This is a genomic window from Streptomyces sp. NPDC051173, assembly GCF_040689515.1.
In the GTDB taxonomy this organism is placed as follows: domain Bacteria; phylum Actinomycetota; class Actinomycetes; order Streptomycetales; family Streptomycetaceae; genus Streptomyces.
Genome location: NZ_JBFBBD010000020.1, coordinates 57,672 through 102,450, shown reverse-complemented (window position 1 = coordinate 102,450; position 44,779 = coordinate 57,672). Strand labels below are relative to the sequence as shown.

At 70.1% G+C, this 44,779-nt stretch carries 32 protein-coding genes and 3 pseudogenes (1 of these 35 running past the window's edge); 11 read left to right on the top strand and 24 right to left on the bottom strand.

Features of this window, described 5'->3' with window-relative positions:
• Positions 1 to 93: 93 nt before the first annotated feature.
• From AB0435_RS14060 to AB0435_RS14045, 4 genes are all read right to left on the bottom strand, one after another.
• Positions 94 to 282, bottom strand: coding sequence for a ferredoxin (locus AB0435_RS14060; protein ID WP_366427095.1), 189 nt, complete (start codon positions 280 to 282; stop codon positions 94 to 96).
• 58 nt (positions 283 to 340) lie between these two features.
• A complete protein-coding gene (locus AB0435_RS14055; RefSeq protein ID WP_366427092.1) occupies positions 341 to 1,573 on the bottom strand; it encodes a cytochrome P450 in 1,233 nt (410 codons plus the stop codon).
• 141 nt (positions 1,574 to 1,714) lie between these two features.
• A complete protein-coding gene (locus AB0435_RS14050; RefSeq protein WP_366427091.1) occupies positions 1,715 to 3,037 on the bottom strand; it encodes a cation:proton antiporter in 1,323 nt (440 codons plus the stop codon).
• Positions 3,034 to 3,336: a DUF6191 domain-containing protein gene (locus AB0435_RS14045; protein WP_366427090.1), complete on the bottom strand. Its 303-nt coding sequence runs from the start codon at positions 3,334 to 3,336 to the stop codon at positions 3,034 to 3,036. Before AB0435_RS14045 ends, AB0435_RS14050 begins: the two co-directional genes overlap by 4 nt.
• A gap of 246 nt (positions 3,337 to 3,582) precedes the next feature.
• Here AB0435_RS14045 and AB0435_RS14040 point away from each other — a divergent pair, with 246 nt between their 5' ends.
• From AB0435_RS14040 to AB0435_RS14030, 3 genes are all read left to right on the top strand, one after another.
• Positions 3,583 to 15,009 carry an amino acid adenylation domain-containing protein gene (locus tag AB0435_RS14040; RefSeq protein ID WP_366427089.1) on the top strand — a complete coding sequence of 3,809 codons (11,427 nt, stop codon included), beginning with the start codon at positions 3,583 to 3,585 and terminating at the stop codon, positions 15,007 to 15,009.
• 157 nt (positions 15,010 to 15,166) lie between these two features.
• A complete protein-coding gene (locus tag AB0435_RS14035) occupies positions 15,167 to 15,661 on the top strand; it encodes a DUF3995 domain-containing protein (RefSeq protein ID WP_366427088.1) in 495 nt (164 codons plus the stop codon).
• A 59-nt stretch (positions 15,662 to 15,720) separates the two neighbouring features.
• Positions 15,721 to 17,115, top strand: coding sequence for a hypothetical protein (locus AB0435_RS14030; protein ID WP_366427087.1), 1,395 nt, complete (start codon positions 15,721 to 15,723; stop codon positions 17,113 to 17,115).
• Here the strand turns inward: AB0435_RS14030 and AB0435_RS14025 are convergent.
• From AB0435_RS14025 to AB0435_RS13955, 15 genes are read right to left on the bottom strand one after another with little or no spacing between them, the layout of a single operon-like run.
• Positions 17,101 to 17,616 carry a beta-hydroxyacyl-ACP dehydratase gene (locus tag AB0435_RS14025; RefSeq protein WP_366427086.1) on the bottom strand — a complete coding sequence of 172 codons (516 nt, stop codon included), beginning with the start codon at positions 17,614 to 17,616 and terminating at the stop codon, positions 17,101 to 17,103. The two genes, AB0435_RS14030 and AB0435_RS14025, sit on opposite strands and share 15 nt — an antisense overlap.
• Positions 17,613 to 18,062, bottom strand: a complete 450-nt coding sequence (locus tag AB0435_RS14020) for a hypothetical protein (protein ID WP_366427085.1) — start codon at positions 18,060 to 18,062, stop codon at positions 17,613 to 17,615. The genes AB0435_RS14025 and AB0435_RS14020 overlap by 4 nt, the downstream gene beginning before the upstream one ends.
• Positions 18,059 to 18,442 carry a hypothetical protein gene (locus AB0435_RS14015; RefSeq protein WP_366427084.1) on the bottom strand — a complete coding sequence of 128 codons (384 nt, stop codon included), beginning with the start codon at positions 18,440 to 18,442 and terminating at the stop codon, positions 18,059 to 18,061. The genes AB0435_RS14020 and AB0435_RS14015 overlap by 4 nt, the downstream gene beginning before the upstream one ends.
• Complete coding sequence (locus AB0435_RS14010; RefSeq protein ID WP_366427083.1) at positions 18,443 to 18,868, bottom strand: DsrE family protein; 426 nt, start codon at positions 18,866 to 18,868, stop codon at positions 18,443 to 18,445.
• Positions 18,859 to 19,194 (bottom strand): hypothetical protein, encoded by a 336-nt coding sequence (locus tag AB0435_RS14005; protein WP_366427082.1) that lies wholly within the window; start codon positions 19,192 to 19,194, stop codon positions 18,859 to 18,861. The genes AB0435_RS14010 and AB0435_RS14005 overlap by 10 nt, the downstream gene beginning before the upstream one ends.
• Complete coding sequence (locus AB0435_RS14000; RefSeq protein WP_366427081.1) at positions 19,191 to 19,451, bottom strand: acyl carrier protein; 261 nt, start codon at positions 19,449 to 19,451, stop codon at positions 19,191 to 19,193. Before AB0435_RS14000 ends, AB0435_RS14005 begins: the two co-directional genes overlap by 4 nt.
• A 41-nt stretch (positions 19,452 to 19,492) precedes the next feature.
• The gene (locus tag AB0435_RS13995) at positions 19,493 to 20,209 is read right to left on the bottom strand and encodes a DsbA family protein (RefSeq protein WP_366427080.1); all 717 of its coding nucleotides are present in this window, start codon (positions 20,207 to 20,209) and stop codon (positions 19,493 to 19,495) included.
• A gap of 29 nt (positions 20,210 to 20,238) precedes the next feature.
• On the bottom strand, positions 20,239 to 20,985 hold the full coding sequence (gene fabG / locus AB0435_RS13990) for a 3-oxoacyl-[acyl-carrier-protein] reductase (RefSeq protein ID WP_366427079.1): 747 nt from the start codon (positions 20,983 to 20,985) through the stop codon (positions 20,239 to 20,241).
• Positions 20,978 to 22,039, bottom strand: a complete 1,062-nt coding sequence (locus tag AB0435_RS13985) for a beta-ketoacyl synthase N-terminal-like domain-containing protein (RefSeq protein WP_366427078.1) — start codon at positions 22,037 to 22,039, stop codon at positions 20,978 to 20,980. Before AB0435_RS13985 ends, fabG begins: the two co-directional genes overlap by 8 nt.
• Positions 22,036 to 23,043: a hypothetical protein gene (locus AB0435_RS13980; protein ID WP_366427077.1), complete on the bottom strand. Its 1,008-nt coding sequence runs from the start codon at positions 23,041 to 23,043 to the stop codon at positions 22,036 to 22,038. The genes AB0435_RS13985 and AB0435_RS13980 overlap by 4 nt, the downstream gene beginning before the upstream one ends.
• Positions 23,043 to 23,915, bottom strand: a complete 873-nt coding sequence (locus AB0435_RS13975; protein ID WP_366427076.1) for an alpha/beta hydrolase — start codon at positions 23,913 to 23,915, stop codon at positions 23,043 to 23,045. The genes AB0435_RS13980 and AB0435_RS13975 overlap by 1 nt, the downstream gene beginning before the upstream one ends.
• Positions 23,912 to 24,910 carry a beta-ketoacyl synthase N-terminal-like domain-containing protein gene (locus AB0435_RS13970; protein WP_366427075.1) on the bottom strand — a complete coding sequence of 333 codons (999 nt, stop codon included), beginning with the start codon at positions 24,908 to 24,910 and terminating at the stop codon, positions 23,912 to 23,914. The genes AB0435_RS13975 and AB0435_RS13970 overlap by 4 nt, the downstream gene beginning before the upstream one ends.
• Positions 24,907 to 26,049, bottom strand: coding sequence for a beta-ketoacyl synthase N-terminal-like domain-containing protein (locus AB0435_RS13965; RefSeq protein ID WP_366427074.1), 1,143 nt, complete (start codon positions 26,047 to 26,049; stop codon positions 24,907 to 24,909). The genes AB0435_RS13970 and AB0435_RS13965 overlap by 4 nt, the downstream gene beginning before the upstream one ends.
• Positions 26,046 to 27,272: a beta-ketoacyl-[acyl-carrier-protein] synthase family protein gene (locus AB0435_RS13960; protein ID WP_366427073.1), complete on the bottom strand. Its 1,227-nt coding sequence runs from the start codon at positions 27,270 to 27,272 to the stop codon at positions 26,046 to 26,048. The genes AB0435_RS13965 and AB0435_RS13960 overlap by 4 nt, the downstream gene beginning before the upstream one ends.
• A 25-nt stretch (positions 27,273 to 27,297) precedes the next feature.
• Entirely contained in the window at positions 27,298 to 27,558 is a 261-nt protein-coding gene (locus tag AB0435_RS13955) for an acyl carrier protein (RefSeq protein WP_366427072.1), read from the bottom strand.
• A 217-nt stretch (positions 27,559 to 27,775) separates the two neighbouring features.
• Here AB0435_RS13955 and AB0435_RS13950 point away from each other — a divergent pair, with 217 nt between their 5' ends.
• Complete coding sequence (locus AB0435_RS13950; RefSeq protein ID WP_366427071.1) at positions 27,776 to 28,534, top strand: phenylalanine 4-monooxygenase; 759 nt, start codon at positions 27,776 to 27,778, stop codon at positions 28,532 to 28,534.
• Between the two features lie 40 nt (positions 28,535 to 28,574).
• Positions 28,575 to 29,237 (top strand): class I SAM-dependent methyltransferase, encoded by a 663-nt coding sequence (locus tag AB0435_RS13945; RefSeq protein WP_366427070.1) that lies wholly within the window; start codon positions 28,575 to 28,577, stop codon positions 29,235 to 29,237.
• Positions 29,238 to 29,259: 22 nt separating this feature from the next.
• On the opposite strand, the gene AB0435_RS13940 is transcribed toward AB0435_RS13945, so the two are convergent.
• From AB0435_RS13940 to AB0435_RS13930, 3 genes are read right to left on the bottom strand one after another with little or no spacing between them, the layout of a single operon-like run.
• Complete coding sequence (locus tag AB0435_RS13940) at positions 29,260 to 30,942, bottom strand: NAD(P)/FAD-dependent oxidoreductase (protein ID WP_366427069.1); 1,683 nt, start codon at positions 30,940 to 30,942, stop codon at positions 29,260 to 29,262.
• Positions 30,943 to 30,964: 22 nt separating this feature from the next.
• The gene (locus tag AB0435_RS13935; RefSeq protein ID WP_366427094.1) at positions 30,965 to 32,029 is read right to left on the bottom strand and encodes a beta-ketoacyl synthase N-terminal-like domain-containing protein; all 1,065 of its coding nucleotides are present in this window, start codon (positions 32,027 to 32,029) and stop codon (positions 30,965 to 30,967) included.
• Between the two features lie 5 nt (positions 32,030 to 32,034).
• The gene (locus AB0435_RS13930) at positions 32,035 to 33,237 is read right to left on the bottom strand and encodes a beta-ketoacyl-[acyl-carrier-protein] synthase family protein (RefSeq protein WP_366427068.1); all 1,203 of its coding nucleotides are present in this window, start codon (positions 33,235 to 33,237) and stop codon (positions 32,035 to 32,037) included.
• Between the two features lie 223 nt (positions 33,238 to 33,460).
• On the opposite strand from AB0435_RS13930, the gene AB0435_RS13925 reads away from it, so the two are divergent.
• The 4 genes from AB0435_RS13925 to AB0435_RS13910 are packed head-to-tail and all read left to right on the top strand — an operon-like array spanning position 33,461 to position 43,274.
• A complete protein-coding gene (locus AB0435_RS13925) occupies positions 33,461 to 33,664 on the top strand; it encodes an MbtH family protein (RefSeq protein ID WP_366427067.1) in 204 nt (67 codons plus the stop codon).
• 43 nt (positions 33,665 to 33,707) lie between these two features.
• Entirely contained in the window at positions 33,708 to 41,219 is a 7,512-nt protein-coding gene (locus AB0435_RS13920) for an amino acid adenylation domain-containing protein (protein ID WP_366427066.1), read from the top strand.
• 11 nt (positions 41,220 to 41,230) lie between these two features.
• Positions 41,231 to 42,721, top strand: a complete 1,491-nt coding sequence (locus tag AB0435_RS13915) for a tryptophan 7-halogenase (protein WP_366427065.1) — start codon at positions 41,231 to 41,233, stop codon at positions 42,719 to 42,721.
• On the top strand, positions 42,633 to 43,274 hold the full coding sequence (locus tag AB0435_RS13910) for a thioesterase domain-containing protein (protein WP_366427064.1): 642 nt from the start codon (positions 42,633 to 42,635) through the stop codon (positions 43,272 to 43,274). The genes AB0435_RS13915 and AB0435_RS13910 overlap by 89 nt, the downstream gene beginning before the upstream one ends.
• A 52-nt stretch (positions 43,275 to 43,326) precedes the next feature.
• On the opposite strand, the pseudogene AB0435_RS13905 reads toward AB0435_RS13910, so the two are convergent.
• Positions 43,327 to 43,650, bottom strand: a pseudogene (locus tag AB0435_RS13905) (hypothetical protein); the annotation flags it as partial.
• On the opposite strand from AB0435_RS13905, the pseudogene AB0435_RS13900 reads away from it, so the two are divergent.
• A pseudogene (locus AB0435_RS13900) lies at positions 43,531 to 43,852 on the top strand (hypothetical protein); the annotation flags it as partial. The pseudogenes AB0435_RS13905 and AB0435_RS13900 sit on opposite strands and share 120 nt — an antisense overlap.
• Positions 43,825 to 43,977: pseudogene (locus AB0435_RS13895) on the top strand (VapC toxin family PIN domain ribonuclease); the annotation flags it as partial. The pseudogenes AB0435_RS13900 and AB0435_RS13895, both read left to right, overlap by 28 nt.
• Before the next feature lie 406 nt (positions 43,978 to 44,383).
• On the opposite strand, the gene AB0435_RS13890 reads toward AB0435_RS13895, so the two are convergent.
• Positions 44,384 to 44,779 carry the final stretch of an IS110 family transposase gene (locus AB0435_RS13890; RefSeq protein ID WP_366427063.1) on the bottom strand. 813 nt of this gene lie beyond the right edge of the window, so 396 of the gene's 1,209 nt are visible here — the last part of the coding sequence; its start codon lies beyond the right edge, outside the window; it ends in the stop codon at positions 44,384 to 44,386.

Sequence of the window (44,779 nt, the reverse complement as noted above, 5' to 3'; positions counted from 1 at the left end):
ACCGAACGCCTGGCCGAGGCCGACGCGGTGGCCTCGGTCGGCTCCAAGGGCGACAGCTACGACAACGCCCTGGCCGAGGCGTTCAACAGTCTGTTACGCGTGGGGTTTCCCAGCCTGTTGGCGCGTTGTGGTGTCGATGGCGGTGATGGCCGCGGCGGGGCAAAGGTCGGCGGCTTGGTGAGCCGCGGCGTGGTGGGCAGATGCCGGCTCCGTGTGGAGGAGGACCACCCGGCCGTCCTCGTCGCCCTGGTCGAATACCGTGGGGGCGGTCAGTGCGCACATCCCGGCGCCGACACATCGGTTACGGTCAACGGTGATGGTCAGGGCGACGGCCATCGGGCTACTCCTTGTCCCAAGTGACGGGGAGGCTCTGTACGCCGTAGACGTTCGTGCTGACGCGCAGCGGTACCTCCTCCTGCGGGACGGCCAACCGCAACGTCGGGAAGCGGGTGACCAGTGCCAGGAAGGCGACGCTCATCTCGACGCGGGCCAGCTGCTGGGCTAGGCACTGGTGGACGCCGTGGCCGAAGGCTAGATGCCCGATGGCCTTGCGGTGCAGGTCGAGGTGGTCGGGCTCCGGGTACTTCGCCGGATCGCGGTTGGCGGCCGGGAAGGAGACGACGACCGTCTCACCAGCCTTGATCAGCTGGCCGTCGATCTCGACGTCTTCCAGCGCGGCCCGCAGCCCCAGTTCGGCAATGGTGAGATAGCGCAACAGCTCCTCGACGGCTTGGCCGGCGAGACTCGGATCGCTGCGCAGGGCGGCGGACTGGTCAGGGTTGCTCAGCAGTGCGAAGGTGCCGAGCCCGAGCATGTTGGCGGTGGTGTCGATCCCGGCCGCCAGCAGGAGAAAGCCGACCCCCAGCAGTTCCTTGTCGGTGAGATCGCTGTCGGTGAGTTCGCTGAGTATGTCGTCGGTAGGGGCGGTGCGCTTGGCGGCCACCAGCTGCGCGAGGTACGCCTGGATAGCTGTGAATGCGGCCAGCTTGTCGGCCATGTCCCCGCTGAAGATCGCCGCGGCCTGCTCCTGGAAGGAGTCCCGGTCCTGGTACGGCACCCCCAGCAGCTCGCAGATTATGATCGCGGGGATGGGCTGGGCGAACGTGGTGACCAGGTCCGCTGTCGGCCCGGCCTTTTCCATGGCGTCCAGGTGCTCGGCGGTGACCTGCTCGACTCGTTCGGTGAGTAATTGCATCCGCCGGACGGTGAACTTGCCTGCCAGCAGTTTCCGGTAACGGCCGTGCTGTGGCTCGTCCATGTTGATGAACTCGCCGGGAGCCGCCGGAGGCATCTCTATGTCGCCTAAGTCCATGGACGGGTTGTGTATGAGCTCCTTGCGGGAACTCAGCCGTGCGTCGGCCAGGATCGCGCGGCACACGGAGTACCCGGTGGCCAGCCAGCCGATGTGTCCGCCGGGGAAGCGCACTCGGCGCAGCGGTTGCTCCTCACGGAACTGCGTCATCTCGGTGGGCGGGTCGAAGGGGCAGCCCGTGCGGCGGTCGGTCGGCCGCGTCACCAGCTCTAAGTGCTGCGCCGCGTCGTGGGCGGAGTGCGTTGACGGTTCGTTGTGCATGGTGTCCTCCGGTATTGAGTGCTGAGCACTACGCGGTAAGTGCTGAGTACCGACTGCACGCGGGCGAGCCTCTTCGTCTCGAGGTTGGGGATGAGGTGGCGGTGGATGCAGGGAATAACGCGCGTACCACCTTTCACGCGATCACTTCTCGGCTACCGGGACCGCTGCACGGGCCGATCCGTCTCCTGCACAAGAGCCCGCTGGAGCGGACTGTTCGGCCACCGTCCCGCTTTTCCCGGCTGTCGGCAGGATCCTGTTCAGCAGGGGACCGGCGAGCGCTGTGGTCGTCACCGCCATCACCACCATCAGCGAGTACAGCGTCGCGTCCAGCAGGCCCAGTTCCAACCCCACGCCGAGCACCACCAGTTCGGTGAGGCCGCGCGTGTTCAACAGGGCGCCGAGCGCGGCCGCGGGCCGACGGCCGGAACCACCGAGACGCGCCCCGAGGTACGCGCCGAGGAACTTTCCGACCATGGCCACCACGAGGATGGCGACCAGGGCGCCGAGGTCCGCGAGGGCCAGTTGGGAGAGGTTGACCCTGAGCCCGGTCAGCACGAAATACACGGGCAGCAGGAGCAGTCTGGACAGCGGCTCCATCCGCTGCAGCGCGCCCTCGCGCAGTGTGCTGCCGCCATCCCGCGGAACGACGGCGCCGAACAGGAACGCTCCGAAGATGTAGTGCAGGCCCAGCCACTCGGTGCAGGCCGATGACAGCAGGAGCCCGACCAACATCAGCACCAGGAGGTGCACGTCCTCGCCGGAGCCCCCGGATTCCCTGCCCCGAGCCTTCTTGCGCCTGCTCAGTTCTCTCGCCTTGCGGAGCAGGGGGCGGATGACAGTGATCATCAGGACGACGTACGGCACCAGCAACATGAGTCGCCAGTCGAGGTCCTTCCCCGCAGCCATCGCAGCCACCACCGCCAGCAGGATCCAGACCATCAGATCGGTCATGGCCGCGCACGCCAGGGCGGTCGCGCCGATCCGGGTGCGGGTCAGCCCGTGGTCGGCGATGATCCGGGCGAGTACGGGGAACGCCGTCGCGGCCATGGCGACCGCGAAGAACAGCACGAATCCCGGAAGGGGGCCTTGGCGGTGCGCACCCGCCAGCAGCCACGCGAGCGCGGCACCCAGAGCGAGCGGCAGCACTGTCGAGAAGGCGGTCACCCACAGCGTGATCCGGCTGCGTCCGCGGAGGACGCCGAGATCGATCTCCGACCCGACGGCGAACATGAACAGCGTGAGGCCCACGTCGGCGAGCGTGCTCAGCAGGGACCGCACATCGGCAGGGAAGAGGGTGCCCGCGAGGTGCGAGCCGAGCAAAGTGGGCCCCAGCAGGACGCCGGCGAGTATCTCGCCGATGACCGCCGGCTGGCCCAACGCCCGCGCGACCGCCCCCAGAACATGCGCCAGTCCGAGGATCAGGGCCAGGTCAAGGAGGAGGTAGAGCGTCTGCGACTGTGTCACCGGGAGGGGTCTTCCTCGGCCCCCGGTGAGCTGCTGCCGGTCGGCCGGGGACCGGAAGGCCGGTTCTCACCGGGCAGGACGACGTGTGCGGTGCCTTTGGCCAAGTCGATGCGCGTCCGTGGCGGGGCGCCGTCGCCCTCCTCGTCACGGAGCACTTCCTGTAGCTGCTGCTGCTCCATCTCAACCAGCTTGTTGCCGTTGAAGATGAGGTTGAACTGGTCGAACGCGGCGCCGGTCACAGGGCGCCGTGAACCGCTGCGCCGGAAGAGGATGCTGCGCCCCTTGAAGAAGCGCCGCAAGACCAATTCCGTTCCGCAGCATATGAACAGTAACAACGCGAGCGCGGGGAGAACGGCCCCGCTCCACACAGCTGATGACATTGGTAAGGCCTCCTGCCGACGAGTCGACACTATCCACCAACCGGAACCCGTTCCCGCAAGATCTGGTGTCCCGTTTCGTCCAGTGCCGTCTCGGACCTTGCACGGCATGCCGACACGACAGAGCCTCCAGTGGAGATTAGCGCCTGCGCAGCCCGAGGAGAATTGATGATCCCGCTCTCGCACGCACAGCAGCGACTGTGGTTCCTCAACCGGTTGGAAGGGCCCAATGCCACCTACAACATGCCGGCCGTGCTCCGGCTGACGGGTGAGCTCGACCGGACCGCACTCGTCGCGGCGCTGCACGACCTCATCGACCGGCACGAGCCGTTGCGCACGGTCTTCGTCAGCCACGACGACGTGCCCGGCCAGCGGATCCTCGCCCCGGGCGAGGCCCGCCTGGAGGCGGCCGTCACCGAAGTCACACCGGAGGAGCTGGACGGCGAACTCGCCGAGCTGGCCGCTGAAGCCTTCGACCTGGAGGCGGAGATACCCATCCGGGCACGGCTGTTCGCCCTGTCCGAGCGCGAGCACGTGCTGGCTCTGGTGATCCATCACATCGCCGCGGACGGCTGGTCGATGGCCCCGCTCGCCCGTGACCTCACCGCGGCGTACGAGGCCCGCCGTGCCGGGCGGGCGCCCGACTGGCCGGAGCTGCCAATCCAGTACGCGGACTACACCCTGTGGCAGCAGGAGCTGCTCGGCAGCGAGGACGACCCGGAATCCCTGATCAGTGAGCAGGTCGAGTACTGGCGCAAGGCGCTGGCCGGGCTGCCGGACGAGCTACGGCTGCCGGTGGACCGACAGCGCCCCGCCGCGCCCGGCAATCAGGGCGGCAACGTCCCGTTCCAGGCGAGTGCGGAGCTGCACCGGAGGCTGTCCGAACTGGCCGCGCGGTCGGACGCCAGCCTGTATATGGTGGTGCAGGCGGGGCTGGCCGCACTGCTGAGCCGACTGGGCGCCGGCACGGAAATCCCCCTTGGCTCGCCGATCGCTGGCCGCACCGACGAAGGGCTGGACGAACTGGTCGGCTTCTTCGTCAACACCCTGGTGATGCGCCTCGACACCGCAGGCGATCCCTCGTTCCGCGAGCTCATCGCCAGGTCCCGGGAGACGGCGCTGGGGGCGTACGCGAACCAGGAGCTGCCGTTCGAGCGGCTGGTAGACATCCTCCGCCCGGACCGGACCCTGGGCAGGCACCCGCTGTTCCAGGTGATGCTGGCGTTCCAGAACAACACGCTGCCGCAGCTGCGGCTGCCGGGGCTGGTCGTGGAGGGCGAGCAGCTGTACACCGAAACCTCCAAGTTCGACCTGGCGTTCAGCATGGGCGAGCAGTTCGACGGCGACGGGCGGCCGCTGGGACTGGGCGGCACGATCGAGTACGCCACCGACCTGTTCGACCGGGAGAGCGTGGAGCGGCTCGGCGCCCGCCTGATCCACATCTTCGAGGCGATGGCCGCCGACCCCGACCAGCAGGTCGACACCGTGGACGTGCTGCTGCCGGGCGAGCGGCAGCAGGTGCTGGAGACGTGGAACCGGACCGAGCAAGAAGTCCCCGCGGCCGGGTTCGCGGAGCTCTTCCGCTCCCGAGCCTCCGCGGCCCCGGACGCCACCGCGCTGGTGTCCGAGACGGCCACGCTGACTTACGGCGAGCTCGACGCCGCCGCCAACCGGCTGGCCCGGCTGCTTGTCGAGCGTGGTGCAGGCCCGGGGCAACTGGTGGCGCTGGCGCTGCCCCGGTCGGTGGGGCTCGTGACGGCGATGCTCGCCGTGGCCAAGTCCGGGGCCGCCTACCTCCCGGTCGACACCGGCTATCCGGCCGAGCGCATCGCGTACATGCTCGAAGACTCCCACCCGGTGCTGACGGTGACGACCGGGGCGCTGACCGGGCGGTTGCTGGCCGGCAGCCCGGTCCTCGTGCTTGACCACGAGCACACCGTCACCGAGCTGGACCGATGCAGCGCGGACGACCTGCCGTCGAACCGGACGCTCAGCAGCCCGCTCTACGTGATCTACACCTCGGGATCCACCGGGAAGCCGAAAGGCGTGGTGGTGACGGATGGCGGCGTGGCCAGCATGGTCCGCAGTCAGCGTGAGCGCCTGGGCGCGGGGCCGGACAGCCGGGTGCTGCAGTTCTCCTCTCCGAGCTTCGACGTTGCGTTCTGGGACTGCTGCATGGCGCTGCTGAACGGCGGCACGTTGTTCGTGCGCTCGGCCGAACAGCTCATGCCCGGCCGAGAACTGGCCGAGTTCATCCGGGACCAGCACCTCACGCACTTCACCATGCCGCCGTCCGTACTCGCGGCGATGCCCTCGGGCGTGCTTCCACCCGGCCTGACCGTGTCGGTGGCGGGCGAGGCGTGCCCCGGCGCGCTCGTGGAGCGGTGGGCGCCGGGCAACCGGATGTTCAACGCCTACGGCCCGACCGAGACGACCGTCATCGCGACCATGAGCGAGCAACTGTCCGGCCCGGACGGCCCCCCGATCGGCAGGCCGGTGGACAACACCCGGGTCTATGTACTCGACGAGGCCCTGCGCCCGGTGCCGCCGGGTGTGGTGGGAGATCTGTACGTCGCGGGCGCGAGCCTGGCCGTCGGCTATCTGCGCCGCCCGGGCCTGACTGCGGAGCGGTTCATCGCCTGCCCGTTCGGTGGCGCCGGCGAGCGGATGTACCGCACCGGGGACCTCGCCCGGCTGCGGGCCGACGGACAGGTCGACTACGTCGGCCGGGCCGATGCGCAGGTGAAGATCCGCGGCTTCCGGATCGAGCCGGGTGAGGTCGAGTCCGTACTGGCCCGGCATCCCGGGGTACAGCAGGCCGCCGTGCTGGCACGGGAGGACCGTCCCGGAGACCGGCAGCTGGCCGCGTACCTTGTCCCGGCCGGGGACGACGCCGACCGGGACGAGGCAGCGGAGCGGCAGCAGCTCGGCAACTGGCAGGACACCTACGACGCCCACCACGAGGCTCTGTCGGGCGGTCTCGGCGAGGACTTCTCCGGCTGGAACAGCAGCTACACCGGGCAGCCGATTCCGGTCGTGGAAATGCGGCGGTGGCGGGACGCCACCGTAGCCCGGGTACGAGAGCTCGGCCCCCGCCGGGTGCTGGAGATCGGGGTGGGCAGCGGCCTGCTCCTCGCGCCGCTGGCGCCGGACTGTGAGTCCTACTGGGGCACCGACATCTCCGAGGTCGTCATCGGCCGGGTCCGCGCCCAGCTCGAAGGCCGGACCGAGTTGGACGGCCGGGTCGAGCTGCGTGCACAGCCGGCTCATGTCTTCGACGGCTTGCCCACGGGGTTCTTCGACACCGTCATCGTGAATTCCGTCATCCAGTACTTCCCCAGCGCCGACTACCTGACCGACGTGCTCACCCGGGCGCTCGACCTGGTCGTTCCCGGCGGCAACGTGTTCGTCGGCGACGTCCGCAACCTCCGGCTGCACCGTGCCCTGCGCACGTCCGTCGAACTGCTCGCCACCGACGCCGCGGTCCGTGACGCCGCCGAGGTGCGCAAGACGGTCGACTTGGCCGTGGCGCGGGAGACGGAACTGCTCGTCGACCCTGACTATTTCGTCGGCCTGGCTGCGGCTGCGGATCTCGCGATCAAGTCCGGCACGGACTGCAACGAGCTCACCGGCCACCGCTACGACGTGGTGCTGCGCACTGTGCCGCAGCCGGAGCCGGTCGCCGCCGTCCGGGAGCTCGTCTGGGGGCGGGACGCCACCGACACGGACGCGCTGCGCGCTGCGCTGGCGGCAAGGCCGGACGGCCTGAGGGTCACTGGAATCCCCAACCGCCGGATCGTCGGCGAGCTCGCAGCCGTGCGGGCACTCGAAGCCGGCGACCTGTCGGCCGCGCTGGCCGCCCTGGCGGCGGACGCGTCCGGGCTGCCGGACCCGGGGGAGTTCGTCGCCCTGGGAGAAGAGGTCGGCTACCGGACCGCCGTCACCTGGGACGGTGCCGACTGCGACGGCGGCACACTGGAAGTGGCGTTCAGCGCACCCGGGACGGTGCCGGTCACCGGCTATCGCCCAGGTGCGCGCCCGGCCTCCGGGGGCGGTGCGTACACCAACGCCCCGGCCGCCGTACTGGCCTCGGATGCGCTGGTCGAGTCGGTGCGTGAGCACCTGCGGCGCGCGGTGCCGGACTACTTGGTGCCGACCGCGTTCGTCGTGCTGGATCGGATGCCGCTGACCACGAACGGCAAGGTGGACCGGCGGGCGCTGCCGGCGCCGGCGGTCCTCGGCAAGGCCTCCGGCCGGGGCCCGCGCAACGACCGCGAGGCCACGCTGTGCCGGATCTTCGCCGAGGTCCTCGGGCTGCCCCGGATCGGCATCGACGACGGGTTCTTCGACCTGGGCGGCCACTCGCTGCTGGCCACCCGGCTGGTCTCCCGGGTACGGGATGCCCTGGGCGTCGACCTGGCCATCCGGGACCTGTTCGCGACGCAGACGGTGGCCGGGCTCGGCGACGTGCTGGACAAGGCCGAAGAGACCCGGCGGCGGCCGGTGGTGCGGCAGCGGCGCCCCGAGCGCACGCCGCTGTCGCATGCGCAGCAGCGGCTGTGGTTCCTCAGCCGCCTGGAGGGCAGGAGCGCCACCTACAACATGCCGATCGCGGTGCGGCTCACCGGCGACCTCGACCGCGCGGCACTGGCCGCGGCCGTCCAGGACGTGTCCGACCGGCACGAATCGCTGCGCACCCGGTACCCGGACGTCGACGGCACCCCGTACCAGGACATCCTGTCCCCGGAGCAGGCCCGGGTCGAGTTGGAGGTCACCGAGACCACCGACTCGGAACTGGCCGCACAGCTCGTCGGCGCCTGCGGCCACGTCTTCGACCTGGCCGAGGAACTCCCCCTGCGAGCAGCTCTGTTCGCGCTGTCACCGCACGACCATGTGCTGGCGCTGGTGCTGCACCACATCGTCGGGGACGGCTGGTCGATGGGGCCGCTGACCCGGGACCTGACGGACGCCTACGCCGCCCGCCTCGACGGTCGCCGGCCGCTGTGGGCGCCGCTGCCCGTGCAGTACGCGGACTACGCGTTGTGGCAGCGGGAGCTGCTCGGCCACGAGGACGATCCGGACAGCCTGATCAGCGAACAGGTCTCGTACTGGCGCAGGAAACTGGCCGATCTGCCCGAGGACCTGCGGTTGCCCGGCAGCCGGTCGCGCGGCACGGGCGGGGAGTACCACGGGGCCACCCTGTCGTTCCGCATCGATCAGCGGACCCACCGCTGTATGGCCGACTTGGCCGCTGCCTCCGGCACCAGCCTGTACATGGTCAGCCAGGCAGGTCTCGCCGCCCTGCTCACCCGACTCGGCTGTGGCACCGACATCCCGCTCGGCACGCCGGTCGCCGGCCGTACCGACACCGTGCTCGACGACCTCATCGGCGACTTCCTCAACACACTGGTGCTGCGCACCGACACGAGCGGCAATCCCACCTGGCACGAGCTCCTCGACCGGATCAGCGAGACGAATCTCAGCGCCTACGCGAACCAGGACGTGCCGATCGAGCGGCTGGTCGAGATCCTCAACCCGGACCGCTCGGCCGGTCGGCTGCCGTTGTTCCAGGTCCTGCTGTCGCTGCACGGAGCCCCACCGGAACCGGCGTTCCCCGGCCTTACCGCCCGCGCCGAACCGGTTGAGCGGATGGTACAGAACAAGTTCGACCTCGCCATCCACCTCCGCGAGACCCTCGCCGAGGACAGTGCCCCGGGTGGTCTGGAGGGCATGGTCGAGTACTCGACCGACCTGTTCGACGCGGCGGACGTCGAGCGGCTGACGGACCGTCTGGTGCGGATGTTCGCCGCGCTGGCCGCCGATCCAGGGCAGCGGATCGGCGCGGCCGGCCTGCTTGACGCGGCCGAGCACGAGCAGGTCGTCCGGGGCTGGAACGACACCGCGCACGAGGTGCCGCACGCCACCTTGCCGGAGCTGTTGGCCGCGCAGGCGGCCCGTACCCCGGACCACACGGCGGTGGTCTTCGAGGACATCGAACTCACCTACGCCGAGCTGGATCTGCGGGCGGCCCGGTTCGCCCGGCTGCTCGCCGAGCACGGCGCCGGACCGGAGACCTGCGTCGCGGTGGTGCTGCCGCGCTCCGAAACCCTCATCGTCACGCTGCTGGCGGTCCTCAAGACCGGCGCTGCGTACCTGCCGGTCGATCCCGGCTATCCCGCCGAGCGCATCCAGTACCTGCTCGACGACGCCCGCCCGGTGCTCACCCTCACCGAGGACCACCCGCTCTTCGGCGCGGAGCCGGCAGGCGACGCGCTCGCGGCCAGCCCGGGCGCCTGCCTCCCGGCGCATCCCGCGTACGTGATTTACACGTCCGGGTCCACCGGAGTGCCCAAGGGCGTGGTGGTGTCCCACACGAGCATCGTCAACCGACTGATGTGGATGCAGGACCGGTACGGGCTCGACGCGACCGACCGGGTGCTGCAGAAGACCCCCGCCGGATTCGACGTGTCGGTGTGGGAGTTCTTCTGGCCTCTGCTCAACGGCGCCACGCTGGTGGTGGCCAAGCCTGGTGGGCACCAGGACCCGGCGTACCTGGCCGGGCTGATGAGCGAACAGCGGATCACTACCGCACACTTCGTGCCGTCGATGCTGGCCGTGTTTGCCGCGGAGCCCGCCGCGGCACGGCTGCCCGATCTGCGTCGGCTGATCAGCAGTGGTGAGGCGCTGCCGGCCGAGCTGGCCGAGCGGGTCGGCGGGACGATCGGGGCCGGCTTGCACAACCTGTACGGGCCGACCGAGGCGGCGGTGGACGTGACCGCCTGGGAGTGCCGGAACGAGCCGGGTGCGGTCTCGGTGCCGATCGGCAGCCCGGTGTGGAACACCGCCCTGTACGTGCTCGACTCCACGCTGCGCCCGGTCCCACCCGGGGTCGCCGGCGAACTGTACATCGCCGGTGCCCAGCTAGCCCGCGGCTATCTACACCGCCCGGCCCTGACCGCCGAGCGGTTCGTGGCCTGTCCCTTCGGCCGGGCCGGGGAGCGGATGTACCGCACCGGCGACGTGGCGGCCTGGCGGGCAGACGGGCAGCTGGAGTTCTTCGGCCGCGCCGACGACCAGGTCAAGGTGCGTGGCTTCCGGGTCGAGCCCGCCGAGATCGAGGCGGCCCTGGCCCGGCACGACAGCGTCGGGCGCGCCGTCGTCGTACCGTGCGCGGACGCGTCCGGCGACACCCGGCTCTTCGCCTACGTCGTCCCGGCCGGTGCGGACCGGCCCCGGCCGACGGCGCTGCGCGAGTTCCTTGGCGGCGTGCTGCCGGAGCATTTGGTCCCGGCGGCCTTCGTTGTACTGGATGAGTTGCCGGTGACGCCGAACGGGAAGCTGGACCGGCGGGCGCTGCCGGCGCCCGACCACGAAGGCCGGAAAGCAGGGCGCGGGCCGCGCAATAAGCGCGAGGAGACGCTCTGCCGGATCTTCGCGGACATCCTCGGCCTGCCCAGCGTGGGCATCGACGAAGGATTCTTCGACCTCGGTGGCCACTCCCTGATGGCGACCCGGCTGATCTCTCTGGTACGGCTCACGTTCGGTGTCGATCTCGCGATCCGCGACCTGTTCGCGACGCAGACGGTGGCCGGGCTCGTGCGGATCATCGACCAGTCCGGTGACAGTCGGCGGCCGCCGATCGTGCGGGGGCCGCGCCCGGAGCGGGTGCCTCTGTCCCACGCCCAGCAGCGACTGTGGTTCCTCAACCGTCTGGAAGGCTCGAACGCCGCCTACAACTTGCCGATGGCGGCGCGGCTGACCGGCCCATTGGACCACCAGGCGCTGGCCGCCGCCGTCGCCGACGTCACCGTCCGGCACGAGACGCTACGCACGATCTTCCCTGAGACCGACGGCGTTCCCCACCAGCAGATCCTCCCCCCGGACCAGGCGCGGCCGGACTTCGTGGTGAGCGAGGTCGGCCGGGACGGGCTTGCCACAGCGATCTCCGAGGTCGCGGAGCGGAACTTTGACCTCCGCACGGACCTGCCGCTGCGGGTCAGGGTGCTCACGGTGTCCCCGACCGAGCACGTGCTGGTGCTGGTCCTCCACCACGTGGCCGGCGACGGCTGGTCGCTGGTCCCGCTCGCTCGCGATCTGAGCGGTGCGTACGCGGAACGCTGCGCCGGCCGGGCGCCGGAGTGGACCGAACTGCCCGTGCAGTACGTGGATTACGCGCTGTGGCAGCGTGATCTGCTGGGTCGCACGGAGGACCCGGACAGTGTCGTCAGTGAGCAGGTCGCATACTGGCGGCGGGCGCTGGCCGGGCTTCCGGACGAACTGCCGCTGCCGACGGACCGGAAGCGGCCGAAGACCCCGAGCTACGTCGGCGGCAGCGTCGACTTCGGCTACGGGCCGGAACTGCACGCCCGGATCAACAAGCTGGCCGTCGACTGCAATGCGACGGCGTTCATGGTGGTCCAGACGGCGCTGGCCGCCCTGCTGACCCGCCTCGGGGCCGGCACCGACATCCCGGTCGGCTCGCCCATCGCAGGGCGCACCGACGAAGCCCTCGACGACCTCGTCGGATTCTTCGTCAACACGCTGGTACTGCGCACCGACACCAGCGGCGATCCGACGTTCCGCGAGATCATCGACCGGGTGCGGGAGGCCAACGTCAACGCGTACGCCCACCAGGACCTCCCGTTCGAGTACCTGGTCGAGGCGGTCAACCCGGACCGGTCCGCAGCCCGGCACCCGCTGTTCCAGGTGATGTTCGCCTTCCAGAACACCAGGGACACCGAGCTACGGCTGCCCGACCTCTCCGCGGAGGCGCTCGAAGTCGGCACCGACGCCACCATGTTCGACCTGTCGGTCAACTTGGTGGCCCGGTATCACGAGGACGGCCGGGAGGGCGGCGCCCGCGGCGCGCTGATCTATAGCAGCGATCTGTTCGACAGGGAGACCGTGGCGAGGATCGCCGAACGCCTGCTGATGATGCTGGAGGCAATCACCAGCGACCCGGAGCAGCGGATCAGCCAGGTCGAGCTGCTCGACGCGGCCGAGCGGCAGCGGATCCTGGAGGAGTGGAACGGCGGCACCGCACCGGTCCCGACGGCCACCCTGCCTGAGCTGTTCGCCGCGGCCGCCGCCCGCGACGGCGCCGCCACCGCGGTGCGTGCGGGGGGCACGCGGCTGAGCTATGACGCGCTACGGTCGTCTGCGAACCGGCTGGCACGGCTGCTGGTGGCCAATGGCTGCAGCCCGGAGCAGCGGGTCGCGCTGGTCCTGCCGAGGGACGAGCGGCTGCCCGTCGCGATGTGGGCGGTGCTGAATTCCGGTGCCGCGTATGTGCCGATCGACCCGGGCCATCCGACCGAGCGGGTGCGCTACCTGGTCGAGGACGCCTGCCCGGTGCTGGCGGTGACGGACCGCGCCTGCGGGGCCGTACTGCCCGACGGCCTCCCCCGTATCGTGCTCGACGACCCGGCGACCGAGGCTGCGCTCTCCGGACTTGACGACGGTGACCTCACCGACGCGGACCGGTCGGCGCCGCTGCATCCCGACGACGCGGCCTACGTGATCTACACCTCGGGATCGACCGGGCGGCCCAAGGGTGTGGTGGTCGCGCACCGTGCGGTGGCGAATCTGTCGGCGTGGGCGCGACAGGCCTTCTCTGCGGATGTGTTTGCCGCCGCGCTGGCCTCCACCTCGGCGACCTTCGACGTCTCGGTGTCGGACATGATCCTGCCGCTGCTGCACGGTGGCAGCATCGAGGTGGTGCGCGACGTGCTCGCCCTCGCCGACGAGAACCGCTCCGCGGTCAGTCTGGTCTGCACGGCTCCGTCCGCGATGTCGGCCGCGATTGCCACCGGCGGCCGACTACGGATCGGCACCGTCATCCTGGTGGGTGAGGCGGTCACGCCGCGGCTGGTGCACGATCTGCGAGCTGCGGCCCCTGGCGTGCGGATCGCGAACCTCTATGGTCCGACGGAGGCTTGCGTCTACGCCACCGAGTGGTACGACGACGGCAACGCCGCCGGTGTGGTACCGATCGGCCGGGCACTCACCAATTACCGGACCTATGTGCTGGATCACGGTATGAACCCGGTGCCCCCTGGCGTCACCGGTGAGCTGTACCTCGCCGGTGCCGGTCTCGCTCGGGGCTACTTCGGGCGGCCCGGGATGACCGCTGAACGCTTCGTCGCCTGCCCGTTCGACGGTGCCGGGGAACGCATGTACCGCACCGGCGACCTGGTGCGCTGGCGCTGCGACGGTCAGATGGAGTTCGTCGGCCGGGTCGACGACCAGGTCAAGATCCGTGGCCAGCGGGCGGAGCCCGGCGAGACCGAGGCCGTACTCGCCCGGCACGACAGCGTCGCCCAGGTCGTGGTGATTCCTCGGCGGGACCAGCAGGGGGACAGCACGCTGGTCGCGTATGCCGTGGGCGCCGACGGGCACGAGGCGGAGCCGGCTGAACTGATCGAGTTCGCGCGCCGCGAGCTGCCAGGCCATCTGGTTCCGTCGGCGGTCGTGCTCTTGGAGCGGCTGCCGTTGACGGCCAGCGGAAAGCTGGATCGGCGGATGCTGCCGGCGCCGGGCATCGCGCAACCCTCCGACCGGCGCGGGCCGCGCGATGCCCGGGAGCAGGCGCTGTGCGACTTGTTCGCCGAGGTGATCGGGGTGCCGGCAGTCGGAATCGACGACAGCTTCTTCGAGCTGGGCGGGCACTCCCTGCTCGCTACCTGGCTGGTGGCGAAGGCGCGGGACCGGCTCGGCGTCGAGCTCGCCGTGCGAGCCCTGTTCGAAGCGCCGACTGTGGCGGCACTGGCCGACCACCTCGACGCGACCGGCCCGGAACGCTCCGGCGCGGATTCGCTCCAGGTCATGCTGCCGCTGCGCACCGAAGGCAGCCGCCCTCCGCTGTTCTGTGTGCATCCGGCGACCGGGCTTGGCTGGGTGTACGCGGGCCTGCTGCGGCAGCTTGAGAAGGATCAGCCGCTCTATACGATCCAGGCCCGCGGCCTGGACGGGCGGGGCGGGTATGCCGCGTCGATCGACGAGATGGCCGCCGACTACCTCGACCAGATCCGCGAGGTGCAGCCGCACGGGCCCTATCAGCTCATGGGCTGGTCGTCCGGCGGCGCAGTGTCCCACGCCATCGCCGGGCTGCTGCGTGACCATGGCGAGCAGGTGCACCTGCTCGCCATGCTCGACACCACGGTCCCCGGGCCCGATTACACCGATCCGGGCACCGACATGATGTCCCAGGCCCTGCGCCATCTTGGCTTGAACCTGCCGCAAGTGGCGGGGGAGGAGCTCGACTTCGGCCGCGTGCACGCGGCCCTGCACGACATCGACTACCCGCTGGCCGGCCTGGGCGAGCGTAGCCTGGCCGCACTGCCGGAGATCCTCGGTCGGCAGAACGCGATGCTGAGAGAGCCGTTCAGCCGTGCGGTCGACACCGACCTGCTGTTCTTCACCGCGAGGCGCACCCATCCGAATGAACCGGACTTCGCATTGAGCTGGCAGCCGCTGATCACGGGTCGGATCACGGAGATCGAGGTCGACTGCGAACACAATCAGATGACGGAACCGACGATGTTGGAGCAAATTGCCGTGGCCCTGCAGGCGAAACTCTTGACGGCTGATTGGTGAGGCGGGTCGTACGGGGCGGATCATCTCCGGAATGGCGTAAACGTGGTGCACGTCACAGCCGTTTGTGAACTTTTCTGCTTGCGTCTCACGTTGCTAATGAGAGAGTGTCGGCGGAACCGAGGATAATTCAGGATGATCGCAATACGGGGGTTGTGGGTTGCGGTTAGGCGGGTTACGTTGCCATGGGTATCTTGCTGCCGGTTGGGCGGTAATTTTCGCTCTTCTGCATTTCTTCTGGGCCCTCGGCGGGGAAGTGGGACTGGACGTCTCATCCGGTGAGCGACTCGCGTCCGAACGGCCGACCTGGTTCGTGGCCGGGGGACTCTGGGGCGTGGGCTGCCTGTGCCTGATCGGCTCCGTGGTCGCGCTGGGTCTGCAGCGGCGCGGTGTGCGCGGGCGCCGGTGGCGCATGCTCCGGTTGCTCGGGCTGGCGATCTGCGTACTGCTGCTGGTCCGGGGTGTTCTCATCGAGGTGCTGCTCATTGCGGGCGCCTTGACCGTCGGTGAGATCAGCGCCGCACAGAAGTTCTGGACGCTCGCGGTGTGGAACCCTTGGTTCATTCTCGGCGGAGCGCTGTTCGGGCTGGCGGCGAGAAACTTCGGCAGGGGCACGGTGGGCCGGCCGGGAGTGGGATCCGCGGTCAGGCGCTGAGCGGGCGACACGAACGAAGACCGTGGTAAATATTCGGCAATTTTGGGGGATTGTCGCCGATGGAACCTGTCAATGCATCGGAATTTGTGGAGTATCTGCGAGAACTTCGGCTGAGCGTTGGGCAGCCTTCTATGCGGCGTCTGCAGCAGTTGGGGGGGAAAACCAAGACATCGAATGGCGACGAGGTCGACGCGTTACCGCGGAGCACGGTCTCGACGATTCTGCGCGGCGACAAGCTGCCGCGATCGGAATTCGTCTCGGCGTTTGTGACGGCCTGCCTGGTGTACGGCGGGCGGCCGCCGGAGGAGGTGGCAGAGGCGACCGGTCGCTGGCTCACCCACTGGAGAGCGCTCTATGCGGCAGCGTCGAGGGAGGGCGTCGAGGGGAAGATCCCCCAGGACGATCCGGTCGCCGAGGCGCCGAGGGAGCGGAGCGTGCCCCGGCATCTCCCGCTCGACGTGCCGTTTCTGGTCGGTCGCGGTGCCGAGTTCAGGGTTGCTGACCATCTGTTCCGGAGTCAGCCCGGAGGCAGTGTCTTCCTCGTGACGGGCTCGGTCGGCGTCGGGAAGTCCGCGTTCGCGATCCGGTGGGCGCACGGCCTGATCGAGGACTTTCCGGATGGTCAGCTGTATGTGGATCTGCGGGGCGCGCACGGGCCGCTGGACAGCGAGCATGCCCTGGGCGTGCTGCTTGGCAGCTTGGGTGTGCACGAGGGCGACTGCCCGGCGGATCCGTGGCGGCGGGTGGAGCGATACCGGTCGCTGATGGCCAATCGCAGAATGCTCATCGTCCTTGACAACGCCTGCGACGTCGAGCAGGTGCGCCCGCTGCTGGCGACCGGCGAGCACTGCCGGACCATCGTCACCAGTCGCAACAGGATGTCCGGGCTGGTGGCCAGAGAGGCCGCGCAGCGGCTGGTCCTGGATGTGCTCAGCTCGGCGGCGGCGTGCACGGTGCTGAGCGCCATCATCGACAAGGCGCACTTGGTGGACGCGCGAGCCGAGCTGGAGGAACTGGGCGAACTGTGCGGGTATCTGCCGCTCGTGTTGCGGTTGGCCGCGGTGAAGTTCGCCGACCGGCCCGGGCAGGGTTTCAAGAGCTTCGTCCGCACCATGCGCGATAGCAGTCAGTTACTCTCCCTGGCACTCGACGGTGACGGCGGTAGCTCTATCCAGGCCGAACTGGAGTTCTCCTATCGAAGACTTGGTCTTGATGCGAGGCGCTACTTCCGGAAGATCGGCCTCGTCGATCAGGCAGGTTTCACTCTTGAGAGGGGAGCGGTGCTCGCCGGGATACCCCTCGCCGAGGCCGACCGGCTGACCGCGCAGCTGGAGTCGGAGCACCTGGTGGCGGAGGTCGGCGGGCGCAAGTTCACCATGCCCCGGGTGCTGCAGGCGTTTGCCCGGGCCATGGAGCGTAAGGCCGGCGAGGCCCGCACTCTAATGCTGGCGTGAAGCAGGTAGGGCGGCGGCGGATGTCGCTGCCTCGCCGGTGATCATGGCGGTCGGACGTGCTACGGCGATCAGGGATCCGACGGTGAGGAGCACCTGATCGCCGACCCGGCTCTCGCCGGTCATGAACGCGCCGTCCTCCACTAGCCGTTCGACCCATACGCGGTGCCGGATCACGTCGCCGGGGAATACGGAACCTGTGAACGCGCAGTTCCGCAGTCGGCCGACCATCGGGAGGCTGTCCTCTTCGGTGTCCGGGCCGTGGCTGCCGAGCCAGAGCAATGCTGCGGACTGCCCGAAGGATTCCAGGATCATTGACCGGGGGTAGGCGTACCGCTCGGCCGGGAGGCCGTCGGCCATGCCCTGGTAGCACGGCTCGCTGCCGGTTACGGCTTTGGTGGTCTCGATGGTGCAGCCGCGGACGAAGTCGGTGACCCGGTCCACCAGCACCATCGGATGCCGGACCGGGAGGAGCGCGAGGAGCTGTGCGTACCCGGAGTTCATGAGGTCCCTCCCCGCACGAGTTCGACGGTCATCTTCGCGACCTGATCGCCGTCGGCGCGGCGGCAGTCGAGTGCGGCCCGCAGGGCGCCCGGATGTCCGGCCGACACCCGGATCAGCAGCCGGAGTTCGTTGCCCTCAAGCATTGGCCTGAGTACTCGCGCGGAGTCGAGTGTCCCCAATTCGAGCCAGTCCTCCCCCGGGCCGCCTGGGCCGAGGTGTGCGGCGAGCGACGGGGAACGGTGGAGCTCGGCGCCGACCGCCTGCCGGATGCCGTCGAGCAGGAAGATCGCCGGGTAGAGGGTGACCGCCGGGAAGTGCCCGGCGAGGTAGGGATCGGTGGACCGCACCACCTTGTCCGCCTCGATCAGTAGCTCGTCCGCCTCGGCGCGGGCCGTGATCCGGTCGGTGCCGTCGAGCGGCCGGGCGTAGCACCGCCGCCCGCTCACAGGAACCACACCCCGGCGTATTCCCCCCAGTGAGCGGTGAGTTGAGTGGTGTCCAGCCTGGTGACGCCGGGGAGCAGGGGGGCGCGGTCCAGGCCGAAGGCCGCCAGCCCGGGCTCGTCGACGTAGACCGCCGCTCCCTTGTCCACCAGAGCGCCGATGGATCGCCGCGGATCCGCGAGAGTGTTCAGCACCGTCGGCCCCACCTGGATTTCAGGTGGCGGAGCGGCACCGGCCAGCGCGGCGGTCACGCTCGTCCCGCGCAGCACTATGTCCATGCCGCCGAGCTGGTCTCCGAGCATCTCGACGCCGTAGAGCGCGTCGAAGAACTGCGCCTCTGCGCTGCCGCGATATCCGCGGTCGATGATGACCAGGTAGGCCACCTACGCACCTCCGATGTAGATGGTCCTGTGGGCTGCGGCGATCGTCGCCGCCAGCCGGGCGTCGGAGCGCAGCCGCACCTCGGCGATGTGGCCCCGGGCACCGCGCTCCGCGCTGCACGCCGTGCAGACAATCCAGCTGAACCGGCCCTTGTAAGCGGTCAGCAGGCCCCGGATCAGCGCGCCGGCCGTCGGCGCGGGTGTCGCCGGGTCACGCAGGTCGGCGGGTTTGGTCTCGCCCAGCGAGGCCTGGGTCAGCATGGTGTTGTAGCCGCACGCCCACACCCTGATGGTGTGCTCACGCTCCAGTACGGCCTGGGCCAGCCGGAACACGGTGGTCAGGGCGTCGGTCGTGTGGGGCGGTGCGGTGAGGACGACCAGCACGTCCCAGGTGCGGCGTTCGACGGTCGCGGCCATGGTCAGTGCCACACCACCCGGGTGCCGGGCTCCAGCAGCCAGTCCGCCAGGTCGCTGATGCCGGTGGTCCGCACCCCGGGCACCAGAGGTGCGGCGTGCAGCGCCCGGTGAGCGAGGGAGAAGTCGTCGACCCAGGTCTGCCCACCGGCGCCGAGGAACTGCGGCAGCTTGGCGTTCGCCCCGCGGATCCCGAGCGCGACGCCGTCCGCGGCGAGGAACAGGCGCACCCGCTCACCGGAGCCGGCGAGCGCGGCGGCGTCGGCCAGGAAGCGCTCCGCGGTGCCGCCGGACTGGGTTTCGACGAGCAGATACTGCTCGGCCGGTCGGTCCTGTTTCACGCTGCTGGCTTCCGTAGCTTCCGGAGGAGCAGTGCGGAGATATCGGACATAGTCCGTACGTCCCCGATCTCATGCGATTCGATCTTGACCCGGTAGCGGCGCTCCAGGGTGACGGCCAGTTCCATGGCCAGGAGAGAATCGATGCCGAGGTCGCGAACGAAGTCGATCTGCGGTGTGATCGACTCTCCGTCCACCTCCAGTACATCGGCGATCATCTCGCGTAGCTCTTCAGAATCGAGTGTGGCTTCGGCAGTCATGGGAATCCTTTCCGTTGTTCGTCTCCGCGGCGGTCGCGGCGTCAGCCGCAGCCGCCCGCATGGCCGGCATCCCCGCCGGCGGGTATCGGCTCCGGCACCAGGCCCGCTTCGTCCAGCCAAGTGAGCTCGGCGTCCGGACCCGGCTTCTGGCCCCGGACCTTCACGACGTAAGCGCGCAACCGGTCGGCGCCGAAGAATTTGTCGTGGCCGTGTACGAAGAAGGGGACGCCGAACAAGCCGTCCTTGTAGGAGCGGGTCAGCACCTCGGCACCGCGGTGTCGCAGCTCCGGATCGTCCGGGGCGTCGGCGACCAAGGCGGGGTCCAGGTCGAGTTCGGCGGCGAGCTCGGCGATAACGGCCCGGTCGGTGATGTCCCGGCTCTGCTGCCAGCGGGCGCGATAGGCCAGCGCCACGTACTCCCGGCCCAGGCCGGCGTCCTCGGCCACCAGGTAGCCGAGGTGGGCGATCTCCCAGTTCGGGTCGCGGTCCACCGGCCAGGTGACGGAGAGTCCGCGGGCCTCGGCCAGGCGGCGGGTGTCCTGAAGGATGTAGAAGTTCTTCGCGCGGGACATCTCCACGATCGGCAGCCGGACGCCGTCCTTCTCCAGCAACGCCTGGGTCTGACCATCCGGTTCCCAGAACGGGATCCACTCGATCGCGTCCGCCACGTCGGGGTAGCGGTCCATCAGATCGTGATAGGCGAACCATGAGTACGGGCTGCGCAGCGAGAAGTACCAGCGAGGTGGTTTCTGGGCCATATCGGGTGGCCTCCTTTCTGGCGGGGCGCTCAGAGCGAAATGCCGCCGTCGATTTCCAGTACCGTTCCGGTGATGAAGGCCGCGCGGGGGGAGACCAGGAACGACACCAGATCCGCTACCTCCTCGGCCCGGCCCATCCGGCGCAGCGCCGTCCCCTCGACGGCCTCCTTGGCAACTGCTTCGGGCAGGACGGCGGTCATGTCGGTGTCGATGAAGCCGGGGGCGACGACGTTCGCGCGGATCCCGTACGGGCCCGCCTCCTTGGCCAGCGACCGTGTGAACCCGATGATCCCGGCCTTGGCGGCCGCGTAGTTAGTCTGCCGGGCGTGGCCCTGCACGCCGGCGACTGAGGACAAGTTGACGATCACCCCGGCCCGGCTCTTCATCATCTCGAAGATCGCGGAGCGGCAGACGTTGTACATGCCGTCGAGGTTGATATCGAGGACGGTGTGCCAGTCCTCGTCCGCCATCAGCACCAGCGCGCTGTCTCTGGTCACACCCGCGGAGGTCACCACGGCGTCGATCGGGCCGAGTTCGTCCTCCGTGCTGCGCACCCAGGCGCGTACGGCCTCGGCGTCGGTCACGTCCACCCGGGTGGCGACTGCGCGCCTGCCCAGCTCGGTGATCTCCTTCTCAAGATCCCGGGCCGGCTCCTCACCGCTGACGTAGCAGAATGCGACGTCGTAGCCGTCCTGGGTCAGGCGGCGCACGACTGCCCTGCCGATGCCGCGGGACCCGCCGCTCACCAGCGCGACCGGTGACGGGGTTTCAGGCATGGGTGCCCCCTGGTTCCTTCGCGATTCGGAATAGGGCACAGCCGAGAACGTTGTCGCGGTCGGCCGACAGCACCGCCGCGACGCGCCCGCGGGCGGCAGGGTCCCGCTCGGCTGCGGCCAGCACGGACGCGATCTGGAACGGGGCCGCCGCGGCGCCGGCGTCTCCCCAGGCCTCCTCGCCGGGCAGCGTCAGCGGGGCGTGCCCGGCGAGGAGGGCCTCGCTCTGCCCGACTGCGGGGGAGACGACCCACAGGTCCGCCGCCGAGACCCCGGCCCGCGCCAGGGCGCGGGAGAGACAGTCCGCCAGCGCGACGTCCCGCTCGTCGTCGCGGAATACCCCGAGGGTGACGCCGAGGGTTTCGGCGAGCACCGGTCGGTCCGGGGGCGCGGCGGGTTCCAGCAGCAGCAGTGAGCAGCCCTCGCCGAGCGCGGTCGGCTGGTCCGGATCGCCGACCAGGTATTCCAGCCAGGCACGGTCCTGGGTGAGTTCCTCCGCGCCACCGCAGAGCACCGAGCGCGCGTGGCCGGAGGAGAGCAGCCGGAGGGCGTAGCGCAGCGCGAACAGCCCGGCGGCTCTGCCGCCCGCGACGGTCGTGTTGGGGCCCTTGAGGTTGTGCCGGATGGCGCACTGCGCGGCGGAGCTGTTCATGATGGCGTTGGGGATCCGCGGCGTGTCGATGTGGAACGGCATCGCGCGGGTGTGCGTGTCCCGGGTGATGTCCATCATGCTTGTGCTGCTGCCGGCGGTGGTGCCGAGCACGAGCGCCGCCCGCTCACCAGCTGCGACTTCGCGGTGGCGGCTGTCGGCGCCGAGCAACTCGTCGGCCGCGGCTGCGGCCAGGGCCGAGACCCGGTCCATCGATCGGGTGCCCTTGCGCCCCAGCACCTCCTCGGTGACGAAGCCCGGCACCGGCGCGACCCGCTGCCGCGGGACGGGCCACTCCTCGGGCCGGGTCACCGCGGACGTCCCCGCCGCGACGCCGGCCGCGAAGGCCTCCCGGCCGAGGCCGAAGGGTGAGACCGCGGACCAGGCAGTGATGACGGGTGCCGTCACGACCCCTCACCGGGCAGCCCCTTGAGGGCGCGGTCGATCCGGTCGTCCCAGGCGACGACCCGTGCCTGGTTGCCGTTCTCCACAACGCCGTAGCCGTGCGTGATCACACCCGTCGCCACCTGGACCAGTCGGCCGCCCCGCACCACGTAGCAGTCCATGCGCGCGGTGTAGAGCAAGTTCTTGAAGATGCTCTCGACCGTGTAAACGGTGTAGAGGTCCTCCTCGAGCAGCGCTTCGCCGAGTATCTCGATCCGGGAGTGGGTGACCGCCGGGATCCAGTTGCGCTCAGCGAGCTGCGCTCCAATGGAGATGCCGCGGGCGTCGACGAAGCGGTGCTTGGCCTCCTCCATCTGCCGCAGATACGCCGACATGTGCATCCGACTGAAGAAGTGCACGTACGGATACGGGATGCGGAACTTCCAGCCGTAGCCGTTGCGGCCAGCCAGGAGCTGGTCCAGCACAGGGTCCCGGTCGGCCGAGCCGCCGGATGGCAGGTCCCCGCCCGTGCCCGGGACGGCCTCACCGGGTTCCGGGGTGCCGAGAGTGGCCACGGTGAAGCGGTCGAGTACAGCGGGGGCCGGCACCCGGCCCGGCAGCCGCCGGTCATCCTCGTCCCGGCGCAGCACGGCCGCCGCCGAGGCGGTAACGATCTTCTTCGGCTCGCCGTCGCGGAGCACGGTGATCGCCACCTTGAAACGGAATGCGGAGTCGTCGTCGCCCGTCACCGGCTTCACTTCGAGTGCGGCCTCGTCATCGACGAACAATCCGCCACGCAGCCGGGCATCCAGCTCAACGAGGTCGAAACCCAGACCGTACCTCTCGTAGAGCCCGCCGACCGGCAGCCCCTGCCGCCGGAAGTGCTCGATCACCGCTTTCTCGACGAGGTAGTTGACGTGCTTGAAGCCGATGTACGTGCCGATGTTCGCGCCCTCGTACCCAGACGTGAGGGAGATCGTGGTGGGTTCCGTGACCACGTTCTTGACCGCGGTGTCGATGTCAGCCATCAGATTTGCTCCACTAGCGTTGAACGGGGCCGTTCCCCGGCCGCTTCGGGGGCGGCGGGGATAAGGCGCAGGAAACCGTCGAGTGCATCGGCGAACCGCGCCGGTTGCTCGGCCATCGGGAAGTGCCCGGCCTCCTCGATCGTGTGCAGGGCAGCCGCAGGCATCCGGGTGACCAGGTCCTGTGCCTCCCCGGTCACCGCGATGCGGTCCTCGGCACCGGATACGACCAGTACGGGCGTTCGCACCGCCTTGGTACGCAGCCACGGCGTCCGGAGGTACAGCTCGAAGAACCGCGACCAGCCGTAGGGGCCGATCGTCTCGCACAGTCGCTCCGCCAGGGCGCGGTGCAGCTCCGGCTTCGACCGCGGTCCGGCCGCCACCCGGATGCCCTCCTCTATGGTGCGGACGAACTGCTCCGGCAGGCTCGTCATGGTGTCCCAGTCGAAGTCTTCGGGCCGAGGCCGGAAGAAGGGGGACACCAGTACCATCCCCTTGAGCCGGTGCCCGGTGTGCGCGGACGCACCACAGGCCAGGTCGAGCAGCAGCATGGCGGAGAAAGAGTGCGCCACCGCGACGTCGGCCGGCCCCACGGTGTCCGCCAGCTGGTCCAGCGTCTCGGCGAGCCACGAGGCGGGCTCGAGGCGGTGCGCCCAGTCGGGCGGTCCGGTGCCGCGCCAGGGCAGTTCGGCCGTGTGGATCTCGGCTCGCCGCAGCTCCGTGCGCTGCGGCGCGAGAACGAACAGCCGTTCCCAGATGGTGCTGCTGTCCGCCATGCCGTGTAGCAGGAGCACTCGGGGTCCGGCGCCGTCGCGGACCGTGCGCTGCCGGAGCAGCACGGGCCTGATGCCGTTTGTCAGGGATATCGGGTTCACGCGCAGCCCACCCCGCTCCCGGCCACCACGCCGCCCGGCGCGGTGAGGACGAGCCCAGCGACGGCGTCGTCGGTATCCGTACCCGCCACCGCGTACACCGGGCCTCTGCCGCCGACGGCGAAGTGACCCACCGCGGCGACGCACTGGAGGACTCCCAGCGCGCCCGAGGCCGGGCCCCAGCGGTCCTCGAGATCGTGCCGGGGCACGCCGGGGAGGACATCCGCCGGTGCGTGCCGCGATGCGAGCCAGGCGCGGGGGACGCCGCCGAGCACGGAGAGGCAGTCGGCCAGCCCGCCGGTGCGGACGTAGCCGTCCAGCCCGGCGAGCACCGGAGCGTCGCGCTCGGCCGCGGCCGCCGGGGACTCCAGCACGAGCGCCGCGGCGCCGTCGAGCGGATTCTCGTGCCCGGTGAGGCGGCGGACGACGTCATTGGCCGGCTCGACTCCGACCACCAGGACGTGCCGGGCGCGGTCGGCCGACAGCAGCACCGTGGCCCAGTGCACCGCATCGAGACCGGCGGTCGGGCCGTTGCACACCATCAGGTTCGGGCCGCGCAGCCCGAACCTGATCGCGACCTCGGAGGCGGTGACGTTGCTCGACAGCCGCGGCGCGTAGACCGGGCTGAGGAGTCGGGTGCCGCCGTCGGCTGCGACGGCGGTGGCGACCTCGCACACCGAGTCCAGATTGCCGAAATTCGAGCTGACGACGACCGCGACTGACTCAGGGGGCACCAGCAGCTCGGCGGCCACGGCCTGGGCGCCGCCGCCGGTGACGGCCAGCCGCGCGTCGCCGGTCATCAGCCCGGCGGCGTTCAGCGCGTCCCGTGCGGCGCAGAGCGCGAGCCGGGTCGCCTGATCCAGATAGCGCAGGCCCTTCTTGCCGATCCGGGCCGCCGGGTCGACCGGCGTCGCGCCCTCGGCGGTGTGCGTGGTGAGATCCGTGACGGCAGGCGCGCCTGGCACGGCCAGGCCCACGCCGGTGGCGACCGCGCTCATCGTCGGCCGGCCACGACTGCAACCGCGTTGACCCCGCCGAAGCCGAAGGCGTTGACCTGCGCCAGCGCCAGGTCCGCCGGTGCGGCAGCGCCCCGTACGATCCGGAACTCCCCGGCCTCCTCGATCGGTTCGTCCAGGCCGAGCGTCGGCGGGACCAGCCCGACCGCCATGGCGCGCAGCGCGACGATCAGGCTGTGCAGGCCGGAGGCTCCGGATGTGTGGCCGGTCATCGACTTGATCGCCGTCATCAGCGCCTTCTCCGGGGCGGGGCCGAACACCGCCCGGATAGCCAGGGCTTCGGCGGCGTCATTGGCATGGGTTCCGGTGCCGTGCAGCATCACCAGGCCGATGTCCTCCGGCGCGGCGTCGGCCCTGCGGTGCGCGTCGCGGATCGCGGCGGCGATGCTCCCGGCGTTGGGGGCGGTGGTGTGGTGGGCGTCGCAGTTGACGGCGACGCCGCGCACCCGGCCGGGGCCCGGGCAGCCCGGGTACTCGGTGCGGCGTAATACCACAGCCGAGGCGCCTTCGCCGAGGATCGTGCCCATCCGGTTGCGGTCGAAGGGGCGCACGGTGTCCGGTGCCACCGACTGCAGCCGGTCGGCGATCCCCACCATGCTCTCGGTGATGGCGTCGACGCCGGCCACGACCACGGTCTCGGCGCCGGCGGCCAGCAGATCGGTGCCCATCGACAGCGCGTAGAGCGACGCCGAGCAGGCATTCGAGATGGTGTGGGTCATGGTCGCACCGAAGCGCTCCCGCAGCGCGGTGCCGAAGTGCAACTCCCGGGCCGAGTACGGGACACCGCCGCGGGCCCACAGCTCGACCGAGCGCAGCTCCCGCAGCCCGGTGCCGACCAGGACCGGGATGTCTCCCAGCCGCTCGTCCAGCCCGGCTTCGGCGAGCGCCTGCGCGATCGCCTCAAGGAGGAAGGCGGTGGCCCGGCCCGGTACGTCGCTGGCGCCGCCGCGGTCGTCGATCTCGTACAGCCGGTCGCCGGTGTAGTACGAGCGCTCGAAGCCCCGCATCGGATGCAGGCCGGACGTGCCCGTGCACAGCGAATCGAAGATCTCGGCCGGGGACCGGCCGATGGCGGCCACCGCGCCGGTTCCGGCGATCGGCCAGCCTGCGTGCTCGCTCAACGGGACTCCTCGTACCGGCCCAGGACCGCGACCGCGTTGTTGCCCCCGAAGCCGAGACCGTTGTTCTGCACGATCCGCAAGTCGGCCTCGACGGCGTGATTGGGCACGCAGTCGATCCGGCACTCCGGGTCGGTGCGGTTGTGGTTGATGGTCGGCGGGATGAACCGGTGGGTGATCGCCAGCGCGCAGGCGATCGCGGCCAGCGCGCTCGCCGCGCCCATGGTGTGCCCGAGCATCGACTTGACTGACACGGCTCGCGGCGGCTGGTCGCCGTAAATCTCCCGGATCGCCTGGGACTCGGTGATGTCGTTGGCCTTCGTGCCGGTGCCGTGCGCCGAGATGAGGTCGACCTCGTGCGGCTTCACGCCCGCGTTCTCCAACGCGAGCGCCATCACCCGGGCCACGCTGGAGCGGTCCGGCGCGACCTGGTGGTAGGCGTCGCAGTTGAGGCCGTAGCCGAGCACCTCGGCGTAGATCCGGGCCCCGCGGGCGAGCGCCGATTCCAGGCCCTCCAGCACCAGTACACCGGCGCCCTCACCGGTGAGGATGCCCTTGCGGTCGATATCGAAGGGGCGGCAGCGGTCGGGGGCGATGGTGCCCAGCCGGTAGAACCCGGCGAAGGTCTTGCGGCACATGGCGTCCGCACCGCCGCAGAGAGCGAAGTCGGCATCCCCGGAGCGGACCGCGTCGTAGCCGTAGCCGATGGCGTAGTTCCCGGCGGCGCAGGCTGTGGGGATGGTCACCGCCTCCACGTCCGTAAGGCCGAGTTCCAGGGCTACGGACGAGGACAGCCGGGCGGCCCGGAGCCGACCCGCGACCCGCGGGTCCATGGCCGCGGGGCCGTGCGTCAGCTCGGTCTCCACCAGCTCGTCGAGGTCGCGCGACTCGCCGTCGGTGGTGCCGATGGAGATCAGGCCGGGCCGCTCGCGCAACGCCCAGAGGTCGAGACCCGCATCCGCGACAGCCATCCGCGCCGCCGACACCGAGAACCGGCTCGCAGGCCCCAGTGAGTCGACGGGGAGGTTCTGGATCCAGGCCTCTGCATCGAATTCGCCGAGCCCGCAGCCGGTGGAGTGCTCGAAGCCAGCGGTGTCGAACACCGTGATCGGCCGCGCGCCGCTACGTCCGGACCGCAGACCGGCGGTGAACTCCTCGACTCCGGTCCCGATGCTCGACAGGACTCCCAGCCCGGTCAGGACCACCCGCCTGTCAGGTGACGCCATCAGCTCCTCATTCTTTGTGTGGTGATTACTGTTTCGCCCAGCCCGCGGTTTCGGTGACCACGTCGTAGACGCCCTGAAGGTTCGTCATCCGGACGAGGTCGGCCTGGTCGATGACCACCCCGAACTCGCGCTCCAGCGAACCGAGGATCTCGATGGCGCGCAGCGAGTCGGCGCCGTACTCCTCATTGAACAGGCCCTCGGTTGTGACCTCTTCTTCTTCGAGCTCAAGGATTTCGCAGACGATTTCCTTAATCTTGGCGAAATTCTCGTCAGTGGTTGTTGCCACAGTCGTGACCTCTTTCTCCGGCGTACGAGTTGAGCATCGTTTCACTAGTTCAGATCTCAGGCGTGCGGGCACTGTCCCGCAAGGGTGCGGACAGCACGGGACGGAACGAGACGGCCGTTCTCCGTATCCCGCCCGCAGGGCCGTGGGCTAGCGTGCGTAAGTGGCTATGAGGGGGAGTTGTGCCGCAACTTCAAGGGGAGGGGTGAAACAAGACGCGATGACTGATGAATACGAGCGCCAGAAGGCCACGCGTCAGCAGAAGGCAAGGGAATGGCAGCCCGGTGAGCCGTTGCCGGACATTGCATATACGGAGGAGGAGGACGCCCTCTGGGAGACGGTTACTGCCAAACTGAGTTCCCTGCACCAGGAAGTGGCGTGCGCGAACTACCGGCGGGCCGCCGAGGCGGTGTTCCTGGAACGCCAGTGGGTTCCACAACTTGCCGTAGTCTCCACTGTGCTGACCGAGCTGACCGGCTTCCATCTGCGGCCCGCCGAAGGCACCGTCCCTGTCAAGCGGTTCCTCAGCACCTTCGCGGACAGCGGGTTCTACGCGACGCAGTACCTGCGGCGGCCCGAATCGCCCTACCACTCCCCGGAACCGGACGTCCTGCACGAGCTGGTTGGCCACGCCGTGATGCTGGGCGATCCCGCCTTCGCGGACCTCTACCGGCGCTTCGGCGAGGCCGCCCGGCGGGTGGCCACACCAGGTGCCATGCGGGCCCTGGTCCATGTCTTCTGGTTCACCATGGAGACCGGTGTCGTGTACGAGGGCGGCCGCCCCCGGGTGTGCGGAGCGGCCCTGCTGTCCTCGGTCGCGGAGATGGAATCGCTGGACAAGGTGGAGCTGCGGGCGTTCGACACCGCCGACATCGTGGCGCAGGACTTCGACGACACGGACTGCATGCCGGTGCTTTTCGCCGCCGAATCGGTCGACCACCTGGTCGCCGAGGTGCAGCGGTTCCTGACCCGGCTGTGACGATTCCCCGGCCGGCCGACATCACACAGAGAGCGAAGACATGAGAATCCAGGTCAGCATCACCGACGAACTCCAGGACTACATCGCGGACGTCTCCCTGTCCGAACCGGCGCCGCTGGGCGAGCTGCGCGAGGAGACCTCACGGCTTGACGAGCGCAATATGCAGATCTCGCCCGAGCAGGGCCAGTTCCTGTCCGTGCTGCTTCGCGCCATTGGTGCGAAGCGGACCCTGGAGGTCGGGGTCTTCACCGGCTACAGCCTGCTCCGCACGGCGCTGACCCTGCCTGCCGACGGCCGCGTCACGGCCTGCGACATCAGCGAGGAGTGGGCGAAGACCGCGCTCGGGCACTGCGAGCGGGCGGGGGTCGCGGACAAGGTGGACCTCCGGGTCGGCGACGCCCGGGAGAGCCTGGCCGCCCTCGTCGAGGAGGAGGGCGCGGTCGGCGGTTACGACTTCGTGTTCCTGGACGCGGACAAGGAGGGCTATGAGACCTACTACGAGTACGGCCTGGCCCTGCTGCGGCCGGGCGGCCTGCTGGCCGCGGACAACGTGCTGTGGTCCGGGCGGGTCATCGACGAGTCGGTGCAGGACGACGAGACCCGGGCGCTGCGCGCCTTCAACACCAAGCTGCGCGAGGACGACCGGGTCGACCTGTGCATGCTGCCGTTCGCCGACGGCCTGACACTCGCCGTGAAGCGCTGACCTGCCCACGCGCCTTCCGGCTTCAGTCCACCTTGGCCAGCCCACGCGCGTTCCGCCTCGCGGCACCCCGGGAGACGGCGAGCGGGTCCCAGCCCGCAGCGCGCGCGGGCAGTCGGCCCCGGTCGGCGAACACCGTGCCGGCGTGCGCCTCGGTCAGCAGCGGTCGCCCGAGGATCCGGGAAGCGCAGGCGATCCCGCTGACCATCACGCCCGTGATCCCGCTGCCGTAGCGGGTGCTCTGACCGACGACGTGCAGGCCCTTGATGCCCGTGGCGGTGTTCGGCCGGGCGCCGGTGGCGCCCCAGGTGGCCAGGCCGAACGGGGATCCGCCGGTGGAGAGTGTGTACCGCTCCTGGGTCAGCGGGGTGGCCAGCTCCAGGTGGGTGATGTGGTCCCGGAACGGACCCAGCACTCGCTCACCGGCCCGCAGTACGGCGTCGGTGAAGCGCTTCTTCTCCGCCAGATAGGCGGGCTCGCGGCGGTACCGGCCGCCCTCGGCCGGTCCCCGCTCGACGCCCCAGTGCCGGTAGCCGGGCGGGCACATCGTCATCAGCTGAAAGTTCGCGTGTCCGGGCGGGCAGAGGTGCCGCGCGCCGGGCTCCTTCAGCGAGGCGAACGAGATGAAGAGAAAGCGCACCTCGTCCGGCTGCTCGCCCGCGTGTAGCCCGCGGTAGAGGTCGCCGATGTCTTCGTGGTCGTACCACCAGATGTTGGCCTCGGCCTGCCGCGCCGGCGGCCGGTCGAGAGCGATGTAGACGGTCGCGAAGGGCAGCCCCACCGTCGCCTCCCGGGTCGCGCGGACGATCCGCGGGCTGAAGTGCTCCGCACCTACCAAGTCCAGCACCGTGCGGCGATAGTCGGCGCCGGAGATCACCAGCGGCGCGGTGAGCGATGTCCCGTCCGCCAGGCGCACACCGGTCGCCGTGCGCTCCGCGACGTCGATCGAGGTGACCCGGCTACGGGTGCGCAGTTCACCGCCGTGCGCCTCCATGACCTCGATCAGCGTCGCAGCCAGCAACTGTCCGCCGCCGACCGGGACATAGGCGCCCCGGATGTAGTGGTCGGTCACCATGGCGTGGGTAGCAACCGTCGCGACGTCCGGGCCCATGCCGTAGTTCGGCGACTGGGCGGCGAGCACCGTACGGGCCCGGGTGGACAGCCCGCAGTGGTCGAATAGTTCGGACAGCGGCCGCCGGCCCCAGGCCCGTACGTGCTCGGTGCCGGCGGCGATCTCTGGCAGCGCGGCGTCGGTGAGCAGCGCCCAGCGCTGTTCAGCGCCGACGGACCGACAGGTACTGGTGAACGTGCGCAGGCCCTCCGCGTCCTCGGGCAGCGCCCGTTCGAGCCGGGTCAGGTACGCGTCCCAGTCGGCGGGCACGTCGAGCGTGAGCCCGGGGATCAGGACCTGGTCGAAGCAGTCGCGGTCCATCTCGCGGAACCGTATCCGGTCGTCGGCGCCGAGGCCGGACAGGATGGCCGGGATGACGCCGTCGGGTCCGCAGTCGCCCAGGTAGTGCACGCCGACGTCGAACTCGTAGGCACGGCGGCGGCGGAAGACGTGGCTGTTGCCGCCCGCCCAGTCGTGCTGCTCAAGCACGAGCACCCGCCGTCCCGCGGCGGCGAGATAGGCGGCGCAGGTCAGGCCGCCGAGGCCGCCCCCCACGACGATGGCGTCCCACTGCTCTTCGGGGCTGGTGCTGGTCAAGGGGTCCTCGCCGTGGTCGTGGTCAGCATGCGGGATACAGCCGCAGCAGCGCGCAGCCGAGGATGCCGTCGTGGTCGACCGCGGTCACCAGCGCCAAGCGGCCGGCGAGCACCGCGTCGTCCTCGGCCCTGACGAGCACGGCGAGCACCTGGAAGGCGGCCGCTGCGGCCGCCAGATCGCCGATCAGGCTGGTGCAGTCGACCTCCGTGGGTGACCGGTGACCGAACAGCTCGGACAGCGCGGCCTGTTCCGGGCCGCTGGCTGCGCCCGGGGCGACGAGTGCGATGTCAGTGGGCCGAGCTCCGGCCCGCTCCAGCGCCCGGCGCAGACAGCGGAGCAGCAGCGCCGGGATCTCCCCGGCGTCCTTGTACACGCCGAACTCCAGCGCGACGACTTCGGCCAGGCCGCCCCGCTCGGCAGCCGCGGAGCCGTCCGGCTCCAGGCGCAGCACCGCCGTCCCCTCACCGAGGACCGTGCCGTCCGGGTCGCCTTGGCCGTGGTGGTGCAGCCGTGCCCGCGCGTCGGAGTACTCCTCGGCGCCGCCGCAGAACAGCGTCCCTGCGCGGCCGCCGACCTGCAGCCGGCGCGCGTAGTTCAGCGCCAGGAGGCCGGCCGCGCGGCCGCCGGCGATCGTCGCGTTCGGGCCCTTGAGCCCGTGCCAGATCGCGCACTGGCCAGCCGCGCAGTTCATCACCGTGTTGGGGAAACGGGCCGGGTCGACGTAGAACGGCCGATCGCCGTCGAGCGAGCTGCGGGTGAAGTCCATCGTGGATTGCACGCTGCCGGTGGTGCCGAGTACCAGGCCGGGGGCCGGGCCCTCGGTAGGAGTGCCGGGCGCCTCCGGCCGGTCCACCAGTTCGCCGACCGCCGCCACCGACAGCGCGGTGACCCGGTCCATCGAGCGGGTGCCTTTCTTGCCGAGTACGGTACGGGCGTCGAAGTCCGGAACCAGCCGGCGGGGCACGTCCCGGGCGGGCCCGGCGGCCGAGGCGGGGGCCGGAACTCCGCCCCGCAGCCCGGCCCGGAATGCCTCCGATCCGAACCCGAACGGCGAGATCGCCGACCATGCAGTGATGACGGGTCGCATGCCTGTCACGCTGCTCCTTCGTCGTAGCGGCCGAAGATGACCACCGCGTTGTTGCCGCCGAAGGCGAGCCCGTTGTTCTGAACGATCCGTAGGTCCGCCGCCACCGACTCGTTGGGTACGCAGTCGAGACCGCACTCGGGATCGGTCGTGGTGTGGTTGACGGTCGGCGGGATGAAGCCGTGCTCCAGGGCCAGGGTGCAGCCGATCGCGGCAAGCGCGCTGGCCGCGCCCATGGTGTGCCCGAGCATCGACTTCATCGACACCGTACGGGGCGGCCGGTCGCCGAAGACCGCGTGGATCGCCCTCGCCTCGGTGCTGTCGTTGGCCTTCGTGCCGGTGCCGTGCGCCGAGATGAGATCCACCTCGTCCGCTTTGACGCCCGCGTCGGTGACCGCCAGCCGCATGCAGTCGGCGACGCTCTCCTCGAGCGGCGCGACCTGGTGGTACGCATCGCAGTTGAGGCCGTATCCGAGCACCTCGGCGTGGATCCGGGCGCCCCGGGTGAGCGCCGACTCCAGACTCTCCAGCACCAGCATCCCCGACCCCTCGCCGGTGAGGATGCCCTTGCGGCCGAGGTCGAAGGGGCGGCAGCGGTCTGGAGCGATGGTGCCGAGCCGGTAGAACCCGGCGAAGGTCTTGAGGCAGACCGCGTCCGCGCCGCCGCAGAAGGCCAGATCCGCATCGCCCGCCCGGATGGCGTCGAGCCCGTAGCCGATCGCGTAGTTGCCGGCAGCGCACGCCGTCGGGATGGTCACCGCCTCGGCGTCTGCGAGCGCGAACTCGCGCGCGACGGAGGCCGACAGCCGGGAAGGGGAGGCCCGGCGGGCGATCCGCGGGGCCATCGCACCCGGTTCCGCAGCGTCCTGCGCCACCAGCCGGTCGAGGTCGCGGGTCTCGCCGTCGGTGGTGCCGACGGCCACCAGGACGCGGCTCGCGGCCAGCACCTCCGGGGTCAGCCCGGCGTGGCCTGCGGCCATCCTGGCGGCGGCCACGGCGAACTGGGCTGCCCGGCCGAGCTCTCCAGGATCGAGCCGCTTGATCCAGCGCTCCGGTTCGAACCCTGCTATCTCGCAGCCGTTGGCGTGCTCGAAGCCGGTGGTGTCGAATGCGGATATGGGCCGGACCTCGCTGCGACCGGTGCGCAGCCCGGCGAGGAATTCGGTGACCGAGGTGCCGATGCTGGAAACTACGCCGAGCCCGGTGATCACTACCCGCCGGCCGGGTCTTTTCGTTCTCCCAGCAAGCAATGCACTGACCCCAATTCAGAAGAGAGATGCAATTCAGATCCGCCCGGAAGACTACAGCCGGACTTCCGGCGGGTACACAACTGCCGGTGTCTCGTTCCGTCCCGTATCGTCCTTCCACTTGCTGGGACGCCGTCGCGCGGGCAAGTCTGCAGTTCGAGCGCGACGATGCGATAGGGGTAGTCCAGTGACGAATCCGTTCGACGATAACAAGGCGGTCTTCTCTGTCCTGGTGAACGGCGAAGGGCAGTATTCGCTCTGGCCGGTATTCGCCGACATTCCGGAGGGTTGGACCGCGGAGATCTCCGACAGCAGCCGCGAGGTCTGCCTGGCCTACATCGAGGAGAACTGGGCGGATATGCGGCCGAAGAGTCTGCGCGAAGCCTCCTGACGTTCGCCGCCCTGGTCCACCGGCTACTACCCCGGGAATGAAAATGAGCAACGTCGGCGGTGACCTGCTGCCGCTTTCCGCCGCGCAGCGCGGAATCTGGTACGGACATCAACTCGATTCCAGCGGCCGGAGCTATCGGATCGCGGAATACTTCGACATCCGCGGCCCCGTAGACCCCGAGGTGTTCGGTGCCAGTTGGCACCAAGTCGTCGAGGAGACCGAGGCGCTGCGCCTCCGGTTCACCGAAGAAGCGGATGGGCCACGGCAGTTCGTCCACGGCACCGGGGCCGCCACCGTGGACGTGGTGGACGTCTCCGCGAGGCCGGACCCCGCGGACGCCGCGTTGGAGCAGATGCGCGCCGACCTGGACCGGCCGGTCGACCTGTCCCGTGGCCCGCTGCACACCGTGTTGCTGTTCAAGCTGGCCGCGGAACGCTGGCAGTGGTACTTCCAGTTCCACCACGCCGCTCTGGACGGTTACAGCGGGGCGATGGTGGTCCGTCGCGTCGCCGAGGCGTACTCGGCGCTCCTCGCCGGCGAGCCGACTGGCCGGCCGGAACCGCTGCCGTTGCGTGGTTTGCTTGACGAGGAGGCCGACTATCGTACCTCCGACTCCTTCGCCGCCGACCAGGAGTACTGGCGTGCCAAGCTGGCCGACCGGCCGGACCGGGTGACCCTGGCCAAGCGTTCGTCCGGCGCGGCCGAAGAGCCGGCGCACTGCTCGGCACAGCTCGGCGCGGACCTCCAGCAGCGGCTGATCGACTCCACCGGGCGGGCGCTGCCCACCGTCGTGCTCACCGCCGTGGCCGCCTATCTGCACCGGCTGACCGGAGCGCAGGACCTCGTGCTCGGACTGCCGGTGACGGCACGGCCGGGCCCCGGCACCGGGGCGGCTGGGATGGTGTCCAATCTGCTGCCGCTGCGCCTAACAGTGACCAGTGGGCTCAGCTGCGCCGACCTCGCCCGGCACGTGCTGTCGCGCGCCCGTGAGGCGCTGCGCCACCAGCGGTACCGCTACGAGGACATGCGCCGCGACCAGCGGTTGTCCCTGGAGGACGAATCGCTGGTCGGCCCGGTGGTCAACGTTCTGCCGTTCAGCTACGACCGCGGTTTCGGCGGTCACCCGATGACCTCCCACAACCTCGCGGGCGGGCTGGTCGAGGATCTGTCGATCACGGTCTACGACCGCGGTGAAGGGCAGGGGCTGCGCGTCGACTTCGACGCGAGTGCTCTGTACCGGCAGGAGGACCTCCTGACCCACCAGCGCGGCCTGCTGCGCGTGTTGCAGGCGATGGCGGACGACCCGGCGGTGGAGGTCGGCCGGATCGAGCTGCTCGACGAGGCCGAGCGCCGGCGGGTGCTGCACGAGTGGAACGACACGGCCCGCGAGCACCCAGCGGCGACCTGGCCCGCGCTCTTCGAGGCACAGGCCGCCAGAACCCCCGACGCGGCCGCTGTCCTCTTCGAGGACACCGCGCTGAGCTACGCTCATCTGAACGGCCGCGCCAACCGGCTCGCCCGCTCGCTGGTCGCCTCCGGCATCGGCCCCGAGAGCGTGGTGGCACTGGCACTGCCGCGCTCGATCGAGCTGATCACCGCCATGCTCGCAGTGTCCAAGGCGGGCGGCGCGTACCTCCCGCTCGATCCGGAACACCCGGCGGAGCGGCTCGCGTTCATGTGCGCGGACGCCGCGCCCGCCTGCGTCATCATCGGCGAGCAGAGCCCGGCGGGCTTGCCCGGCGGCCTTCCCCGGATCACGCTCGACGGCCGCTCCGGCACCCACACGGACACCGGCCCGGCGGCCGACCTGAGCGACGCCGACCGGATCGCCCCGCTGCTGCCGGACCACCCGGCGTACGTCATCTACACGTCTGGCTCCACCGGCCGGCCGAAGGGTGTCGTCGTCACCCACGCCGGTGCGGCGTCGCTCGCTTTCGGGCAGATCGCCCGGCTGGGAGTGGACGAGCGCAGCCGGGTCCTGCAGTTCGCGTCCCCGAGCTTCGACGCGGCGTTCTCCGAGGTGTCGATGGCCCTCCTGTCCGGAGCGGCGCTGGTGCTCGCGCGCGCCGAGCAGCTCGTCCCAGGCGTCACCCTGACCGAGCTGGCCGCCAAGCACGCCCTGACTCACGTGACCCTGCCGCCCGCCGTCCTCTCCGCGATGCGGCCCGACGAGCTGCCGGTAAACCTCACCCTCAATCTGGCCGGCGAGGCGTGCCCGCCCGAGGTCGTCGCTGCCTGGTCGCCGGGCCGCCTCGTGCTCAATGCCTATGGTCCGACCGAGGGCACGGTCTGCGCGACCATGTCGGACCCCCTGTCCGGCTCCCGGACGCCGCCGATCGGCCGCCCGATCGACAACATGCGGGTGCTCGTCCTGGACGGCGCGCTGCGCCTGGTGCCGGCAGGCGTCGCCGGCGAGCTCTACCTGGCCGGTCCGGGACTGGCACGGGGCTATCAGGGACGTCCGGGACTGACCGCGCAGCGGTTTCTCCCCTGCCCGACCGAGGCCGCACAGGCGCCGGGCGAACGGATGTACCGGACGGGCGACCTCGCCCGTTGGCGTACCGACGGGCAGCTGGAATTCCTCGGCCGCGCCGACGACCAAGTCAAGATCCGCGGCTTCCGCATCGAACCGGGCGAGATCGAATCTGTGCTGGCCAGCGACGGCGCCGTGCGCGAAGTCGCCGTGGTCGCCCGCGAGGACGTCCCCGGCGAGCAGCGCCTGATCGCTTACGTCGTGCCACACGAGGGGCGGACCGTCGACCCGGCGGCGGCTCGGAGGTCGGTCGGTGAGGTCCTGCCCCGGCACATGGTGCCCGCAGCGGTCGTTGTCCTCGACCGGCTCCCGCTGACTCCCAACGGAAAGCTGGACCGCCGCGCGCTGCCCGCCGCCAGGTTCACCGGCACCGGTACGAGCCGTGCCCCACGCAGCCCGCGGGAGGAGATCCTCTGCGGCCTGTTCGCGGATGTCACCGGCGCGGCCAAGGTGCACATCGACGACCACTTCTTCGACCTCGGCGGGCACTCGCTCCTCGCGACCAAGCTGGTGGCCAGGATCAGGCCGGCCTTCGGTGTGGAACTCACCGTCCGCGACATCTTCGGCGCACCCACGGTGGCGGAGCTCGCGCGGCGGCTGGACGAGGTCGGCGGCTCGCTGCGGCCCGCCGTCACCCGCGCGCAGCGGCCCGAACGGTTGCCGCTGTCCTTCGCTCAGCGCCGTCTGTGGTTTCTCGGCCAGATGGAGGGCCCGAGCGCAACGTACAACATGCCGGCCGTGCTGCGGCTGACCGGCGAGCTCGACTGTGCGGCACTGGCCGCGGCGCTTGGGGACCTGACCGACCGGCACGAGACGCTGCGGACGGTGTTCGGGGAGGTCGACGGAGTGCCGTTCCAGCGCGTGCTCGACGTCCGGCCCGCGCTGCCGTGCACCGACGCCACCCAGCAGGGGCTGGACGCCGAGGTCGCCAGGTTCTGCGGCCAGGAGTTCGACCTGGCCGCCGATCCGCCGCTGCGGGCACAGCTCTTCGCACTGTCCCCGACCGAGCACGTACTCGCCCTGGTGATCCACCACATCGCGGGCGACGGCTGGTCGATGGCCCCGCTGGCAGACGACCTGGCATCTGCGTACCAGGTCCGGGCCGCCGGGCTCGACGACGGTGCGCCCGAACTGCCCGTCCAGTACGCGGACTACACGCTGTGGCAGCAGCATCTGCTGGGCACCGAGGACGACCCGGACAGTCTGATCAACGAGCAGATCCAGTACTGGGCGAAAGCGCTGGACGGCGTGCCGGAGGAACTGCCACTGCCGGTGGACCGGCAGCGTCCCGCGGTCGCCAGCTACCGGGGCTCGACCGTCCGGTTCGACATCGGAGCCGACCTCCATGCCGCGCTCACCGAGCTGGCCCGGCAGAGCGATGCGAGCCTGTTCATGGTGGTCCAGGCGGGCCTGTCCGCACTGCTCAGCCGACTGGGTGCCGGTACGGACATCCCCATCGGCACGGCCATTGCCGGCCGGACCGACGAGAGCCTGGACGGGCTCGTCGGATTCTTCGTCAACACCCTGGTGCTGCGCACCGACCTCGGCGGCGACCCGGCGCTGCGCGAACTCATCGCGCGGGTACGGGAAACGGATCTCAGCGCCTACGCCAACCAGGACCTTCCGTTCGAGCGCCTGGTGGAGATCCTCAATCCGAGCCGGTCGACGTCGCGGCACCCCCTGTTCCAGGTGATGCTGGCGTTCCAGAACCTGGCCGACGTCGAGTTCCGGCTGCCCGGGCTGGCGGTCGAGGCCAAGCAGCTCTACACCGAGACTGCGAAGTTCGACCTGGCCTTCAGCGTGTTCGAGCAGTTCGACGAGCAGGGCACGCCGCACGGGCTGACCGGCGTGGTCGAGTTCGCGGTCGAGCTGTTCGACCCGGCCACCGTCGAGCGGATGCTGGACCGGCTGGTCCGGGTCTTCGAGGTGATGACGGCCGACCCCGGGACACGTCTCGGCGACGTCGACGTCCTCGACTCCGCCGAGCGGCAGCAGGTGCTGCGCGAGTGGAACGACACTGGCCGGGATGTCGCCCCGGCGGTCTTCCCGGAGCTCTTCCAGACGCAGGTGGCCGCGACCCCAGACGCGGTCGCGATCCGCTGCGAGGGCACCGCGCTCACCTACCGGGAGCTGAACGCGAACGCCAACCGGCTGGCCCGGCATCTGGCCGCGCGCGGGGTGGGGCCGGACGACTACGTCGCGCTCGCGCTGCCCCGGTCGATCGAGCTGACCACGGCCATGCTGGCGGTGCTGAAGGCCGGCGCCGCCTATCTGCCGGTGGACCCGGACTACCCCGCGGAGCGCATCGCGTTCATGCTCGACGACGCCGCGCCGCGGTGCGTGCTGATCGCAGCGGACAGTACGGTCCCGCTGCCCGCCGGACTCGTGCGGATCGTCCTCGACGGCGCGACCCGCTCGGCCGCCTCCCGACTGCCGGGCGGGGATCTGGTGGACGGCGACCGCGTGGCGCCCCTGCGGCCGGGCCATGCCGCCTACGTCATCTACACCTCCGGTTCCACCGGCGTTCCGAAGGGCGTCGTGGTCCCCCACGCGGGCATCGCCAGCCGGATGGGCAGCGAGATCGAGCGCCTGGACGTGAGGCCGGACAGCGTCGTGCTGCAGTTCGCGTCGCCCAGCTTCGACGGCGCGTTCTCCGACATGTGCATGGCGCTGCTGGCCGGTGCGACGCTGGTCGTGGCGCCGAGGGAGAAGACGCTGCCGGGGCCGGCGCTGAGCGCGCTGATGCACGAGCAGGGCATCACCCATGTGACCCTGCCCCCGCCGGTGCTCGCGGCCCTGCCGGACGACGGCCTGCCCGCATCGATGATGCTGGTCATGGCTGGCGACGCTTGCTCGGCCGACATCGTCAGCCGCTGGGCGCCTGGCCGCCGGATGGTCAACGCCTACGGCCCAACCGAGGCCACCGTCTGCGCCACCATCAGCGACCATCTAGTCCCCGACGGCACCCTGCCCCCGATCGGACGGCCGCTGGACAACACCCGGCTCTACGTCCTCGACAACCGGCTGCGGCCCACTCCGCCGGGCGTGGCCGGTGAGCTCTACATCGCGGGTGAAGCCCTGGCGCGCGGTTACCTCCGGCGCCCGGGACTGACTGCCGGCCGGTTCGTGGCCTGCCCGTTCGGCGTCCCCGGGGAGCGGATGTACCGGACCGGGGACGTGGCCCGGTGGCGCGGCGACGGCCAGCTCGAGTTCGTAGGCCGGTCCGACGACCAGGTAAAGGTCCGTGGCTTCCGGATCGAACTCGGCGAGGTGGAGGCGGCGCTGACCGCCCACCCCGGCGTGGCGCAGGCCGTCGTGGTGCCCCGGGAGGACCAGCCGGGTGGCAAGCACCTTGTCGGCTATCTCGTCCCCAGCGGAGACGACCCCGCGGTGGCGAAGGACCGGGACGAGCGGCAGGTGGGGGAGTGGCAGCTCACCTACGACTCGCTCTACGCCGGCGGGGAAGCGGCCGAGTTCGGCGAGGACTTCTCCGGCTGGAACAGCAGCTATGACGGTCTGCCGATCCCCGTCGAGCAGATGCGCGCTTGGCGCGACGCGACTGTCGACCGGATCCTCGAACTGCGGCCGAAGCGCGTGCTTGAGATCGGCATGGGCACCGGGCTGCTCCTCTCGAAGATCGCGCCGGAGTGCGAGAGCTACTGGGGCACCGACATCTCGCCCCGGATCGTCGAGGGAGTCCGCGGCCAGGTGGCCCGCGACCCGCGGCTGGCCGACCGCGTCGAGGTACGGGTCCAGCCGGCCCACGACCTCGACGGGCTGCCACAGGGACACTTCGACACGGTTGTGCTGAACTCCGTCGTGCAGTACTTCCCGAACGCCGACTACCTGGAGAAAGTGCTGCGGGGCCTGCTTGGGCTGCTGACCCCAGGCGGCCGGGTGTTCGTCGGCGACGCACGCAACATGCACCTGCTGGAGGCGCTGCGCACAGCCGTCGAGCTGGGCCGCCCGGCCGGCACGGCGGACGGCAAGGCGGTGCGTGCGGCGGTCGAGCAGTCCGTGTCCCTGGAGAAGGAACTGCTGATCGACCCGGCCTTTTTCACCGGCCTGGACGCCGCGGCCGACCTCCGCGTCAAGCGATCGGACTTCCGCAACGAGCTGACCGCGCACCGATTCGATGTCGTCCTCCACAAGCAGCCGTACGAACGCGTCGATACCGACGGCGCCTGTGAGCTCACCTGGGGCGCCGACCTCACCGGCCTGGACACGCTGGCGGACCTGCTGGCCGCGGCGCACCCCGCACCCGTCCGGCTACGCGGCGTCCCCGACGCGCGGGTCGAGCACGAACTCGCGGCGGTACGCGTCCTGGCCGACGGTGGCCCGCAGGAAGCCGCCCGGGACAGGCTGGCGGAACGGGACGATGCCCTCCCGGACCCCGGGGGCTTTGCCGAGCCGGCCGGACGGGCCGGCTACCGCGCTCTGGTGCTGCCTCCGGGCGAGGACGGCACGCTCGACGTCCTGTTCATGGAGCGGAGCGCGACAGGGGTGCCCACGAGCGGGTATCGGCCGCAGCGCTCCGGACCCCGGCCGCTGACCAACAACCCGTCCCGGTCCGCGGAAGCCATCTCCCTGGGTGCCGCGGTGAAGGCTCACCTGCAGGACTCCCTGCCCGACCATATGGTCCCCTCGACTCTGGTCGTGCTGGAAGAGCTGCCGCTGACGCCGAACGGCAAGGTGGACCGGCGTGCACTGCCCGCACCGGGCCGAGCCGGCGCCGGGACCGGCCGGGGGCCGCGGAACGAGCGTGAGGAAGTGCTGTGCCAGCTGTTCGCGGAGCTGCTCGGCGTGCCGAAGGTCGGCATCGACGACGACTTCTTCGAGCTCGGCGGCCACTCGCTGCTGGCGACCCGACTGGTGTCCCGGATCCGGTCGACGCTGGGCGTCGAGCTCGCCATCCCGGATCTGTTCAACGCGACCACGGTCGAGAAGCTCTCGGGCCGGCTGGCCGTGGCGCGCAAGCGCGAGCGGCCAGTGCTGCGACCGCGTCCGCGCCCGACAAGTTAAGGAGACTGTCCGTGTCATCTGCTGAAGAGTTCGATGTCGTCGTGGTCGGCGGTGGCCCAAGTGGCTCGACTGTCGCGTCCTTCGTCGCCAAGCAGGGACACCGGGTGCTGCTGCTCGAGAAGGAGTCCTTCCCGCGGTACCAGATCGGTGAGTCACTGCTACCGGCGACCGTGCACGGCATCTGTGGGCTGCTGGGCGTCTCCGAGGAGATCGAGCGGGCCGGTTTCACACGCAAGCTCGGCGGCACCTTCCGGTGGGGCAGCAGCCCCGAGCCGTGGTCGTTCGCCTTCGCCATCTCGCCGCGGATGGCCGGTCCGACCTCGCATGCGTATCAGGTCGAGCGGATGAAGTTCGACGACATCCTGCTCAAACACTCCCGCAAGCTCGGGGTGGACGTGCGCGAGAACTGCGCCGTGACCGAGGTGGTCGAGGACGGCGAGCGGGTCCGCGGGGTCGCCTACACCGACGCAACCGGTGCCCGGCACACGGTCAGCGCGCGGTACGTCGTCGACGCGTCCGGGAACAAGAGCCGAATCCACCGCAGGGCCGGTGGCGAACGCGCCTACTCGGACTTCTTCCGCAACATCGCGATCTTCGGCTATTACGAAGGCGGCAAGCGGATGCCCGGGCCAAAGCAGGGCAACATCTTCTGCGTCGCCTTCGACGAAGGCTGGTTTTGGTACATCCCGCTGAGCGACACCCTCACCAGCGTGGGCGCGGTGGTGAACCGTGAGTTCGCGGAGTCGGTGCAGGGTGACCCCGCCGACGCGCTCTCGCAGCTCATCGCGAAGTGCCCCCGGGTCGACGACCTGCTGGCCGACGCCGAGCGTGTCACGGAAGGCGTCTACGGCCAGGTGCGTGTCCGGAAGGACTACTCGTACAGCAACAGCAGCTACTGGCGCCCGGGAATGGTGCTGGTCGGGGATGCCGCCTGCTTCCTCGACCCGGTCTTCTCCTCGGGGGTGCACCTCGCGACCTACAGCGCTCTGCTCGCTGCGAGGTCCATCAACTCCGTGCTGGCGGGCGACCTCGGCGAGGAGGAGAGCTTCGCCGAGTTCGATGCGCGGTACCGCCACGAATTCGGCCTGTTCTACGAGTTCCTGGTGTCGTTCTACGATATGAACAGTGACCACCAGTCGTACTTCTGGCAGGCGAAGAAGGTCACCAGCTTCGCGGACTCGGAGCTTGAGGCATTCGTCGAGCTGGTGGGCGGGGTGGCCTCTCTCGACGGCGCCTTCGTGGACGCCGAGTCAGTGCGGACGAGGTTCAAGCACACCGCCGGTGAACTCGAGCGGTCGGTGTCCCAGGTCGACCGGACCGGTGGGGACGACGCCACTCCGTTGTACCAGTCGGAGATCATGGGCAGCGTCATGGAGCAGGGTACCCAGATCCAGGTCCAGGCCGCGCTCGGCGGTGACCTCGACCCGGCGGACGCGCTGTTCCCCGGCGGGCTGGTGCCCTCGGCCGACAGCCTGCGCTGGGTGGCGTCGGCCGAGCAGTGAGCCACGGCGTCTCGAGGTCTTGGCGGTGCAGTACCCGGGCCGCCAGGACCGCTGGCACGAGCCTGCGATCGACGACCTCGGCGAGCTCGCGGGGCATGTCGTCAGGGAGTTCGGGCCCGCCCGGAACGGCGGTCCGCCGGCCCTGTTCGGGCACAGAACGGGTGCCTTGGCAGCGTGCGAGGTAGCCCGCCGACTGGCGTCGGCGCGGCTGTATGTGTCCGCGCACTCGGCGCCCCCTCGCGGAGCGTCGAGGCCACGATGGGGCTCAGAGATTGACGCCGATCTGATCACGGACATGCGCAGGCTGAACGGAACGGACACCGGACTCCTCACCGACTCGGCGATGCTGGAGCTGCTCCTTCCGGGCCTCCGGGCCGAGTACCACGCCGTCCGGACCTACCAGTGGCACCCGAGCTCCGAGCCCTGCTGTCCAGTGCGGGTCCTTCCCGGCAGTCGCGACTGCGACACCCCGCCGCACGTGGTGCGGGACTGGAAACGGCACACCGCGGGCGAGGCCGTTTCCATGAGTACGAGGGCGGGCGCTTCTACCTGACTGAGCACACCCGGCGGACAGCGGACCTCCTCGCCGCGGACATCGCGCAAGCGAAGGCCCCGGTGAACTGCGCGGCCCCGTAGCCGATCCCGGCTATCGCGCCGAGCAGGCCGAGGAGATTCAGCCCGCCCGTGTACCAGCCCCACTTCTTGGAGCCCGGCTGGTCGGCCATGTAATACAGCGCGCCGGAGGTGGGGTAAGCGCTGGTGATCTCCGCGAGCCTGGTGCCGACGAACATGACTGTCACCCCCACCCGGGGCTGACGCTCATCGGCAACGGGACCGCCTGGCTGGCCGAACTCGACATCACGCTGCCGCCCGTCACGCGGCGTCCGCCTGTCCGATCGTGCCTGGACTGGACGGAACGCTGCCCTCACTTGGCCGGTGCCGTCGGTGCCCGCCGTATGCCGTCATGCCTTCGGCTCCGGCTGGATCACTCGGATCGGCACCAGCCGCGCCGTCGCTCTCACCGACGCCGGCCAGCGCGCGCTCCAGGACCACTTCGGCCTGTCCGACGAGATGCGTAGTCTGTACCCGCCCGCAACTTGGGTCTCGACCTCGACCTGGCGGACGCGGTGAACATGGCGTTGGCTGCAGCTTTCGACACCGAGGCCATCTTCGCCCTCGACCGCCGAGACTTCCATGCGGTACGCCGGCTCGGGGGCTACAAGGCATTCCGGGTCCTCCCTGACGACCTCCCGCTCTGGCTACTGCCTCACGGCGGTGTGGTCGGCGTTATCGGCGACGGAACATCAGGTGTGGGACGCCGCCTTGCGTAGGGGAGCGTCGTGCGAGTGTACGTAGCGCCTATGCCGCACGTAAGGCACACTGCCGATCAACGCGATGCTTGCACAGTAGGGCCCTGACCTGCTGTTTCTTTCCACATGTTTTTCATCCCCCTCTTCCCGACATCGCATCATGTGGAGTGCGTGGCGACCCTGAAGCCGATCGCCAAGAATGCCTGACCTGTAGGTTTATGCGTGTGCATCACAAGGTGGTGTGGGGGTTGCGGGGCATTTCCGAATGCTGGAATACCGCTCGCGACGCTCATCCGACGCTCTCCCTGGCAAAGTGTCAGCTGGCGGGAAGCGGGGGCTCCTATGGGTTTCGTCAACCGGTGGGGGCGGGTTGGGGTTGGTAGAAGGTGCCGTCGCGGAGCATGGCGAAGAGCACGTCGGCTCGTCGTCTGGCGAGGCAGAGGAGGGCCTGGGTGTGGTGCTTGCCCTGCGCGATTTTCTTGTCGTAGTAGGTCCGGGAGACCGGGTCGGCCAGGGCGGCGAACGCTGAGAGGAAGAAGGCGCGTTTGAGTTGCTTGTTTCCCCGCCGGGATGGATGTTCGCCGCGGATCGAGGAGCCCGGGCTGCGGGTTGCCGGGGCGAGACCTGCGTAGGCGGCGAGGTGGGCGGCGGACGGGAAGCTGCTGGCGTCGCCCACGTCGATGAGGATCCTTGCTCCGGTCCTGACGCCGATCCCCGGCATGGACGTCAGGACCTTGGAAAGAGGGTG

What these genes read in the sequence shown, in the direction of transcription:
- AB0435_RS14060 (WP_366427095.1), bottom strand. Translation starts at nt 282, where the DNA reads ATGTGCGCACTGACCGCCCCCACGGTATTCGACCAGGGCGACGAGGAC.
- AB0435_RS14055 (WP_366427092.1), bottom strand. Translation starts at nt 1,573, where the DNA reads ATGCACAACGAACCGTCAACGCACTCCGCCCACGACGCGGCGCAGCAC.
- AB0435_RS14040 (WP_366427089.1), top strand. Translation starts at nt 3,583, where the DNA reads ATGATCCCGCTCTCGCACGCACAGCAGCGACTGTGGTTCCTCAACCGG.
- AB0435_RS14030 (WP_366427087.1), top strand. Translation starts at nt 15,721, where the DNA reads ATGGAACCTGTCAATGCATCGGAATTTGTGGAGTATCTGCGAGAACTT.
- AB0435_RS14025 (WP_366427086.1), bottom strand. Translation starts at nt 17,616, where the DNA reads ATGAACTCCGGGTACGCACAGCTCCTCGCGCTCCTCCCGGTCCGGCAT.
- AB0435_RS14000 (WP_366427081.1), bottom strand. Translation starts at nt 19,451, where the DNA reads ATGACTGCCGAAGCCACACTCGATTCTGAAGAGCTACGCGAGATGATC.
- AB0435_RS13995 (WP_366427080.1), bottom strand. Translation starts at nt 20,209, where the DNA reads ATGGCCCAGAAACCACCTCGCTGGTACTTCTCGCTGCGCAGCCCGTAC.
- fabG (WP_366427079.1), bottom strand. Translation starts at nt 20,985, where the DNA reads ATGCCTGAAACCCCGTCACCGGTCGCGCTGGTGAGCGGCGGGTCCCGC.
- AB0435_RS13980 (WP_366427077.1), bottom strand. Translation starts at nt 23,043, where the DNA reads ATGGCTGACATCGACACCGCGGTCAAGAACGTGGTCACGGAACCCACC.
- AB0435_RS13970 (WP_366427075.1), bottom strand. Translation starts at nt 24,910, where the DNA reads ATGAGCGCGGTCGCCACCGGCGTGGGCCTGGCCGTGCCAGGCGCGCCT.
- AB0435_RS13960 (WP_366427073.1), bottom strand. Translation starts at nt 27,272, where the DNA reads ATGGCGTCACCTGACAGGCGGGTGGTCCTGACCGGGCTGGGAGTCCTG.
- AB0435_RS13950 (WP_366427071.1), top strand. Translation starts at nt 27,776, where the DNA reads ATGACTGATGAATACGAGCGCCAGAAGGCCACGCGTCAGCAGAAGGCA.
- AB0435_RS13945 (WP_366427070.1), top strand. Translation starts at nt 28,575, where the DNA reads ATGAGAATCCAGGTCAGCATCACCGACGAACTCCAGGACTACATCGCG.
- AB0435_RS13935 (WP_366427094.1), bottom strand. Translation starts at nt 32,029, where the DNA reads ATGCGACCCGTCATCACTGCATGGTCGGCGATCTCGCCGTTCGGGTTC.
- AB0435_RS13920 (WP_366427066.1), top strand. Translation starts at nt 33,708, where the DNA reads ATGAGCAACGTCGGCGGTGACCTGCTGCCGCTTTCCGCCGCGCAGCGC.